This is a genomic window from Escherichia sp. WS3063 (assembly GCF_046486595.1).
Classification (GTDB): Bacteria; Pseudomonadota; Gammaproteobacteria; order Enterobacterales; family Enterobacteriaceae; genus Escherichia; species Escherichia coli.
Genome location: NZ_JBJQKY010000008.1, coordinates 57672 through 115342, shown reverse-complemented (window position 1 = coordinate 115342; position 57671 = coordinate 57672). Strand labels below are relative to the sequence as shown.

The window sequence follows — 57671 nt, the reverse complement described above, 5'->3', positions numbered from 1 at the left end:
TACCTTTGCCACTAGCGGACGCATCACTCTGGAAGTGGTGGAAGATGAGATAAACCGTCTGCGCTATAACTGGCAGGAGAGTCGTCCTTCCGCGCTGACGGCGTTGCTGGGCGCTGAGGCAGAAAACATCGACCTCTTTGACCGTATGCAACTGGAACATGTTATCGCTATCTGCCGGCAGGCAAAGTCGCTTTCCGCTGCCGGGCGTGAACTCTTTGATGTTTCGCGCCAGGGGAAAGCCAGCGTCAACGACGCGGATCGGCTACGCAAATACCTGGCGCGTTTTAATCTGACGTGGGAAGCCGTGCAGGATCAGCACAGCTCCAGTTGAATATGGTGGTCCGTCAGCACCTGCATCACGCTTACTGGCGGCGGGGCGTCGGTGTAGACGGCATCTACCATGCTGATACTGCCCATATTGACCATCGCGTTACGGCCAAATTTTGAGTGGTCGACAACCAGCATAACGTGGCGCGAGTTCTCAATGATGGCGCGTTTGGTGCGAACTTCGTGGTAATCGAACTCCAGTAGCGAGCCGTCGCTATCGATGCCGCTTATCCCCAGAATGCCGAAATCAAGGCGGAACTGGGAGATAAAATCGAGCGTTGCTTCGCCAATGATCCCGCCATCACGGCTGCGTAATTCGCCACCGGCAAGAATGATACGGAAATCCTCTTTTACCATCAGCGTGTTAGCGACGTTGAGATTGTTGGTCACAATGCGTAAATTGCTGTGATTAAGCAGCGCGTGCGCCACCGCTTCCGGCGTGGTGCCGATATCGATAAACAGCGTCGAGCCATTAGGAATTTGCTCCGCCACTTTGCGGGCGATGCGCTCTTTTTCTTCGGTCTGGGTGGCCTTGCGATCGTGCCACGGCGTATTAACCGAACTGGAAGGCAGCGCCGCACCGCCATGATGGCGCAGGATCAGGTTTTGCTCTGCCAGCTCGTTGAGATCGCGGCGAATAGTCTGCGGGCTAACTGAGAAATGCTCTACCAGCTCCTCGGTGCTGACATAACCCTGCTGTTTAACCAGTTCGATAATACCGTTGTGACGTTGTGTTTGTTTCATTTCTAAATCCCTGGAATTATTTTCGTTTTCGCGCATTGAGCGAATCAACAAAAGCCATCGCTAAACCCACGGCTAACCCGGCGATGTGTGCTCCGTTCGCCATCGACATCCCAAACAAATCAAACCATCCGGCGACAATCCAGATCAACGCAAAGATAATTAACCCACGTTGCAGGTAAATGCCACTTTGCGGATCGCGTTCGCCACGTAGCCAGACGTAGCCCATCAGCGCATACACCACGCCAGAAAGCCCGCCAAACCACGGCCCGCTGAATTTTTGCTGCACATAGCCGCTTAACAGGGCGCTAATGAGAGTAATGACAATTAGCTTACCGCTACCGAGGCGTTTTTCCACCGCACCGCCGAGATACCACCACCAGAGCAGGTTAAAGAGGATATGCATCAGCGAGAAGTGCATTAACGCGTGGGTGAAGTAACGCCAGAACTCAAATTTCAGCGTCGGATCGAATGGCCAGGCCAGCCATAACATCACTTCCTGATCGCCGAGAATTTGCATGGCGATAAACACCACCACGCAGGCAATCATCATCACCCAGGTTACCGGACCTGCGCGTTCACGCAAGGCAGCAAAGAAAGGATAACGGCGATAATGCAGGCCACTGCCGGTATGGCCCGCCTGCCAGCTGGCCGCCAGATAACGCGGATCTGCCGGGTTTTCGAGAAAACGCGCCAGCTCCGCCCGCACGCGTTCGGCCTGGGACTCATCCGCTAGCCAGACATCGCTTTGGTTATGTTGTTGAATCGTGAGGATAACACCCTGCGTCGCCATGTAATCAACAAACGCCTGCGCCACGCGGGGGTTAGCAAAAGAGGTAATCATCAACATCGTTGCTGTCGCTTATTCCACACAAAAGGGGACAGTATAAAGCGTTACGCGCCGTACGCCACCTCTGCGGGAAACTGGCGCTGCCAGGCTTCAAAGCCGCCATCAATGCTGTAGACCACATCGTAGCCCTGTTGCAGCAGATACTGCGCCGCGCCTTTGCTGCTATTACCGTGGTAACACATCACCATGACTGGCGTATCGAAGTCGTTATCACGCATAAACGCGCCCAATGTGTCGTTGGTTAAATGGAAAGCCTGCACCGCATGCCCCATTGCGAAACTCTGTGGATCGCGAATATCGACCAGCACCGCCTCTTTTTCCTGCAACTTCTGGTGCGCGTCGGCAACGTTAATACATTCGAACTGATCCATGCGTCTCTCTTTCTTTACAAACAAGTGGGCAAATTTACCGCACAGTTTACGTCGAAGCGGCAGATAAACGCCATAATGTTATACATATCACTCTAAAATGTTTTTTCAATGTTACCCAAAGCGCGATTCTTTGCTAATATGTTCGATAACGAACATTTATGAACTTTAACGAAAGTGAATGAGGGCAGCATGGAAACCAAAGATCTGATTGTGATAGGTGGCGGCATCAATGGTGCTGGTATCGCGGCAGACGCCGCTGGACGCGGTTTATCCGTGCTGATGCTGGAGGCGCAGGATCTCGCTTGCGCGACCTCTTCCGCCAGTTCAAAACTCATTCACGGTGGCCTGCGCTACCTTGAGCACTATGAATTCCGCCTGGTCAGCGAGGCGCTGGCTGAACGTGAAGTGTTGCTGAAAATGGCTCCGCATATCGCCTTCCCGATGCGTTTTCGCCTGCCACATCGTCCGCATCTGCGCCCGGCGTGGATGATTCGCATTGGTCTGTTTATGTACGATCATCTGGGTAAACGCACCAGCCTGCCGGGATCAACCGGTTTGCGTTTTGGCGCAAACTCAGTGTTAAAACCGGAAATTAAGCGCGGATTCGAATATTCTGACTGTTGGGTAGACGACGCCCGTCTGGTACTCGCCAACGCCCAGATGGTGGTACGTAAAGGCGGTGAAGTGCTTACTCGTACTCGTGCCACTTCTGCTCGCCGCGAAAACGGCCTGTGGATTGTGGAAGCAGAAGATATCGATACCGGCAAAAAATGCACCTGGCAGGCGCGCGGCCTGGTGAACGCCACCGGCCCGTGGGTGAAACAGTTCTTCGACGAGGGGATGCATCTGCCTTCGCCTTATGGCATTCGCCTGATCAAAGGCAGCCATATTGTGGTGCCACGCGTGCATACCCAGAAGCAAGCCTACATTCTGCAAAACGAAGATAAACGTATTGTGTTCGTGATCCCGTGGATGGACGAGTTTTCCATCATCGGCACCACCGATGTGGAATACAAAGGCGATCCGAAAGCGGTGAAGATTGAAGAGAGTGAAATCAATTACCTGCTGAAAGTGTATAACGCGCACTTTAAAAAACAGCTTAGCCGTGACGATATCGTCTGGACCTATTCCGGTGTGCGTCCGCTGTGTGATGATGAGTCCGACTCGCCGCAGGCTATTACCCGTGATTACACCCTTGATATCCATGATGAAAACGGCAAAGCACCGCTGCTGTCGGTATTCGGCGGTAAGCTGACCACCTACCGAAAACTGGCAGAACATGCGCTGGAAAAACTGACGCCATATTATCAGGGCATTGGTCCGACGTGGACGAAAGAGAGCGTGCTGCCGGGTGGTGCCATTGAAGGCGACCGTGACGATTACGCCGCCCGCCTGCGCCGCCGTTACCCGTTCCTGACCGAATCGCTGGCACGTCACTACGCGCGCACTTACGGCAGCAACAGCGAACTGCTGCTCGGCAACGCGGGAGCGATAAGCGACCTCGGGGAAGATTTCGGTCATGAGTTCTACGAAGCGGAACTGAAATACCTGGTGGATCACGAATGGGTCCGTCGCGCCGACGATGCCCTGTGGCGTCGCACAAAACAAGGCATGTGGCTGAATGCGGATCAACAATCTCGTGTGAGTCAGTGGCTGGTGGAGTATACGCAGCAGAGGTTATCGCTGGCGTCGTAAGGATGATGCCCGGTTGTGAAGTGCAACCGGGCTATTTGGATTCTTAGACTATTCATTGTAAATAATTGAATAACGGCCCCTGAGCTAAAATCGCCAAACTTAAGCACGTTACCCACTCGCCCCACTTCTTCCTCTGACTTCTATTTTTGCTACGCCACTGGCAATAATATCCCAATGCAAAACCAAGCTGGGCGCTTATCGGACCGATAAAGTCAGTCCACGGCTGAGACCCAAATTGAAAAAAATTCAGGGGTAACCAGACAATGGTCAGAAAGAAATTGCGCATATTTTCCAGCAAAGCAATTTGCGCTGGCGCGACATAGAAAATGATATTCCACAGGAGCAACCAGAAATAAACTGGTGCAAATACCAACCAACAATGGAGTCTGCTTTTCAGTTCAGATTGAGTTCTGCAAGAAAATTGCCAACCAACGCAACACATGGCACAGAAAAAAAGTGCATATTCAGCCAATAACCCAAGTTGGAATTCCAGAAGTGAAATACTCCTGAACATGAGCGGGATAGAGAACAGTATTTCTCCCATAAAACTCAGCGTGATAACACAAGCAGCCAGCGCAACCACCGTCGGCCACACCAACAACGGCACAATAACAAAACCAAGAATTAACGGAGGAATATAAAGTCTGATTTTATTCATCTTTATTGTCCTGATGATTCGGATGATGCGTCATAAATCGGCACATAGCCCACATCCTCTACCAATTGCTGTCCCTGCGGGCTTAAAAACCAGTCGACGAATTTCTGTGTTTCCAGCGTAGGGTTTTCGTGCGTCACCATATAAGCATGAATTATGTACGGATAAGTGCCGTTACGGATATTTTCCTCTGTAGGTGCAACGCCATTTATAGCCAGCAGTTTGATCTGTTTGCGCATTTTGAGCATATTGTCATTCATACGTGTGACGTAATAGTAGAAGGTGTATCCAATAGAAGATGGTGTATTTTGGTAGTCGGCGACTTCGGTAATTAAACCGCCCATAAGATCGATAACAGTGGATTTTTTGGCTGGCAGCATTGGAGTATCTTGCATAACCAGTCCCTTCATAACCGTTTGGCTTCCAGAATCTTCTGGCCGCTGCCAGACTTTTATACTTTCGTCACCGCCGCCCACTTTATTCCAGCGACTCACTTTACCGCTAAAAATGTCTTTGACCTGCTGTTCGCTAAGTGAATTAACCGGGTTTTTGATATCAACGATAAAGACAAAGGCTTCGCGGGCGAAAGCGGTATATTTGAGTTTAACACCTGCTTCTTCTGCACGTTTTTTCTGTCCTTCCGACGGTTGTGCAACAAAAATAACCGTCGCGGTACCCTTAATCAGACTATCGTAGGCTTCAGCTGTTCGGGTTTGTTGCAAACCATACGCCTGCCAGGCCAGCGAGGTTCGATCCTTATCTTTTGGCTCGGGTACTAATTCATAATACGCGGAGGCATACAGCGGGTATAAGGCTGTAGCGCCGTACACTCTCGGCCATCTTGACCAATCATCGTTGTAACGTAATTCAGGTTGCCCCCGCAGAGACGTCAGTCCATGGCTGTCTTCTTCCCTGACGCTGTTATAGTACCCTTCCCGGTCGACACATCCCGCCAGTAGCGCCGTACCTAATAGTAAAACACCGGTGAATTTATTCATTGCGCTGATTCCTTTCTCTCGAGCGTTATTTCATTGTTGGATACAGCGGCACATAGCCCACATCTTCCACCAGACTCTGTCCCTGCGGCGTTAAAAACCATTCGACCAGTTTTTGTGTTTCTGACGTAGTATTTTCCCGCGTTACCATAAAGGCATCGATGATATACGGATATTTGCCGTTACGAATATTTTCCGCAGTCGGTGCAATACCGTTAATCGCTAGCAGTTTTATATTTTTATCGGCATTCATTTGTGTTGCGTAATAGCGGAAGGTGTAGCCTATTGCGTTGTTTGTATTACGGTATTCGGCAACGACTTTAATCATTCCCTCCATCATGCTTGCCACTTCGGTTTCCTGCGGCGAGATCATGCGGACATTTTTCATGACCTGTGATTGCATCACTGTCTGGCTGCCAGAGTCTTCCGGGCGTTGCCAGGTCTGGATCTCCTGATCCTTACCGCCAACCGTGCGCCAGTTGGTAATTTCGCCACTAAAAATGTCACGCACTTGTTGTTCAGTCAGGGAATTAACCGGATTATCCGCATTGACGATGAAAACAAACGCTTCACGGGCAAATGGCGTGTACAGCAAAGTGACGCCCGATTTCTCAGCGCGTTTTTTTTGCCCATCGGAAGGTTGCGCCACGAAAATAATATCGGCATCACCGTTAACGATTTTGTTATATGCTTCTGGCGTACGAGAGTTATCCAGATAATCCCAAACGTGAAAATCCTCTGGTATTACACTTAATGCATAAAATGCAGAGGCATAAATGGGGTACGCCGCCGTAGCGCCATCGAGTCGCGGCCAGTTTTGCGTAAATTGAATTTGTGGTTTACCACGCAGTGGCGTCAGTTGATTATTAAGTTTATCGGGTCGCCAGGCCCAGGTATCAATATTTTCACGCACACCGACGCCGGGATTAAGCTGTTTATATAAATAAGCCTGATAACCAGCGACAATACCCAGTAAGAGAAGAATGAACAGAAGTAAATTACGGCAACGTAGACCGGAGGTGCCGGTTAAAGGGTGTCTGGTCGGCCAGCCGTATCCCAGTGAAAAACTGATATGCGCGCCAACGGGAATAATGACTATCCACCAGTACTCACCACCGACGAATGAGACTGTAAAAACGCCCAACCAGGGAAGCATAAGGTTTGCCAACCAACCGGCTCCCATCTGGCGAAGTTGATAATCTGCCAGATGTAGCGCGATTATCCAGCCAATCAGGGTTAATAGCGCGGGTAAGAGAAAAAAGCATTGTCGCCAGGCGGCTATTTCTCTTTTTTCTGGTGCGCTATCACCAGTCCACACGCGACCAGAGAAAAATATGATTATCGCCCCCAGCGTCAGCATAAAGACGTTGAGTAGAAGATAAATTGTTGGCGTAAAGAGTAAATTGCAAACCTCAAGAATAGCGGCAAGCCCGGCCCCCAGCATGGCAACAACCGCTGCCAAAAATTGCGCCAGTATGGGGATGCCAAAAAAAGTCATTACCAGCGAGGTCAAAATCCATTTTCCGTTTTGCATTATTCTTTCCATTCTTGCTGAATGGCGAAATTATACTCCCCGATAACCCTCGCCCCCTCTGGACACTTTTCCTAAATAAAGGCGAAAAAAAACGGGACCTTTTGGCCCCGTTCTGTTTTTTAGCGAACTTACAATCTCACCGGATCAATATGCCAGATATGATCGGCGTACTCTTTGATCGTACGGTCAGAAGAGAAGTAGCCCATATTGGCAATGTTCAGCATCGCTTTTGCGGTCCACTCTTCCTGACGCTCGTAGAGTTCGTCGACTTTATCCTGACAATCGACATAGCTGCGATAATCCGCCAGTACCTGGTAGTGATCGCCGAAGTTGATCAGCGAATCGACCAGATCGCGATAGCGACCCGGATCTTCCGGACTGAATACACCGCTGCCGATTTGCGTCAGCACCTGATGCAGCTCCTCATCTTTCTCGTAGTATTCACGCGGTTTGTAGCCCTGACGACGCAGTTCTTCCACTTCTTCCGCTGTGTTACCAAAAATAAAGATATTGTCAGCACCGACATGATCCAGCATCTCGACATTCGCACCGTCCAGCGTACCGATGGTCAGCGCGCCGTTAAGCGCAAACTTCATGTTACTGGTGCCGGAAGCTTCCGTCCCCGCCAGTGAAATCTGTTCAGACAGATCGGCCGCCGGAATGATCAACTGCGCCAGGCTAACGCTGTAGTTCGGGATGAACACGACTTTCAGCTTGTCGCCAATCTGCGGATCGTTGTTGATCACTTTCGCTACGTCATTGATCAAATGAATAATGTGCTTCGCCATGTAATAGGCCGAAGCCGCCTTACCGCCAAAAATATTCACGCGCGGTACCCACTTCGCATCCGGGTCGGCCTTGATGCGGTTATAGCGGGTGATCACGTGCAACACATTCATCAATTGACGTTTGTATTCGTGAATACGTTTGATTTGCACATCGAACAGCGCTTTCGGATTTACCACCACATTCAGCTGCTGGGCGATATACTCCGCCAGACGCTTTTTGTTCTCCAGCTTCGCCTGATGCACCGCGTGATTAACCATTGGGAAATCACAGTGTTGTTGCAGCTCATTAAGCAGGCTAAGGTCGGTGCGCCAGTTACGGCCCAGGTGTTCGTCCAACACGGCTGAAAGCGATGGGTTCGCTACCGCCAGCCAGCGACGCGGCGTCACACCGTTGGTGACGTTGGTGAAACGACCCGGGAAGATTTTCGCAAAGTCGGCAAATAGCGATTGCACCATCAGGTTAGAGTGCAGCTCCGATACACCGTTAACTTTGTGGCTCACCACAACCGCCAGCCAGGCCATACGCACACGACGACCGTTGGATTCATCGATGATCGACGCCCGTCCCAGCAGATCGGTATCGTTCGGATACTGTTCCTGCAAAGTTTTCAGGAAATAGTCGTTGATTTCAAAGATGATCTGCAGGTGACGCGGCAGAATTTTACCCAGCATATCGACTGGCCAGGTTTCCAGCGCCTCGCTCATTAGCGTGTGGTTGGTGTAGGAGAAGACCTGACAACACACTTCAAACGCGTCGTCCCAGCTAAATTGGTGCTCATCGATCAGCAGACGCATCATCTCAGGAATCGACAGCACCGGATGGGTATCGTTGAGGTGAATCGCAATTTTATCCGCCAGGTTATCGTAGGTTTTATGCAACTGATAATGGCGGCTTAAAATGTCCTGAATGGTCGAGGAAACCAGGAAGTATTCCTGACGCAGTCGCAGCTCACGCCCAGAGTAGGTGGAGTCGTCCGGATACAGTACGCGAGATACGTTCTCGGAGTGGTTCTTATCTTCCACTGCCGCGAAGTAGTCGCCCTGGTTGAATTTACCGAGGTTAATTTCGCTACTGGCTTGGGCACTCCACAAACGCAACGTGTTGGTCGCGTCGGTGTCGTAACCTGGGATTATCTGATCGTAAGCTACTCCCAGAATCTCTTCGGTTTCAATCCAGCGCGTTTTTTTACCTTCCTGCTGAATGCGACCGCCAAAACGGACTTTATAGCGCGTGTTGTGGCGTTTGAATTCCCACGGGTTACCGTATTCCAGCCAGTAGTCAGGTGACTCTTTCTGGCTACCGTTAACGATGTTCTGCTTGAACATACCGTAGTCATAGCGGATGCCGTAACCGCGCCCCGGCAACCCTAACGTCGCCAGAGAATCAAGGAAGCAAGCCGCCAGACGTCCCAGGCCACCGTTACCGAGGCCCGGGTCATTTTCTTCATCAATCAGCTCTTCGAGATTTAACCCCATCGCTTCCAGTGCGCCCTGTACATCTTCGTAAATTCCTAGCGACAACATGGCGTTGGAAAGCGTACGGCCAATCAAAAACTCCATCGACAGGTAGTAAACCTGACGAGTTTCTTGCGACAACTGGGCACGATTTGAACGTAACCAGCGCTCCACGAGACGATCGCGCACAGCAAATAACGTTGCGTTCAGCCATTCATGTTTATTGGCGACGACCGGGTCCTTTCCAATCGTAAACATCAGCTTGTAAGCGATAGAGTGCTTAAGAGCTTCTACGCTAAGCGTGGGCGATGAATATGTAAACGGAGCATTCATATAGGCGTTTCCTGAAAACTATTTCAAGCGATAGTAAAGCTCACGGTACGACTTCGCCGCGACCTGCCAGCTAAAATCCATTGCCATAGCCTGACGTTGCACAAACCGCCACAGTGAAGGACGGGACCACAGTACAAAAGCACGTCGAATAGCCCGTAATAGCGACCAGGCATTACTATCTTCAAAGACAAACCCACTGGCGACGCCATCTGCAAGGTTCTCAAGAGAACAGTCAGAAACCGTATCAGCAAGCCCACCGGTGCGCCGCACTAACGGCAGCGTACCGTACTTCAATCCATAAAGTTGCGTTAAGCCGCACGGTTCAAAACGGCTGGGCACCAGAATGACGTCCGCGCCGCCCATAATGCGATGCGAAAATGCTTCGTGATAGCCAATCTGAACGCCCACCTGGCCGGGGTATTCCGCTGCCGCCGCAAGGAAACCTTCCTGCAGCACCGGATCGCCCGCGCCGAGTAGCGCCAGCTGCCCGCCCTGCTCCAGAAGGCCCGGTAAGGCTTCCAGCACCAGGTCGAGACCTTTCTGGCTGGTCAGACGGCTCACCACTGCAAAAAGCGGCACTTTATCGTCAACCTTAAGCCCCATTGCGATTTGTAACTGGCGCTTATTTTCCGCTTTATCTTCCAACGTATCGCGGGTGTAACGCGAGGCCAACAGTAAGTCCGTCTCTGGACTCCAGATTTTCTCGTCCACGCCGTTCAGTACGCCGGAAAGACGCCCTTCACGGTGACGCTGTTGCAACAGACCTTCCATACCGTAGGCAAACTGCGGTTCGGTGATCTCGCGAGCGTAGGTTGGGCTGACTGCCGTAATGTGATCGGCATAGTACAGACCGGCCTTCAGAAAAGAGATTTGTCCGTTGAATTCCAGCCCATGAATATTAAAGAATGACCATGGCAATTGGATGTCATTCATGTGATGTGCATAAAACATGCCTTGATAGGCCAGGTTGTGCACAGTAAACACCGACTTCGCCGGACGCCCGCGCGCCGCCAGATACGCAGGCGCAAGGCCTGCATGCCAGTCGTGCGCATGCACCACATCAGGACGCCAGAATGGGTCAAGCCCGCTGGCCATTTCTGCCCCAACCCACCCCAGCAGCGCAAAACGCAACACGTTGTCGGTATAGGCAAATAAGTTGGTATCGTGATACGGGCTTCCCGGACGATCATAGAGATGCGGCGCGTCAATCAGGTAAATGCCAACCCCGTTGTAATGACCGAACAACAGCGTGATATGTCCGGCGAAGGTATCACGACGGGATACTACCTGCGCATCGGTCACGCCACGGCGAATATCGGGAAATGCAGGCAACAGTACGCGAGCGTCAACGCCGTCTGCGATTTGTGCTGCGGGTAATGCCCCAATAACATCAGCCAGACCGCCGGTTTTAAGCAGCGGGAACATCTCTGAACATACATGTAAAACCTGCATTATCGCTCCTGTTTATGCCCTAACTTCCGTAGCATTTCGCGCGTTACCAGCACGATGCCTTCTTCTGAACGATAGAAACGACGTGCATCTTCCTCTGCGTTTTCACCAATCACCATGCCTTCCGGAATAACACAAGCACGATCGATGACGCAGCGGCGCAGACGGCACGAGCGACCTACCCATACTTCCGGTAACAATACGGCGGAATCAATGTTGCAGAATGAATTCACGCGAACGCGCGAGAACAGAACGGACTGCACCACCACCGAACCGGAGATCACACAACCGCCGGATACCAGTGAGTTAAGGGTCATCCCGTGGCTACCGGAGCGATCCTGCACGAATTTCGCTGGCGGTAATGATTCATTGTAGGTGCGAATTGGCCAATTGCGATCGTACATATCCAGTTCCGGCACCACAGAGGCCAGATCGAGGTTCGCTTTCCAGTAAGCTTCCAGCGTACCCACATCGCGCCAGTACGGCTCGGCATCCGGGTCGGATTGTACGCAAGAGAGCGGGAACGGGTGCGCATAGGCCAGACCGGCTTCGGTGATCTTGGGAATCAAATCTTTGCCAAAGTCGTGGCTGGAGTTCTCATCGCGATCGTCTTCTTCCAGCAGTTCATACAGATAGTCGGCGTCAAAGACGTAAATACCCATACTCGCCAGAGATTTGCTCGGATCGTTCGGCATTGACGGCGGGTTAGCTGGTTTTTCAACGAATTCGATAATTTTATCGTTCTCATCAACCGCCATAACGCCAAATGCGGAGGCTTCTTCAATCGGTACTGGCATACAAGCAACGGTGCAACGTGCGCCTTTTTCGACGTGGTCGATAAGCATACGCGAGTAGTCTTGCTTGTAGATATGGTCGCCCGCCAGGATCACCACGTATTCCGCTTTATAACGGCGGATAATGTCGAGGTTTTGGGTAACTGCATCTGCGGTGCCGCGATACCAGTTTTCCCCTTTCATTCTCTGCTGTGCTGGCAGCAGATCGACAAACTCGTTCATTTCTTCATTGAAGAATGACCAGCCGCGCTGAATGTGCTGCACCAGAGTGTGGGACTGGTACTGGGTGATCACGCCCATACGACGGATCCCGGAGTTGATGCAGTTAGACAGCGCAAAGTCGATAATGCGGAACTTACCGCCGAAGTGTACGGCCGGTTTTGCTCGCTTATTGGTTAAATCCTTCAGGCGGGTACCACGTCCTCCCGCCAGTATCAGGGCAACAGATTTCAATGGCAGCTGGCGCGCCAACATTAAGTGATCGTTCTTCTCTAAACTAACCATGACTAACTCCTTTTTTATCATCTCTGGAACACACACAATCCGTGTGCAGGTCCCTGCCAGACAGCCGTAATCACTGGGTTATCCTCTCCAGCGAATGGGGGAATGGCGTGCCACTCCCCAGCAGGTAAAACAATCTCTGTTACCTCAAGCGTGGCGTTAATTGCGATCAAAAAGCGATCCGAAAGCAGAATTTGCAGCTGTTTCGGCCCGTTTTGCCACTCATCCGTGCTTAAAGGTTGAGCATATCGATTTAGCCAACGGACATTGCCGTCGCCTTCTTCCCACCAGCGATTCTCCATCAAAGCGGGAATGCGCTTGCGCAGATGGATTAACGCGGCGGTAAATGCGGTTAAACCACTGCTTGCCTGCGACCAGTCCAACCAGGTTAATTGGTTATCCTGACAGTAGGCATTGTTATTGCCATGCTGGCTGTGACCATGTTCGTCACCGGCCAGTAACATCGGCGTACCCTGGGAGAGCAACAACGTTGTTAACAGGGCGTGAATGCTGTCGCGCCGCCGTTCAACCAGATCAAGAGTACCGCCTAACCCTTCTTTACCATGATTGTTACTGTAATTGTTGTTGGTCCCGTCGCGATTTTCTTCTCCGTTTGCTTCATTGTGTTTATGGTTGAAGCAAACGCAGTCGCGAAGCGTAAAACCGTCATGCGCGGTGACGAGATTAATCGCGGCACTCGGCAGACGACCATTACGTTTAAAAACATCGCTGGAGGCAGCAAAACGCCCGGCAAACGCCCCCAGAGGCAAATCATAATGCAGCCAGAAACGACGGGCAGCATCGCGGAAATGATCGTTCCACTCAGCAAACAGTGGCGGGAAATTTCCCACCTGATAACCACCAGGCGCAATATCCCACGGTTCAGCAATTAACTTCACCTGTGAGAGCACGGGGCAGTTCTGGATAGCGGTAAACAACGGCGCATCCTGACGGAACTCTGGCGTACGGCCCATGACTGCCGCCAGATCAAAGCGGAAACCATCGACGTGGCAGGTTTCTACCCAATAACGCAGGCAAGCGCTGGCATAATCCACTACCGCCGGATGACTCAAATTGAGCGTGTTGCCACAACCGGTCCAGTTGTGATAATCGCCGTCTTCTCTTATCCAATAATAGCTACGGTTGTCGATCCCACGCAGAGAGAATAACGGGCCGTCGAGGTCCAGTTCCGCGCTATGGTTGAGCACGATATCAAGAATGACTTCGATACCCGCTTTATGCAGTGCTTTGATTGCATCGCGAAACTCATGCAGCGCCGTTTCTGGGGAGCAGGCATACGCCGGATGCAGCGCAAACATCGCCACCGGGTTGTAACCCCAGTAGTTACTTAGCCCCATGCGTTGCAGACGTGGTTCACTGGCAAACTGCGCCACCGGCAGCAGTTCCAGCGCGGTAATGCCCAACTGTTTCAAATAGTTGATCATCACCGGATGCCCCAGGGCTTTATAAGTGCCACGGATCTCGACCGGGATCTCCGGGTGCAGGTACGTTAATCCTTTGACATGGGCTTCATAAATGATGGTGCTGCCCCACGGCGTGCGCGGCGGGGCATCATCTTCCCAGTCATAGTGATCAACCACCACTACGCATTTCGGCGCAATGGCGGCGTTGTCGCGATAGTCAGGTTCATTATGACCGGCGTGCAGCAGCGGGTTATCTTTAAACTCCCCGTCAATTTGCCGCGCGCAAGGATCAATCAACAACTTCGCCGGGTTAAAGCGATGCCCCTCGGCGGGTTGCCAGGGGCCATGAACGCGATAACCATAACGCAAACCCGGACGCGCATCCGGCAGATAACCGTGCCAAATGTCGCCACTGTGCCCTGGCAAGTCATAGCGATGTTCCTGGCCATTGGCGTCAAAGATACACAGTTCTACCCGCTCGGCATGAGCGGAGAAAAGTGTGAAGTTGACGCCCTGACCGTCGTAATGCGCGCCGAGGGGTGCGGGTTTGCCAATGGCGAGTTGTGTCATTCTGCCTCCCGAACCAGCCAGATAGTGGCCAGCGGTGGTAGTGTCAGGCTTAGTGAATGCTGACGACCGTGGCTGGCAATCTCATCGCTGTGTACCGTGCCGCCATTGCCGGCATTACTGCCGTGATAGTGCATGGAATCGGTATTGAGGATTTCACGCCATTTGCCCGGCTGGTTAATGCCGAAGCGATAATCATGACGCGGCACCGGAGTAAAGTTACTGGCAACGATGATTTCGTTACCCTCTTTATCGCGACGCACAAAGATCAGCACCGAGCGTTCTTTGTCATCCACCACCAGCCATTCAAAGCCGTACGGGTCAAAATCCAGTTCATGCATTGCTTTATGGTGGCGGTAGGTGAGGTTCAGATCGCGCACCAGACGCTGGACACCGTGGTGCCAGTTATCGCCGCCTTCCAACAGATGCCAGTCGAGGCTGGCGTCATGGTTCCACTCGCGGCCCTGGGCAAATTCGTTCCCCATGAACAGCAATTTCTTGCCCGGGAATGCCCACATCCAGCCGTAGTAGGCGCGCAGGTTAGCGAATTTCTGCCATGCGTCGCCCGGCATCCGATCGAGAATCGATTTTTTACCGTGGACCACTTCATCATGCGACAACGGCAGGACGAAGTTTTCAGTGTAGTTGTAGAGCATCCCGAAGGTCAGTTTATCGTGATGATACTGACGATAAACCGGGTCGAGCTTCATGTAGTCCAGGGTGTCATGCATCCAGCCGAGGTTCCACTTGTACCAGAAGCCCAGACCGCCCATGTCCTGCGGACGAGAAACGCCAGGGAAATCGGTAGACTCCTCCGCCATTGTCACCGCACCGGAAACCTGCTCACCAAGAATACGGTTGGTATTACGCAAGAATTCAATCGCTTCAAGATTCTCGCGCCCGCCAAATTCGTTCGGGATCCACTCCCCCTCTTTACGGCTGTAGTCGCGATAAATCATTGACGCCACCGCATCGACGCGCAGCGCATCAATACCAAAACGTTCGATCCAGTAAAGCGCGTTACCGACAAGGAAGTTACTAACTTCACGGCGACCATAGTTGTAGATCAGCGTGTTCCAGTCCTGATGATAGCCTTCGCGCGGATCGCTGTGTTCATACAAGTTCGTGCCATCAAATTCGGCAAGCGCAAAGTCATCGGTCGGGAAGTGGCCTGGCACCCAGTCGAGAATCACGTTCAGACCAGCTGCGTGTGCGGCATCAATGAAATAACGGAAGTCGTCGCGGGTACCAAAACGGCGGGTCGGTGCATACAGGCCGGTTGGCTGATAACCCCAACTGCCATCGAAGGGATGCTCGTTAATGGGCAGTAGCTCGAGATGGGTAAAGCCCATCCATTTAGCATAAGGCACCAGTTGATCGGCCAGCTCGCGGTAGCTCAACCAGAAATTGTTGTCGGTGTGGCGACGCCAGGAGCCCAGGTGAACTTCATAAATAGAGATTGGCGCATCAAACTGATTCGCTTTTTTGCGCTCTTCAGTCTGCACAACCTTTTCCGGCAGCCCGCAAATAAGAGACGCGGTTTCCGGGCGCATTTGCGCTTCGAAGGCATAAGGGTCGGACTTCAGACGCAAGTTGCCATTGGCATCAATCATCTCATATTTATAGAGCTGACCGTTATGCGCCCCAGGGATAAACAGTTCCCAGATGCCGCTCTCTTTACGCAGGCGCATCGGATGACGGCGACCGTCCCAGTAGTTGAATTGCCCAACCACCGAGACCCGACGGGCGTTTGGAGCCCAGACAGAAAAACGCGTACCTGTGACGCCATCCATAGTATCTGCATGCGCGCCTAAGGTTTCATACGGGCGCAGGTGAGTACCTTCAGATAATAGCCAGGCATCCATTTCCTGGATTAGCGGACCAAAACGGTAAGGATCATCTATCAGGTTTTGCTGACCATGCCAGACAACAGCCAGTTGATAGCGGAAAAAATTCTTACGTCGCGGAATGACACCGCTAAAGAATCCACGGGAGTCGAGACACTCCAGTTTTGCGAGTTTGCGCCCGGTTTTCGGTTCAATCACCCACACATCGGTAGCGTCGGGTAAAAGGGCACGGACTTCCAGTCCCGCGGTGGTTTTATGCATCCCCAGTACGGAAAAAGGATCCGCAAAATGGCCTGCAATTAGCGCGTTAATCACGTCTCTATCGATACGATCGGACATGCTTGTCTTCCTGTTTTATTGTGTCACCCCATCCAACTGAATTTTTGACTTCTGGTTGTGACATTTTTTTGACCTGAACGGCGCAGCACTCTGTGCATCCTCTCTGCGTCGTCCTCACTTCAGGTAAGGCTGTGAATACTCGTGTATTCCGCCACCCTTAAAGAATAGCCAATGCTCTATTTAACTCCCGGTAAATCATGAAACATCTGCGCTTACTCCTGTATTACGCACTAGCAGGGGCGGCATCGCGCCCCAGATTTAATGAATAAAGATTACGCCAGTTGACGAAGCATCCGACGCAGCGGCTCCGCGGCCCCCCACAGCAGCTGGTCGCCTACGGTAAAGGCTGACAGGAACTCCGGTCCCATATTCAGCTTACGCAGACGGCCTACCGGCGTGGTCAGCGTGCCGGTAACGGCAGCTGGGGTTAGCTCACGCATAGTGATTTCCCGATCGTTTGGAACAACTTTCGCCCACGGATTGTGCGCAGCCAGCAGTTCTTCCACGGTCGGAATAGACACATCTTTTTTCAATTTAATAGTGAATGCCTGGCTGTGGCAGCGCAATGCCCCGACACGCACACATAAACCATCTACCGGAATTACGGAAGATGTGTTGAGGATCTTGTTGGTTTCCGCCTGCCCTTTCCACTCTTCGCGGCTCTGACCGTTATCAAGCTGTTTGTCGATCCACGGAATCAGGCTACCCGCCAGCGGCACGCCAAAGTTATCTACCGGCAGCTCACCGCTACGGGTTAAGGTTGTGACTTTGCGTTCGATATCGAGAATAGCAGAGGACGGGGTCGCGAGTTCATCTGCCACATGGCCATACAGATGGCCCATCTGGGTTAATAACTCACGCATATGTCGCGCACCACCGCCGGAAGCGGCCTGGTAGGTTGCAACGGACACCCAATCAACAAGATCATTGGCGAATAAACCACCCAACGACATCAACATCAGGCTTACGGTACAGTTACCGCCAACAAAAGTCCTGATGCCATTATTTAATCCGTCGGTAATGACGTCCTGATTGACGGGGTCAAGAATGATGATGGCGTCATCTTTCATGCGCAGAGATGATGCTGCGTCAATCCAGTAACCTTGCCATCCGCTTTCACGAAGCTTTGGATAGATTTCGTTGGTATAATCGCCGCCCTGACAGGTCACAATGATATCGAGGGCCTTTAGCGCCTCCAGATCAAAGGCATCCTGAAGTGTGTCAGTGGTTCCGCCAAAAGACGGCGCAGCCTGACCAAGCTGAGAAGTAGAAAAGAAGACAGGGCGAATGGCGTCGAAGTCGCGCTCTTCAACCATGCGTTGCATGAGAACGGAGCCGACCATACCGCGCCAGCCGATAAAACCAACATTTTTCATAAGCGTTTTTTCCTGCAAAGATGTGTGCTGTATAAATGTGCCGGTCTCCTCCTGGCACATCTTTCACCATACAAAAAGCAGCCAAAGTCGCAAGTGAAATTAATCAATGATAGCGAAGCCATCAGTAATGCGACTTATCCTGCTTTGTTAGCACGCAGAAAGTCCGCGGCAATTATCAGGGAATTTGAGTTATGAATGAAATCATTTCTGCAGCAGTTTTATTGATCCTGATTATGGATCCGCTCGGAAACCTACCTATTTTCATGTCCGTACTGAAACATACTGAACCGAAAAGACGGCGGGCAATCATGGTGCGGGAGTTGCTTATTGCTCTCCTGGTGATGCTGGTGTTCCTGTTTGCGGGTGAGAAAATTCTGGCATTTCTCAGCCTGCGAGCAGAAACCGTCTCCATTTCTGGCGGCATCATTCTGTTTCTGATCGCCATTAAGATGATTTTCCCCAGCGCTTCAGGAAATAGCAGCGGGCTTCCGGCAGGTGAAGAGCCGTTTATCGTGCCGTTGGCAATTCCGTTAGTCGCCGGGCCGACTATTCTCGCCACGCTGATGTTGTTGTCTCATCAGTACCCGAATCAGATGGGACATCTGGTAATTGCTCTGCTGCTGGCCTGGGGTGGCACCTTTGTTATCCTGCTACAGTCTTCGCTATTTTTACGTCTGCTGGGCGAGAAAGGGGTGAATGCACTTGAACGCCTGATGGGATTGATTCTGGTGATGATGGCAACCCAGATGTTCCTCGACGGCATTCGAATGTGGATGAAAGGGTAAGGTTCAAACAGGTGCTGCACACAACCAGAGGCGGCACCTGTTTTATTACCTGAACTGATAATGACCTTCGCCCAATCGGATAACCCTTCCCTCTTCTTCTGCGCGGTTCAGCCACACACTAATTTGTTCGATGGTTAAACCAGTACAAGACGCCAGCCTTTCAATACTTATCGATTCCTTTGCAAGGATCGCCAGTTCCGCCACAAAAAGTTGATAAAAATCGACAGGGGTATGCGAGGGCATCACTGCGTAATTTGCGTCATCTTCGTGCAGCGAAAACAATTCTGGTTGAGCGTTACGGAGTGCTCTGTCATACATCAGCCCAGGAACGTCTGGCAGTCTGATCGTCACATTCTCAGCCTGTTCAGCACTCCATGACGCCCCATTTTCTACTAATCGTGAATTGGCTGATTGCACATCCTGATTTGGTTTAACCTGCACAGGCAGCCACTGATGTTTTAACGCCTCCATCGCTCCGGTTATCGTTCCACCGGTCATTCCCGCACGTACAACCATTGCGCTTTCAGCAAGGCAATAAATATATTTATTTCGCGCCATCGCATTGCCGACGGTGAAACGTACCTCTGGGTAAAACGGCGAAATCAACACCAGGTTGCCTGCTATAAGCCCTTCACGCCATTTCACTAACGTACTCGTTTTTAACAAGCTATCAGCTAATACGCCAACGGCAGTTCCCCCGGCCTCCAGTGCCGACGCCATTGCACATTCATCAATACCTCGCGCACCACCAGAGATAACGCAAATCCCCTGTTGGGCCAGTTTCGCTGCCAGTTGTTGGGTATAGCGCAAATCGGCAGTCGGAGCATCTCGCGAGCCAACAATCGCCATACCTTCCGCTTGCAGTAATGCTTTATTCCCGCAGCCAAATAAAACGGGAGGTGCATCCGTTCGCAATCGGTTTTTCAAGCGAACGGGATAATCGGCATCTCCGCGGGTTAAGATCCATAAACCGGCGCGTTGCCACTTATCTACCGCCAACGCCAGACTATGGCCACGCGCCAGCAAGCCAAGAATACGCTCCTGAGAAATACGCGGATCGCTCCAGCCTGTAAGTTTCTCTTGCGGTTGCGGCACCAGAAGATCGGCGGGACTGATACGTTGGTGCTTCAGCCATAATGCAAACTTCCCCCATTCACTATTACTAAGAGGTTTATACTCACTCGCCGCCGCGCGAGAAAAATCGCTGGTTAGCAGGAGGGTCGCTTGTGCATTGGCTGAAAGATTCATCAATTTTTTACCGAGGTAGAAGCAAGGGCAAGAGGATAAACCGTCGGGCAACCTGCCTTGCGTAACAGTGCTGTCAGAACTGTCAGCGTCCATGCAGAATCCACGATATCGTCAACCAGCAACGCCGGACCTGGCATCAAAGGAGGGGTAATCACAAACGCCCCGTCGAGATTTTGACACTGGTGAAAACGGTTTTGCTGCATTTTCTGCGGTGGATTGTCCACGACTTTTTCAATGGCATCAATAAAAGGTAAGCCAAGTTTCGCCGCCAGTCGCCGGGCAAAATCAGGAACCAGGTCGAGGTGCCTTAATGAAGGAACGCAGCATACCCAGGTTGGTTCAGGATGCGGATTCCAGCGTTGGCAAACCATTTCCGCACATGCTTCTACCAGCTCATCACTTAAGCGCCCCGTTTTTTTCTCCTGTGCTACCTGCTTTCCCCACCCGGAATCTCCCCAACGAGAAAGGATTCGCCCCGTAGATCCTTGTAAACCCGCAGGCAAGTTCCCTTTAAATCCGTATTGCGTAAAAGCCCCAGCTGCCACCTGTTTATTGAGATTTAACGGCAGGTCAGCGTGTTTAATAAATAAATTTGCCGCATGGAGTAAGCCGCTATCAATGTCGGGCGACAATAACGGATGTTGAAGACAACTGCTACATTTACCACAACGTTCGGCACTTGGCTCATCGAGTGCACGGCGCAGAAATTGCATTTTGCACTCCTTGGTCGTGATATAGCTTTCAACGTCTGCCAGCTCACTTTTTCTCTGATTCATCAAATGGTTAATTCGTTCATGATCAGGAGAAAAACTGACGATAGTTCTGCGCCATAATTTCTCGGTATACACCACAGGCGATGGATTTTCCGCTACCAATAATTTCAGTGCTTTTTCTATTTGCCCATAACGAAGATTCGTCCGTTGTTCAATGCCTCGTAGGGTAAGACCGTCATTCTCGCTAAGTACGTTGAGTATTTCATGAATTTGCGCCTCCGCAGGAAAGGCGCTTTCACGGAAGAATTGATGAATAGCGCGGTCTTCACCACCACAAAGCAATATGCCAACTGCGGAATCTATAGCACGCCCGGCACGCCCCACCTGTTGGTAGTAACCGACAATAGACCCCGGCATCTGATAATGAATGACGAAACCTAAATCAGGTTTATCAAACCCCATACCTAATGCCGTCGTCGCGACCAGCACTTTGATTTTATTTGCCAGCAGTGCCTGCTCCAGATATTCCCTGGCAGTATTAGAATCTTCCGCGCCTTCACAAGTCACGCCGCTGTAGTAAGCAAATGCACTGATACCATTTTTCCTTAACCACTCGGCGACAAGTTCAGCATCGCGAGTCGTCAGGGTATAAACAATTCCCGATTTGGAAAACTGAGGGATAACCGTTGCTAACCATGCCAGACGGGATGACTGTTCTCCTAAGACTAAGGCATCAAGCGCCAAACTTTCGCGAGCCAGCGTTCCACGCTGAATCACAATGTCACCCAATTGCTGACGGATATCCTCAACAACACGGTTATTCGCTGTCGCGGTTGTACCCAGAACAGGGGTATTCGCAGGCAGTTGGCGCAAAATATCTAATATACGTCGGTAATCCGGGCGAAAATCGTGGCCCCAATCAGAGATGCAGTGCGCCTCGTCGACCACAAGCAAGCCAATACGATCGGCTATAGGATATAAAACCGTTTCGATAAAGTCCTGGTTTGCCAAACGTTCCGGGGAAACCAGCAAGCAATCGACCTCACCTTGCAGCAACTTATCGCTAATGCGCTGCCATTCTTCCCTGTTTGTAGAATTCAACGTTTCAGCCGTAATACCTAACCGTTCAGCGGCGGCAACCTGGTTACGCATCAGGGCAAGCAAAGGAGAGATGATAATTGTCGGGCCAGCGCCGCGATCGCGGAAGATTTTACTGGCGATGAAGTACACGGCACTTTTCCCCCAGCCGGTGCGCTGTACAACCAGCAGTTTTCGCCGCTGATTAACCACTGCATCTATGGCTTCCCATTGCCCTTCCCTGAAAGTAGCGGTGGTATTTCCTAACATCCGCTGTAAAAGCAATTCAGCTCCGTGCTTTTCCATCTTTATCTCCTGCGATCTTTAGGCAGTGATTAGAACGGATTATTAGCAGGTAAATTTGCGAGAGAGATCAAAAAGATGAAGAGAGGAGATAAGAGAAATGAATTACTGCGAGCAAGCTCGCAGTAATTTGTCGCAGTAATTAACTCAACAGCTGGAACGCAATCATCCCAACGATGGCACCAACAGTGCCGAGGATGGTTTCCATCATGGTCCAGGTTTTAAGCGTTTCGGCTTCGGTCGCGCCGGTAAATTTACCGAACAACCAGAAACCCGCGTCGTTAACGTGGCTGACAACAATCGAACCACCGGCGATACAAATCGACAGCGCCGCCATTTGCGCACCGGAGTAGTTCAGTTGTTCAATGACCGGCATTACCAGTCCCACCGCCGTTAAACAGGCAACAGTGGCAGAACCCTGAATGATGCGCACTGCAGCTGCCAGCACGAAGCAGGTGATGGCAATCGGCAGGCCCATGCCGGTTAACGCTTCGCCCAGTGCCGGACCGACACCAGAGTCAACCAGCACCTGTTTGAACACGCCGCCTGCACCAATCACCAGCAGAATGATCCCCGCCGGTTGCAGCGCGTGACCACAAATCTCCATCACTTTGTCTTTTGGCATACCCTGACGCATTGCCAGGCCATAAATTGCTACCAGACAAGCAACCAGAATCGCGGTAAACGGATGGCCGATAAACTCGAACCATTCGTAAGCGGTAGAGCCTTCTGGCACAAAACGCGCGGCAATGGTTTTCAGCCCCACCAGCACCAGTGGCAACAGGATCAGCGACAGGCTGAATCCGAAGGACGGCATTTTGCCTTCACCGAGATGTGGTTCGCTGATGTCGTCAGGAATATGCAGCTCCACGTAGCGGCTGATGAAATTACCCCACAGCGGCCCGGCAATAATCATTCCCGGAATTGCCGCACACAGGCCAATCAGGATCATCCAGCCAAAGTCGGCGTTCATCTGCGATGCCAGCAGCATTGGCGCTGGTCCAGGCACCAGGAACGCAGCCGCGGCCGCCACGCCTGCGAATAATGGGATTACCAGCTTCACCAGGTTCGTACCGGTGTGGCGCGCCATTGAGAAAGCAACGCTAATCAGCAGAACAATCGCCACTTCAAAGAACAGCGGTAGCGCACAGACCAGCCCCGCAAGGCCGATGGCATAATGCGCGCGGCTGTGACCGAAGGATTTGAGCATTTTGACGGCAATCTGATCGACTGCGCCGGTTTCATGTAAGATCTTGCCAAACATGGCTCCCAGGGCGACAACCACCGCCAGAAAGCCGAGGGTGCCTCCCATCCCTTTTTCCATCGTCGCTGCGATTTTATCGAGCGGCATACCGGAAAAAAGGCCAGCCCCCATGGACACCACCATCAAAGCCAGGAAAGCGTGCATACGCGCCTTCATGACTAAAAACAGCAGCAGTAAAACAGACCCTACTGCTGTTAAAACAAGCGTTAATGTAGTCACTACTTATTTGCCTTTTTTAATAACCTCAATGGTGCTTGCCACAACACCTTCCAGCGGTTGATCGATATCTACCACCAGTACATCGGTTTCGTCCGCACCCGGCTCCTGCAGCGTTTCAAACTGCGTCACCAACATTTGGGTTTTAAAGAAATGGCCTTTGCGCGCTTTCAGGCGGCTTTCAATCACATCAAAATCGCCTTTCAGGTAGATGAAAGAGAGATTCGGATTACCCGCGCGTAGCAGGTCACGATAGTGTTTTTTCAGTGCAGAACAGACAATCAGCGACACTTTATTAGTGCGCTGCATAGCAAACGCGGCGTCGTTCAGCGCCTGCAACCACGGTTTGCGATCGTCGTCATTCAGCGGTTCGCCAGACGCCATTTTTTCGATATTGCAGCGCGGATGGAGGAAATCGCCATCAAGAAACGCGGCATGAAGTTGATGCGCCACTTCACTGGCGACCGCAGATTTGCCGCTGCCCGATACGCCCATCAAGACGTAAATGTGGTGATCATGGTTAGTCGTGCTCAAAGTGGTGCCCCCACAATACAAGAATTAAAAATGTTACGGGTAACTGTTATCGGTAACATTGTCCGGCCGGACAATATCAGAAGCAATATCCATCCGTGCCTTAAATGTATAAGTGTGAGCTACTTCAAATTTGTGGGCTTAAATAGATCCGCCCGGTGACAAGGTGAAACCTAAATCTAACATTTTCGGTGTCACAGATTCGCCACGAATACGCGCCAGCAGGCGTTCAGCGCCAATACTGCCCATCCGCTCACGCGGCGTCAGTACGCTCGCCAACCGTGGTTCCATCACCTGACCAATGTCATGACCATGGAAACCGGCAATCGCCATATCGTCAGGAACTTTTAACCCCAGACGCTGACATTCAAACGCCGCGCCGACCGCCAGATCATCATTAGTACAGAACACGCCATCCAGCTGCGGATATTCCCGCCGCGCCTGGCGAATCAGTTCAATACCGGAAGAGTAAGAAGAAGATTGCTCGACCATCACGCTATACGGCACCAGGCCTGCATCCAGCATCGCCTGTTCGTATCCCTTCTGTTTGATGATAGTACGTTCGTCGAGGCGTGCGCCGAGATAGGCAATGTGACGATGCCCGCGAGCAATAATGGCGGTGGTCATCTGGCGTGCCGCTTCAAAGTTATCAAAACCGACGGCGATATCGAGGCATGGCGACTTGCTGTCCATCAGTTCCACCACTGGAATCCCCGCCACTTCAATCATCTTTAAGGTGCGCGGCGTGTGCGTACGTTCAGTGAGGATCAGGCCGTCGATATTCCAGGAGAGCATGGATTCGAGGCGTTCTTGCTCCATTTCCGGTTTATAACCGTAGTGGGCCAGCATGGTCTGATAACCGTGCGCGTCGGTGACGCTTTCGATTCCGCGTAATACTTCCGCAAAAACCTGGTTGGTGAGAGAAGGTAACAGGACGCCAATCGCCCGGCTGGTGGCGTTAGAGAGGATATCGGGCGCGCGATTGGGAATATAACCCAGTTCATCAAGAGCGGCGGCAATCTTGCCGCGTAGAGCGACGGAAACCTGCTCCGGGTTGCGTAAAAAACGGCTGACCGTCATTTTGGTCACGCCTACACGGTCAGCCACATCCTGAAGTACGGGTCTTTTCTTTTTCATCGTCCTGAAGGTACAAAAGAGATAGATTCTCTTAGTTTAACACGGACGCATCAGAACCTTCCCGGGGAAAACAGTGCTTGTTTACAATTATTAGATATACACTAAATCAATTGCATCGCATTGTGCTAACGACACGGCAAAACCCCGGAAGCGTATATCAGCACGCGACCGGAGCGAGCGAGGAAGCCTGCAAAAAGGCAGGCTTCAAAGATGCCGTTGAGTTTTAAACCGGCGGCAGATCGAACAGTAACACTTCGCTGTCGCTATCCGCATGAATGGAGATTGCCTGCTCATCCCAGATTGCCAGACCATCGCTGGTCGAGGCTTTCACGCCGTTAATGGTGACATTGCCTTTCACCACCTGGATCCAGACGCGGCGTTCAGCGGCAATCTGATGCACCGACTGCTCATCTTTCAGCAATGCCCAACGATACAGTTCCATATCCTGATGCACTTTCAGCGAACCATCTCGCGCATCCGGCGAGAGCACCAGCTGTTTGCCCTGTACGGCATCGAAACGGCGCTGCTCATAGCGAGGCGTGATGCCGTTTTCTTCCGGCATGATCCAGATTTGATACAGATGCAGACGCTCGGTGCTGCTTGGGTTGTACTCAGAGTGACGGATACCCGTACCCGCACTCATAATCTGGAACTCACCCGCCGGAACCTGCTCTTTATTGCCCATGCTGTCCTGGTGCTCAACAGTACCTTCCAGCACGTAGGTCAAAATTTCCATATCTTTATGCGGGTGAGTGCCAAAGCCCTGCCCTGCTTCAATCACGTCGTCGTTAATCACGCGCAGCGCGGAGAAACCCATAAAGTTCGGGTCGTAGTAGTTGGCAAAAGAGAAAGTATGCCAGGAGTCCAGCCAGCCATGATTTGCATGACCACGTTCATTTGCTTTGCGTAAGTAGATCATTTGTATTCGCCCCCTGAATGATTTCGATGGGCTTAGTGTGGACCCGATCAGCCTGGGATGATAGAGGGTGAAAATTGACCCCTCTGTTCAAAAAAATTGAACTATTCGAGGGGTCATCAAACTTACTTCGCGAGAGTCACTGTGGAGGGAGAAGCTTGCTCAAAACCGCGTTCAAGGATTTCCAGATTGGTAAGAACTTCAGATTCCTTGACGTAATTTGGCGCACCGTTGGTGATGGTTTGATGCAACGCATCATAAACGCGCCCGTAATCGCCCACCTCCGGCTTCATCTCTTCTCTGACCGTCACGCCCTCGTCATTGACATACTCCAGCACACCGACCGAATCATCCGCTGCGAATCCCGGTTCGCCCGGCATAATATTAGCCTTCAGGCTGGTTTCCTGCTGGTCGATACCGTATTTAATAAACGAACCTTTCTTACCGTGAACGATAAATTTCGGATAATCGATTTTCACCAGATGGCTGGTTTTGACGATGGCTTTTAGATCGCCATAAAACAGCTGCGCTTCGAAGGTGTCGTCAGGATTGGCTTTATTACGCAGGCTGCGGATGTCATAAGCGACGTGATCCGGGCGACCGAACAGCGAGATAATCTGGTCGAGGGTATGCACACCAAGGCCATAGAACGCGCCATCCTGCGGCAGCCCAGGTTTGGTTTCTGCCACCGGGCGGTAATAGTCAAAATGGCTTTCCACTTCAACAATCTCTCCCAGCTTACCGCTTTCAATCGCTTTTTTCGCCGTCAGGAAGCAGGAATCAAAGCGACGATTCTGATACGGCGTGACGGTCAGCCCTTTGCTTTTCGCCAACTCAAACAGCTCCTTCGCCTGGGCAAGCGTCGGGGTGAACGGTTTTTCGACCAGCACATTTTTCCCGGCTTCCAGCGCGCGCTTCGCGTATTCGAAATGGCTATCCGCGTGGGTGCAGACGACAACCAGCTTAACATCGGGATCGTTTAGCACTTCGTCGAGATCGCTGGTGAAATGGATATGAGAGTAAATGGGAGCCTGTTCTTCCGGCTTCGCATGGCGGCGAAAAATATGCGCGACATGCCAGCTATCCTTGCGGTTAAGTACATACGGCAGATGGTAACGGGTGGTGCTTTTGCCGAAGCCAATAAAGGCGCAGTTGATGACCATGATTTCGTCCTTTTTAAGGGGGTTATTTACACCTTAGCGCAAAGCGGACGTGGTTCCTACTGGAGTGCGCATAACGAACACAAGCACTTCCCGTGGATAATTTGAAAACGAAAGATCAAAAAAAAAGCCAGCACCCGGCTGGCTAAGTAATACTGGAAGCAATGTGAGCAATGTCGTGCTTTCAGGTTCTCCGCGAGGGTCTTCCTGATCGCAAGACAATAATAATCATTCTCATTCGCACTTGTCCAACACTTTTTGCAAAAAAAATGCATTTGACTCGCATTTGAAAGTCAATGATGTTGAAAGGGACATTTACCCCAAAGAGGACAAAGGAATGAGTGAGATAGTGATACGCCACGCAGAAACACGGGATTACGAGGCCATCAGGCAGATTCACGCCCAGCCGGAGGTGTATTACAACACGCTACAGGTGCCTCATCCTTCAGACTATATGTGGCAGGAGCGACTCGCCGAACGCCCCGGCATCAAGCAACTCGTCGCCTGTATTGATGGAACCGTAGTAGGTCATCTCACCATTGATGTACAGCAACGCCCGCGCCGCAGTCATGTTGCCGATTTTGGTATCTGTGTCGACTCTCGCTGGAAGAACCGCGGCGTCGCCAGCGCCCTGATGCGCGAAATGATTGATATGTGCGACAACTGGTTGCGGGTAGATCGTATCGAGCTAACGGTGTTCGTCGATAACGCGCCAGCAATTAAGGTCTATAAAAAATTCGGCTTTGAGATTGAAGGGACTGGCAAGAAGTACGCATTACGTAATGGTGAATATGTCGATGCGTATTATATGGCGCGGGTGAAATAAGATAGTGCCCTTTTTCTGAGATGGAAAAAGGGCGTCATTCAAAATCGGCATATCTTCCTTTAATGTATTTATTTGCCCAATAAATATATTGAGATTTACCTCATAATTACGTCCTAAAGTGTAATATTTTATTATTAATATATACGCCTACAATTTCCTGGAGTAAATAAATAACAATTAACAAGCATAATAGTGCCATTAATAAAATAGCATGCCATAAAAGGACTTTTCAGGGATGAGTAATATTGTTTACCTGACAGTAACGGGAGAACAACAAGGAAGCATCTCCGCAGGTTGTGGGACTTCTGAGTCTACAGGTAATCGCTGGCAGAGCGGGCATGAGGATGAAATATTTACATTCTCACTCTTAAATAGTATTACTAATACGGGGCTTGGTTCACAGTTCCATGGTATAACATTTTGTAAATTAATTGATAAAAGCACTCCATTATTTATTAATTCCATTAACAATAATGAACAATTATTTATGGGATTTGACTTCTATCGAATAAATAGATTTGGTAGATGGGAAAAGTATTATTATATACAACTAAGAGGCGCTTTTTTATCGGCTATTCATCATCAGATCATTGAAAATCAACTGGATACAGAAACAATAACTGTTAGTTATGAATTTATCCTCTGTCAACAGATTATCGCAAATACCGAGTTCAGCTATTTGGCACTCCCTGAAAATTATAACTGTTTGTTTTTACCAAATTCAAAAAACCAAACAAATAATCGTTTCAAAACGTTAAACAGCAAAGCTATTGGCAGGCTACTTGCTGCTGGTGGCGTATACAATGGGAACATTGAAGGATTCAGAGATACTGCGGAAAAACTGGGTGGAGATGCAATAAAAGGCTATGATCAAATACTAAATGAAAAAACAGCGGGCATAGCGATAGCAACAGCATCTATTCTTTTAACAAAGCGTTCTAATGTTGATACATATACAGAAATAAATAGTTACTTAGGCAAACTTAGAGGTCAACAAAAACTTCTTGATGGTATAGACATAATAGAAATAATATACATTAAGAGACCTTCAAAAGACTTAGCTAACTTACGAAAGGAGTTTAATAAAACTGTAAGAAAAAATTTTCTTATCAAACTTGCAAAAACCTCCGAAGCATCTGGAAGATTCAACGCCGAAGACCTTTTAAGAATGAGAAAGGGCAATGTTCCTCTAAATTATAATGTTCACCATAAACTATCTCTAGATGATGGTGGTACTAATGATTTCGAAAATTTAGTATTAATCGAAAACGAACCATATCATAAAGTTTTTACTAACATGCAATCACGAATAGCTAAGGGAATATTAGTAGGTGAAAGCAAAATCACTCCCTGGGCCATTCCATCTGGCTCAATTTATCCTCCCATGAAAAATATTATGGAACCCACAAAATGATGACTAAAACCCAAATAAATAAATTAAAAAAAATGATGAATGATTTAGACTATCCATTTGAAGCACCGCTCAAGGAATCATTTATTGAAAGTATAATCCAAATAAAATTTAATTCTAATCCAACTAATTGCCTGGAGAAGTTATGTAATGAAGTTAGTATTCTCTTTAATAATCAACCTGATTATCTTACTTTTTTAAGAGCAATGGATGGATTCGAAGTTAATGGATTACGATTATTCAGCCTCTCGATTCCAGAACCTTCAGTTAAAAACCTTTTTGCCGTAAATGAATTTTATAGAAATAATGATGATTTCATAAACCCTGATCTACAAGAACGGTTAGTGATCGGGGATGATAGCATTTCAATATTTACTTATGACATTAAAAATAACTTTTTTGAAATTAGAGATAATATTGGCACAGAAAATATATTCAGTTCGTTTAGTGATTTCTCTTCATTCTTAAACGAAATCATGGACAGTTGTTCATAATAATCAAAAGGTAACAAAAATCATTATAAACCATGCCATCTTTTTAGAGATTACCAGCAGAAAATTCCTTGTTCGAAACTTAGCAATGCAAGCTATGGAAAAACTTACAACGGAACTACACTCCTTAAGTGAGATGGACCGAAGACATGTAATCTCTATTTTAGCCGAAATAGCTAATGGCTATGATGATTTTAGTGACATGTTGATTTAGTTAGAATTTCACCCGAATCATAAGATTCTGATATCTTAAATAAGAAAATCCCGTTCGACGTTCTGAAAAAGAAATCACAAAACATTAGCAGATACTTATTTCGTGACTGTATATTACCCGATGAACTTTTTTCAAAACCAGCATTTAATAATATCTTTGACGAAGATGAACGCGTCTTTTCTCAAAGTATAACGCAAGAATAATAATATAACGATCAACAATAATATTTATTATAATTATGATTACTTATCACGACGCATTCGCGAAAGCGAACCATTACCTTGATGATGCAGATCTCCCTGTCGTCATCACTCTGCATGGACGTTTTAGCCAGGGCTGGTATTTCTGTTTCGAATCACAATAATTTCTTGAATCTGGAGATGAGGCCGCGCGCTTAGCTGGTAACGCACCTTTTATTATTGATAAAGGCAGTGGTGAAATTCATTCTCTGGGAACGGCAAAGCCACTGGAAGAATATCTACAGGATTATGAAATAAAAAAGGCTACCTTCGGCTTGCCCTGACAATACGGCCCTCTTCCCACTAAGAGGGCCGCTAACCTTAATACCCCGCCGTTAAATCATCCACCGAGCGCGGGTCAGATGCGCCGTACAACTCACCGTCCGGCCCAACCATAATGCTTTGTGTACTGCCCATCGCCTCTTTCAGCGCCACTTTCTGACCTTTTGCTTCCAGCAGCTTGAGCGTATCCGGGCTAAACCCTTTTTCGACACGCAGCTCGTCCGGCAACCACTGATGGTGGAAACGCGGTGCATTGGTCGCTTCGGCGACATTCATGCCATAATCGATGCTATTCACCACCATTTGCAGCACGGTGGTAATAATCCGACTCCCGCCAGGGCTACCGGTAACCAGCCAGGTTTTACCGTCTTTCACCACAATGGTTGGTGACATCGACGACAGCGGGCGTTTGTTCGGCCCGACCGCGTTGGCATCACCGCCCACCAGCCCGTAAACGTTCGGTACGCCCGGTTTGGCGGAGAAATCATCCATCTGGTTATTAAGCAGAATACCGCTCTCGCCCGCGACAATGCCCGTCCCGAAGGTGGTGTTCAGCGTATAGGTCACCGCCACCGCGTTGCCGTCTTTATCCACCACTGAGTAATGGGTAGTTTGATTACTCTCATAAGGCGCAAGCTTGCCGGGGCGAATTTCGCTGGATGGCTTCGCTTTATTGATATCAATTTGATCGGCAATAGATTTGGCATAGGCTTTATTGGTCAGCGCCTGCCACGGTACTTTGACAAAATCCGGGTCGCCAAGATATTCCGAGCGGTCGGCGTAGGCGTATTTCTCCGCTTCTGCCATGATTTGCATCGCATCGGCGCTGCCAAAGCCGTATTTCTTCATATCGAAGTTTTCCAGAATATTGAGGATTTGTACGATATGGATCCCGCCGGAGGATGGCGGTGGCATGGAGTAAACCTGATACCCGCGATAATCGCCGCTTATCGGAGTACGTTCGACCGCTTTATAGGCTGCTAAATCTTCTTTAGTGATCAAGCCACCGTTTTTCTGCATCTCCTGGGCGATCTGTTCCGCAATCGTGCCTTTATAGAATTCGTCCGGGCCGTTTTCAGCAATCATCTCCAGGCTCTTTGCCAGGTTCGCCTGCACCAGCGTGTCGCCCTTTTTCAGCGGCTCGCCCTCTTTCCAGAAGATAGCTTTACTGTTTTCGTGATTCGGCAACACTTCGCTACCGTAGGTTTTGAGATCGTCAGCCAGCGCGTCGTTAACGATAAAACCATCGCGTGCCAGTTTAAACGCGGGCTGCACGACTTTGTTCAGCGGCATGGTGCCGTATTTATCCAGCGCCAGCGAGAAACCTGCTACCGTACCCGGTGTGCCGGAAGCCAGATGCGAAGTGAGTGATTTTTTGCTGTCCGGGTTGCCCTGATCATCGAGGAACATATCGCGGGTCGCTTTGGCGGGTGCCATTTCGCGGAAATCGATAGCCGTGGTATTGCCATTTTTCGAGCGGATTAACATAAAACCACCACCGCCCAGATTCCCTGCCTGCGGATGCGTTACCGCCAGCGCGTAGCCCACCGCCACGGCGGCATCAACGGCATTCCCGCCCTCCTTGAGAATATCCACCCCCACCTGAGTGGCAGTGGCGTCCACAGACGCTACCATTCCCTGTTTCGCGCGTACCGGGTGGAAGACATCTTCCTCCACACCATACGAGACGGGCGGCGCAGGAGGCGCGGCGGCGGCGCTAAAACAACTTCCTGAGAGCAGAGCAGCAATGGCCACCCGGCGTAAAAACGTCGGTTTTATCATCGTTATTCTCCAGAGATTAAGGGGCAACCCCAGCTAAGCCTGGTATATAACTCTGAATTAATCATCGTTTTGTCGGGAAGCGAGTAAACTTAAAGGATATCTTCAGAGGAGGATACGCGATGAAACGACTTCTGATTCTTACGGCACTCCTGCCGTTTGTCGGCTTTGCACAGCCCATTAATACTCTGAACAACCCTAACCAGCCGGGGTATCAGATACCCAGCCAGCAGCGGATGCAAACCCAGATGCAGACTCAGCAAATCCAGCAAAAAGGGATGCTGAATCAGCAACTGAAAACGCAAACTCAGTTGCAACAGCAGCATTTAGAAAACCAGATAAACAATAATTCTCAGCGGGTGTTGCAGTCACAGCCGGGGGAGCGAAATCCCGCCCGGCAGCAAATGCTGCCCAACACCAACGGCGGGATGTTAAACAGCAACCGTAATCCGGATAGTTCGTTGAATCAGCAGCATATGCTGCCGGAGAGGAGAAACGGCGACATGCTGAATCAGCCCAGCACGCCGCAGCCTGACATTCCGTTGAAAACTATTGGGCCGTAAAGTTCGGACCAATCACGTCAATCGCATCGGTACAGATGCAATCCACGCCCCAGCGCAGCAACTCTGCCGCGCGCTGGGGTTTATTGACGGTATAAACCAGAATCCGCAGTCCGGCGTCTTTCAACTGCATCACTCGCACTTTATCGAGTAACTTATGATTGAGATGAATAGAGACGCAGCCCAGCCGCGCGGTCAGTTCGCGCCAGTCGTCGCGCCACTCATCAAGCAATAAACCACGCGGCAGTTCCGGTGCCGCCAGCTGTGCAGCTTCTAAAGCATCAATCTCAAACGATGACAGCAGCGGCGGCGTCATACCGGCCCACAGTTGGCGTGCCGCCAGCGCCACCATTTTGCCCGTTAATGGTCCAGTGCCAGTGGTGGGTTTGATTTCGATATTCGCCATCATCCCGTGTTCGCGACAGCGTTCCGCCACCTGCGAAAGCAACGGCAGCGGCTCACCTTTAAACGCTTTGCTGTACCAACTGCCCGCATCCACGCGCAGTAAATCCTGCCAGTTCAGTTCACCCGCGACGCCCCAGCCGTTGCTGGTGCGTTCGAGATTGTCGTCATGGAGCAGGAAGATCTCGCCATCTTTCGATAACTTCGCGTCAAATTCGATCATTTTATGACCGTATTTTGCCCCGACGTCGATTGCCGCCAGGGTGTTTTCCGGGGCCAGCTTACCGCCGCCACGATGAGCGACGATGCGGGGATAAGGCCAGTTACTCATACTCGTTGTCCTGTTTCACCATCAAAAAGATGCAGCTGATTTTCCGCCAGATGCAGCCACAGCGTGCTGCCTGCCGTCGGGCGCTCCTGATGCGCCAGTCGCACCACCAGCTTCTGCTCGCCCCAGCGTCCGTGCGCCAGGTTATCTGCGCCGAGGATCTCCAGCGTGTCCATCACCAGCGGTACGCCGCCTTCTGCCTGCGAGCTTAGCGCAATATGTTCCGGGCGAATGCCGAGAGTCATTTTACGCCCGGCATACTGACGGTAGCCACCGTTTAGCGGCAGCTCAATACCGCCGTCCAGTTCGAAATGCGTGCCTTCGTTATTCACGCGGCCTGTCAGCAGGTTCATCGCCGGACTGCCGATAAAACTCGCTACAAACAGGCTGGCGGGCTTTTCGTAGACTTCAACTGGTGTGCCAATCTGTTCGGCAACGCCGCCGTTCATCACCATTACTCGCTGGGCGAGCGTCATCGCTTCAACCTGATCGTGAGTAACGTAGAGTGAAGTCGTTTTCAGGCGACGGTGCAGCTGTTGCAGCTCAAGGCGCATCTGCACGCGCAGCTTGGCATCGAGGTTAGAGAGCGGCTCATCAAACAGGAACACCGCCGGATCGCGCACAATCGCGCGACCCATCGCCACACGCTGACGCTGACCGCCGGATAGCTCGCGCGGGCGGCGCTTAAGCAGGCCATCCAGCTCCAGAATGCGCGCCGCTTCTTTAACGCGCTCGGCTATTTGCTGCTTGCCCATGCCGCGAATTTTCAGCCCCCACGCCATGTTTTCTTCGACGCTCATATGCGGATAAAGCGCGTAGTTCTGGAACACCATCGCAATCCCGCGATCTTTCGGCTCCATTTCGGTCACGCGCTGGTCGTTGATCCAGATATCGCCTTCCGTCACCCGCTCCAGCCCGGCAACCATGCGCAGCAGCGTCGATTTTCCGCAGCCAGACGGCCCGACCATCACGATAAATTCGCCATCCGCCACATCAAGGGTCAGTGGTTTAATCACCTGGGTTTTGCCATCCCAGCTTTTGGTTACTGCCTGTAATTTCAGTCCTGCCATCTTATTTCTCACTATCGACCAGGCCGCGCACGAAGGCACGCTGCATCACTAAAACAATCACCACCGGAGGGATAAGCGTTAACAACATCGCCGCCATTACCGAGTTCCATTCCGTGGTGCCTTCGCCAGTGGCGATCATCCCTTTGATCCCTGCCACGGTGGTGCCGAGATCAACGTCGGTAATAATCAACAACGGCCACAAATACTGATTCCAGCCGTAGATAAAGGTGATCACAAACAGCGCCGCCAGATTAGTTTTGGAGAGCGGAAAAACGATGTCGCAAAAGAAGCGCATTGGCGATGCGCCGTCGATCCGCGCGGCTTCCACCAGCTCATCCGGCAGCGTCATAAAGAACTGGCGGAACAGGAAAGTAGCGGTCGCCGAGGCCATCAGCGGCAGCGTTAAACCGGCGTAGCTGTCGAGCATCTGCAGGTTGGCGATGACTTCCACCGTCGGGAAGATACGTACTTCAACCGGCAGCATCAGGGTGATAAAAATCATCCAGAAGAAGAGGTTACGTAGCGGAAAACGAAACCAGACAATGGCAAATGCCGAGAGCATCGAGACGGTAATTTTGCCGAGCGTAATGCTGAACGCCATCACAAAGCTGTTAAGCAACATCCGCCAGAACGGCGCGCTATTCGTGCCTACCCCGTTCACCCAGATGTTGTGGATGTTTTCCAGCAGATGTGTGCCGGGGATGAGCGTCATCGGCGCGGCATAGACGGCCTGTTTATCCAGCGTCGCCGCGACAAACGCCACGTACAGCGGGAAGAGGATCACCGCGATCCCGAGGATCAGCATGGTATGGCTGAATATCGTCAGCCACGGACGGTTCTCAATCATTGGTAACGCACCTTGCTTTCAACATAGCGGAACTGCACCACCGTCAGCACGATGACGAGGAACATCAACACCACCGACTGTGCGGCAGACGAAGCCAGATCCAGTCCGGTAAAACCTTCGCGGTAGATCTTATAAATCAGCGTCGTGGTGGCCTGAACCGGCCCGCCGGACGTGGCGGCGTCGATCACCGGGAAGGTGTCGAAGAAGGCATACACCAGGTTCACTACCAGCAGGAAGAAACTCACCGGGGCGATAAGCGGCAGCGCAATCTTAAAGAAGCGGCGAATCGGCCCTGCACCGTCGATGGCTGCGGCTTCGATCAACGAACGGGGAATGGATTGCAGCGCGGCATAGAAGAACAGGAAGTTGTAGCTGATTTGCTTCCATACTGAGGCAAACACCACCAGAAACATTGCCTGACCGCTGTTTTGCGCGTGGTTCCAGTCGTAGCCGAACTCAGCGAGAAAATGGGTGATCAGCCCGCGACCAGGGTTAAACAGGAAGATCCATAATACGGCGGCAACGGCGGGAGCCACAGCGTAAGGCAGCAGCATTAAGGTTTGATAGAAACGGCTGCCGCGCACGATGTACTCCACCAACGCCGCGAAGAACAGTGACACCAGCAAACCGCTGACGGTGACAAAGGTGCTGAATTTTATCGTCGTCCAGAAGGAGTCGAGATAATAGCTGTCATGAAACAGCGTGACGAAGTTATCCAGGCCGACAAACTGGCTGGAAAAACCAAACGGATCGACACTTTGCAGCGAGTACCACAACGCTTCACCCGCAGGCCAGATAAAAAAGATAACGGTGATGATGAGCTGCGGCGCGACCAGCAGATAAGGCAGCCAGCGCGAGCGGAACACCGGACGGGATGATGACATTACAGTTAATTCCTGAACTGTGCCGGATGCGCTTCGCTTATCCGGCCTACACGCGATGCCAGGTCAGATAAGCGAAACGCATCCGACATTACACTGATTAAGACTTCGTCGATTTCTCAAAGCGGCGCAGTAACTGATTCCCACGCTCAACGGCGGTATCCAGCGCCTGCTGTGGCGTCTTCTTACCGGTCCACACGCTCTCCAGCTCTTCATCCACAATCACGCGGATCTGCGGCATGTTGCCCAGACGCAGCCCTTTGGTGAACGGCAACGGCGGCTTGTTCAGCATCTGACGCGTCGCGGTATCCGCCCCTGGGTTTTTCTCGTAAAAGCCCTGCTCACGGGTCAGGTCATACGCCGCTTTAGTGATTGGCAGATAGCCGGTTTTCTGATGCCACTCGGCAGCGTTTTCTGGCTTTGCGAGGAAGTCGAGGAACTTCGCCACGCCGGTGTAGGTTTCTTTATCTTTACCCTGCATTACCCATAGACTGGCTCCGCCGATAATGGCGTTTTGCGGCGCGTCTTTCGCATCGGCATCGTAAGGCATCATGCCTACGCCATAGTTAAATTTGGCGTACTCGCGAATGTTGGCAAGAGAACCGGAAGAGGCGGTCGTCATCGCGCAATCACCGTTATAGAACTTCTCAGTGGATTCATCCTTACGCCCAACGTAGCTGAAATCGCCCTTCTTGTTCATCTCTTCGAGCATGGCGATGTGTTTCACCTGCTCCGGCTTGTTGAACTCAAGCACCGCGTCTGTGCCGTCAAAGCCGTTGTTTTTGCTGGCAAACGGCAAACCGTTCCAGGCGCTAAAGTTTTCCAGTTGGATCCATCCCTGCCAGCCGCTGGCGTAGCCGCACTTCATACCGGAGGCTTTCAGTTTTGCGGCATAGTCCGCCAGATCCTGCCAGGTTTTCGGCGGTTGTTCCGGGTCTAATCCTGCTTTCTTGAAGGCGTCTTTGTTGTAATAGAGAACGGGGGTCGAACTGTTGAACGGCTGGGAAAGTAAGTGCCCAGTTTTGCTGTCGGAGTAGTAACCGGAAACCGTCGGCACAAACTGCGACTCATCGAATTGAATCCCCGCCTCTTTAAATACGTCATACACCGGTTTAATGGCTTTCGACGCCATCATGGTGGCGGTGCCAACTTCATAAACCTGCAAAATAGCCGGAGCGTTGCCGGTACGAAATGCGGCAATCCCCGCGCTTAAATTCTGTTCGTAGTTGCCTTTATAGGTCGGTACAATTTTGTAATCCGGGTTTTCGGCGTTAAAACGTTGGGCCAGAGAATCCACCTCTTTACCCAGTTCCCCTTCCATAGAATGCCAGAACGGAATGGTCGTCACTGCCTGTGCATTCCCCATTAACGCCAGTCCGAGCGCCAGTGCTGAAGCTGTATAATGTAACGGTTTCATCGTTTATCTCTCTTGTTGTACCGAATGCGCGAATTCACGCGTTTTATGCTCGCGGGGTAACATGACATGCTCGAATTACAGAAAAATAACTTTTTTGTTACATTTTTAAGATAGTAAGGTGTCAGAAAGATGACAAGGCGGTGACGGCGCGGGCGAGGGAAAATGGGAGATGGGGCACGGATAAGCGGGAAAAATAGAAGGTCTGAATCAAACTCTACAGATTGCTCATCGTTTCATGCCGGATGCGGCGTAAACGCCTTATCCGGCCTACAAGATCGTGCAAATTCAATATATTGCAACTCACCCAGTAGGCCTGATAAGCGCAGCGCATCAGGCAATTTTACATTTGTAACCTGTCTCAAAGGAGTCTTTTGACTCCTTATCAATCAACGTGTTATTACCCGCCTAAATACGCATTTCTCACCGCTTCGTTCGCCAGCAGCGCATCACCAGTATCGGAGAGCACAACATGACCGTTTTCCAGCACGTAGCCGCGATCCGCCAGCTTTAGCGCCTGGTTGGCGTTCTGCTCGACGAGGAAGATAGTCATCCCCTGCTCGCGCAGCTGCTCGATGGTGTCGAAAATTTGCTGGATGATAATCGGCGCAAGACCGAGCGATGGCTCATCAAGTAACAACAAACGCGGATTGCTCATCAGCGCGCGACCAATCGCCAGCATCTGCTGTTCACCGCCGGACATGGTGCCCGCCCGCTGAATACGGCGCTCATGCAGACGTGGAAACAGTTCATAGACCCACTTTATGCGCTCCTGGAACTGGTCGCGTTCGGCAAAAAAGCCGCCCATCGCCAGGTTCTCTTCCACCGTCATCCGCGAGAAAACACGACGCCCTTCCGGAACAATCGCCACCGCTTCGCGCATGATTTTCGCTGTCTGCCAGTCGGTAATGTCTTTATCATCAAACACAATTCGCCCACTGGTGGCGCGCGGATCGCCGCATAACGTGCTGAGCAAGGTGGTTTTCCCCGCCCCGTTCGCGCCAATGAGGGTGACAATCTCGCCCTGATTGATATGCAGGCTCACCTCATGCAGCGCCTGGATTTTGCCGTAGTGGGCGCTGACTTTGTCAAAGGACAATATGACTTTTTCCATCTTATGCCTCACCTAAATAGGCACGGATCACGTCCGGGTTATTACGGATCTGCTCCGGTGTACCGTTTGCCAGCGGCGTCCCCTGATTGACCACGTAAATTCTGTCTGAAATCCCCATCACCAGCTTCATATCATGTTCAATCAACAAGATAGTGGTGTTGTGATGGTTACGCAGTTCGGCAATCAGCTCATCCAGCTCTTTCGTCTCTTTCGGGTTAAGACCTGCTGCCGGTTCGTCGAGCATTAAAATCTCCGGCTGCGTCACCATACAGCGGGCAATCTCCAGACGGCGCTGGTCACCATAGGCCAGGTTACTCGCCTGACGGTTGGCATGTTCCAGCAAACCAATGCGCTCAAGCCAGGTGGCGGCGCGGTCGAGCGCTTCGCTCTGGGCGCGACGGAAAGAGGGTGTTTTCAACAGGCCGGAGAACAGCCCGGTTTTCAGTTGCTGATGCTGTGCCACCAGCAGGTTTTCAATCACCGTCATTTCACGGAACAGACGTACATGCTGGAAGGTGCGCACCACGCCCATGCGGGCAATTTGCTGCCCCGGTAAACCTTCCAGATGCTGATCGCGCAGTAAAATGGTGCCGCCGGTGGGTTTATAGAATCCGGTCAGGCAGTTGAAGACCGTGGTTTTTCCGGCACCGTTAGGGCCGATTAACGAGACGATCTCCTGCGGGTACAGTTCGAGATTGACGTTGTTCACCGCCAGCAGGCCGCCGAAGCGCATCATCAGGCCGTTAACAGATAATAATGGCTGACTCATGCCTGCTCTCCTTTTGCTGCGCCGTTTTTCAGCTTGAGTTGCGGGCGCGTCATGGGCAGCAAACCCTGCGGACGCCAGATCATCATCAGCACCATCAAACCACCGAGCATTAACATGCTGTATTCGTTGAAATCACGCATCAACTCGCGCGATACCACCAGCAGAACTGCCGCCAGAATCACTGCAAATTGCGAGCCCATACCGCCGAGCACCACTATCGCCAGCACAAACGCCGATTCGGCAAAGGTGAAGGATTCCGGACTGACAAAGCCCTGACGCGCCGCGAACAGCGTTCCGGCAAAACCGGCAAACGCGGCACTGATGGTAAAAGCAGTCAGCTTGATACGACGCGGGCTTAAGCCCAGCGAACGACAAGCGATTTCATCTTCACGCAACGCTTCCCACGCGCGGCCCAGCGGCATCCGCAGCAGGCGGTTAATGACAAACAGGCTTAACACCACCAGCAGCAACGCCACCAGGTAGAGGAAAATGACGCGATCGGAGGGATCGTATTTCAGGCCAAAGAAATTACTGAACGTGTCCCAGCCGCCTTCGCGGGCAGTACGACTGAACTCGAGTCCGAAGAGTGTCGGTTTGGGGATCTGACTGATTCCGTTCGGACCGCCGGTGATTTCAGTGTTATTGAGCAGCAATATGCGCACAATTTCGCCGAAACCGAGGGTAACGATCGCCAGATAGTCACCGCGCAGACGCAACACCGGGAAGCCGAGCAGGAAGCCCGCCGCCGCCGCCATCAACCCGGCAATCGGCAGACAGGTCCAGAAGCCCAGACCGTAATAGTGATTGAGCAGCGCAAAAGTGTAAGCGCCGATGGCGTAAAAGCCGCCGTATCCCAGCACCAGCAGACCAGAAAGCCCTACCACCACGTTCAGCCCGAGACCAAGAATAATGTAGATCATGGTCAGGGTGGCGATATCCACCGTCCCGCGTGACACCATAAACGGCCACGCCACCGCAAGCACCAGCAGCGCCACGAGGAACAGTTTCTGCTTCACCGTGGAGCCATCAATCGCGGGCAGAATAAACTTCGGCCCGGAAACGCTTTTTAGCCCTTTCTGGAAAGCCGGTCGCAAAAGCTGGAAGAAAAAGACCACCGCCGTGCCGATAAACACCCACTGCCAACGGATCTCTGAAGCCGTGTCGACCACCAGTTTGGTGCCATCCAGCTCCAGTTGCACGCCCATAAAGACGCCCGCCAGCACAAAGAACATAGCGGCAGAGAGCAGCGCCATTGCAATATGCATCGGTTTCATACTTTCTCTACCTCCGGGCGACCCAGAATACCGGTCGGCATCACCAGCAACACCAGAATCAGCAGGGCGAATGAGACCACATCTTTATATTCCGTACTCAGATAGGCAGAAGAGAGCGCCTCCGCAATCCCCAGAATCAGGCCGCCAATCATCGCTCCCGGAATGCTGCCAATCCCACCGAGCACCGCAGCGGTAAAGGCTTTCATCCCGGCCATAAAGCCGATGTAGGGGTTAATTACGCCGTAGAACTGACCGAGCAGCACACCCGCCACCGCCGCCATCGCCGCGCCAATCACAAAGGTCAGCGCAATCACCCGATCGGTGTTGATGCCAAGCAGGCTCGCCATTTTCAGATCTTCCGCGCAGGCACGACAGGCGCGCCCCATGCGGGAATAGCGAATGAAAATCGTCAGCGCCAGCATGGCGAGGAAAGTAACAATCCAGATCACCGCCTGCATGGTGGTAATAGAGGCAGAGAAGTTTTCACTATGGCCCACAACCCACTGACCGTTAAACAGGCTGGGTAGCGCCACGTCGCGCGAACCTTCGGTCAGGCTGACGTAGTTTTGCAGGAAGATGGACATGCCGATTGCCGAGATGAGCGCAATCAGGCGCTTAGAGTTACGCACCGGGCGATAGGCCACCCGTTCGATACTCCAGCCGTAGGCGCTGGCAATGACGATTGCGCCAACGAATCCCGCCGCCACCAGCAGCCAGCCGGTATCAATTCCCAGCATCATCAGTGCAGCGATGATCATAAAGGAGACGTAGCTGCCGATCATATAAACCTCACCGTGGGCGAAGTTGATCATGCCGATAATGCCGTAAACCATGGTGTAGCCGATGGCTATCAGCGCGTAGGTACTGCCCAGCGTGACGCCGTTAAACATCTGCTGCAAGAAATACAAAAACTGCTCAGACATAAGGTAACCTTTCTAAACCCGCCCGTTTTTCACGGGCGGTGGGATGATCACTTGGCTGCCGTGGATGAACCGTCGGCGTGCCACTGGAAGACACCAAAATCAAATCCCTTAAGATCGCCTTTTTCATCCCAGTTCAGCGGCCCAATCACGGTATTTGCACCGTTAGCTTTTAAATCTTTCACCAGCGCCAGCGGCTCATCGCTGCCGATACGCTCAAGGGCTGTTGCCAGAGATTGCACCGCCGCGTAGGTGATCCAGACATATGGCCCGGATGGATCTTTCTTGTCTGCTTTCAGCGCATCAACGATGCCCTGGTTTGCCGGATCCTGGTCATAGCGTTTTGGCATAGTGACCAACATGCCTTCGGCAGCATCGCCAGCAATATTCGACAACGACGCATTACCCACACCTTCCGGCCCCATAAACTGGGTTTTCAGGCCAACGGAACGGGCCTGGCGCAGCATCTGCCCCATTTCCGGGTAGTAACCGCCGTAGTAAACGAAGTCGATGTTTTCTTTTTTCAGGCGGGCGATCAGCGCGGAGAAATCTTTCTCTCCAGCGGTAATGCCGTCGAAGAAGACGACGTTGGCGTTAGCCGCTTTCAGCCCGTCCTGCACCGAACGTGCCAGTCCTTCGCCATACTGTTGTTTGTCGTGAATGATGGCGATGCGCTGGGGCTTCACCGTCTCAAGAATGTATTTTGCCGCCGTTGGCCCCTGGGAAGAGTCCAGCCCGGCAGTACGCATGATGTATTGATAACCGCGTTGGGTCAGCTCCGGATTGGTCGCTCCCGGCGAGATCATCAGAATACCTTCGTCTTCATAGATATCTGATGCAGGTTGGGTAGAGGAGGAACACAGATGACCAATAACATATTTAATGCCGTCGTTAACGATTTTGTTGGCGACCGCAACGGCTTGTTTCGGGTCGCAGGCGTCGTCATATTCCACGCCAACCAGTTTATCGCCCTTAATTCCCCCTTTGGCATTAATGTCTTTAATTGCCTGACGCGCGCCGTTAAATTCCATATCGCCCCACTGGGCAATCGGGCCGGACATCGCGCCGACAACGGCGACTTTAATATCGTCAGCCATAGCGGTGTGTGAAATTGTCAGTGCAATCATCCCTGCGATGATAGTTTTCGCATTCCGTTTCATAGTCAAAAATCCCCATTCGTGATGTTGTGTTGCTTTGTTTTTATGTGTTAACAAATCAAACTGTTCTTTTTTTATACTGCACTGTTTTTACCTGTCTGATTAAGGGTTTAGCGCAGCATTTTGTGATGATAGCGATTAAAATCCCTATTTTTCAGTCAATTAAGAACAGATAATATTCTGAATTTATTGATAGATAAACAGAAAAAAGCGCCGTTGTCAGCATAAAATAACGGTACAAAGGGCAGAATAATTCACTACCATTTAGGGGATTATGCTGGATATTTTTCATTCTCTAATGTTTTAACTTTGTAATTATTGCTGAAAAAAAATTAATCACCTGCCAAAAGAAATAAAAAAGAGAAAGCCTCCGATTAAATTATTTCGCTACACTGGTTCCACTTTTGTGATTTACACGGGTTCCCCATGAAGCTGACCATCATTCGATTAGAAAACTTTAGCGACCAGGACCGGATTGACCTGCAAAAGATCTGGCCGGAGTATTCCCCTTCCTCTTTACAGGTTGACGATAACCACCGTATCTACGCCGCGCGTTTTAACGAGCGCCTGCTCGCTGCCGTGCGGGTAACCTTAAGCGGCACCGAGGGGGCACTGGATTCTCTACGCGTGCGGGAAGTCACCCGACGTCGCGGTGTGGGGCAATATCTGCTGGAAGAGGTTTTGCGTAACAATCCTGGCGTTTCATGTTGGTGGATGGCGGATGCTGGCGTGGAAGATCGCGGCGTGATGACGGCGTTTATGCGAGCACTGGGATTTACGGCACAACAGGGTGGCTGGGAGAAGCGTTAATCGTCAAGTTTGATTTCAAAAGTGATGACCAACGAGAAATTGCCTGATGCGCTACGCTTATCAGGCCTACAATGTGTGCTGCAATTTACTGATTTCTTTGGATCTTGTAGGCCGGATAAGGCGTTTACGCCGCATCCGGCATGAAGCAACGTACTCGATATTAGCAATTTGGCGGCAACCCAAAGTTGCCGATTAATGATTACTTCGCATCAGTCGCCGTGCCGTTGGCGTGCCAGTCAAACACACCGAACTCAAAGCCTTTCAGATCGCCTTTCTCATCCCAGCTAAGCGGCCCCATCACCGTATCAACCGAGTTCGCTTTCAGGTATTTAGCGATCTCCGCCGGATCGTCAGACTGATTCAGCCCCGCTTGCAAAGATTGCAGCGCGGCGTAGGTGGTCCAGACGAACGCGCCGCTTGGGTCCTGTTTTTTCGCTTTGATCGCATCAACAATGGGTTTGTTCGCCGGAACCTGATCGTAGTTCTTCGGCTTGGTCACCAGCAGCCCTTCCGCTGATTCGCCCGCAATGTTAGACAGCGAAACGTTAGCCACACCTTCCGGCCCCATAAACTGAGTTTTCAACCCTGCCGCGCGTGCCTGACGCAGGATTTGCCCCATTTCCGGGTGATAACCACCGTAGTAAACGAAGTCGATATTCTCTTTCTTCAGACGCGCCACCAGGGTTGAGAAATCTTTTTCCCCAGCGGTGATACCATCAAAGAACACCACGTTAGCATTGCCTTTCTTCAGGCCGTCCTGCACTGCACGCGCCAGACCTTCGCCGTACTGCTGTTTGTCGTGAACGATAGCAATGCGTTGCGGTTTCACTTTCTCAAGAATATATTTCGCCGCCGTCGGCCCCTGGTCGGAGTCCAGGCCGGTGGTGCGCAGGATCAGCTGATAGCCACGGGCGGTCAGCTCTGGTGCGGTTGCCGCTGGGGTGATCATTAAAATGCCTTCGTCTTCGTAGATGTCAGACGCTGGCTGCGTTGATGAAGAGCAGAGGTGACCAATCACGTATTTAATGCCGTCGTTAACGACTTTGTTCGCCACCGCAACCGCCTGTTTCGGGTCACAGGCATCGTCATATTTCACGATTTGCAGTTTGTTGCCTTTAATGCCGCCTTTAGCATTGATATCCGCAACCGCCTGCTCAGCACCAGTAAACTCCTGGTCACCGTACTGGGCTACCGGACCGGACATTGCGCCCACGACCGCGACTTTAATATCTTCTGCCAGAGCCATATTGCTGAATGCCAGCGCGATACATCCTGCCAGTAACGCTTTACCCTTTATGTTCATCCTGAGAATCCCCACTCTTCTGGTTATTACGTGTGTTGTGATGTTGTTGTGCAGCACTTTATTTCGTTTTATACGTAGCTACCCGTGCTTTAGCAGCATACTCTGCTAAAACATACCCCATTTTTATGATATTGGAATAGCTATTTTGACAGTTTATTAACAATCTGCGTGGGGATTGGCGTTTTGCCGGAGGGGGAAACTGATTATTGTAGAGGCCCAAAAAACAAAAACCCCGGACTCTCATCCAGGGTTCTCTGCTTAATAGCGGAAATTACGCTTCAATGGCAGCGCGCAATTTTTTCATCGCGTTCTTTTCCAGCTGGCGCACACGCTCAGCGGAAACGCCGTAACGGTCAGCCAGTTCCTGCAACGTGGACTTGTTGTCTTCGTCCAGCCAGCGCGCGCGGATGATATCCTGGCTACGCTCGTCCAGACCTTGCATCGCGTCGGTCAGACGGTTTGCCGCCTGCTCTTCCCAGTTATCATCTTCGATGCCGTCGGCAAAGTTAGATGATTTATCCTGCAGATAGAGCACCGGAGCCATCGGCTGGCTGTCGGAATCGTCGTCGGAAGACAGGTCAAAGGTCATGTCCTGTGCCGCCATACGTGATTCCATCTCACGTACGTCTTTGCTGGTTACACCCAGTTCACGGGCCACCATTTCGACTTCATCCTGGTTAAACCAGCCCAGACGCTGCTTGGTTTTACGCAGGTTGAAGAACAGTTTGCGCTGCGCTTTGGTGGTCGCAACTTTGACGATACGCCAGTTGCGCAGAACGTATTCGTGGATCTCTGCTTTGATCCAGTGAACGGCGAAGGAGACCAGGCGCACACCCACTTCCGGGTTAAAACGGCGCACTGCTTTCATCAGGCCGATGTTACCTTCCTGAATCAAATCCGCCTGTGGCAGGCCATAGCCCGCATAATTACGAGCAATATGAACAACAAACCGCAGGTGAGACAGGATCAGCGTTTTAGCTGCTTCCAGATCGCCATGGTAATGCAGCTTTTCAGCCAGCGCCCGCTCCTCGTCAGCCGACAACATCGGCCACGCGTTAGCTGCCCGGATGTAGGAATCCAGGTTGCCAACTGGGGCTAAAGCTAAACTTTGCATTTTGTCAGTCATTCAAATCCTCTCAATCGATATCTTCTGGCGCTTCAGTGGTAGCAACAACTGTGCCAGAGCTTAAGAGCAACGAGGTTATCATTCACTGTTTTATCAGACAGTGATTTTATCCACAAGTTCAATGCAACGCTGTGAATAAATTACGCACAAAATGTGACATAGAGATGAAATACCGGGAAGAGACAACGGGGTCTCTTTCCCTGCTACGGAACCCATTGCAGGGAAAGAGTATAACACGCTTTTATTATTCAGGCGTAAAGTGGCGTAAATGTTGTACCGTGGCAAGCCACGCTGCCACCCAGCCAATCATCGAGCATACCAGCAGCAATAGCAGGCATTCATCGAACGATAAACCATTGATATCAAACTTCGTTCCGAAAACCTGCGCCACTTCCGCAACCGCCGATGACAATCGCAGCACCAGAATTTCTGACAAAATTAATGACAACAATGCGCCAGAAAATCCCAGCAATGCGCCTCCGTATAGGAACGGGCGCAGGATGAAACCATCCGTCGCACCAATCAGTTTCTGCACGTTAATGGAGTCACGGCGAGCAAAGATACTCAGGCGCACACTGTTACCGATGACGAGGAACACTGCTGCCACCATCAACACGCCGATCATCGCGGAAACGCGCCCGACCAGCCCGGTTAACGCCGCCAGACGGGCAAACCAGCTGTCATCCATCCGCACTTCGTCAATGCCGTTGATCTGGGTGATACGATCACGCAGCGTATTCAGTGATTCCGTCCCCTGAAAATCGAGTTTCGGGATCACCACCGCCACTGCCGGAAGCGGGTTTTCTTCCAGCATATCCAGCGCACCACCAAAACCAGACCAGTTACGGAACTCGCCCAGTGCGTCTTCACGAGAAAGATAATTCACTTTCTCCACGCCTTGCTCGGCCTGCAACTGTGCCACCACGCCCGCAGCGGCGTCATCGTCCAGCGTTTTTTGCAGATAAACAGTGATTTGCGGTGACGGATAATATTGCGTCGCCGCCTGGTTAACGTTTTTGTACACCATATAACAGACGCTGGGCAGCGTCAGGGAGATGGCGATAACCATCACCGTTAAAAACGTGGCGAACGGTTTGCTTTTCAGATCCTGCAATGCGCCGTGGAAGGCATAGCGCACCTGTTCGTTGAAAACGTTGGTTTTGCGATTTACCGGTTTTGGCGAGGATTTCGCCCGTTTTGGCGCGTTACGACCGCCGTCGCCAGAGCCGCCGACCGATTTACGGAAGCGATCCAGACGCCCGCCAAACTGCCGAATATGATTGATTGCATCGCGCTTATTCATGGCCCACGCCTCCATGCAAGTGACCATCGCTCAGGGTGAGCATGCGATAGGAACGCCGCGAGATCAGGTTGATGTCGTGCGTTGCCATCAATACGGTTACCCCAACGCGGTTAAACTCTTCAAACAGACGTAAAATGCCTTCCGACAACGCGTCGTCCAGGTTACCGGTCGGTTCATCCGCCAGCAGTACCGCAGGCTTGTTCACCACCGCGCGGGCAATGCCAACACGTTGTTGTTCACCGCCGGAAAGCTGAATAGGAAAGTTCTTCGCTTTGTCCAGTAGCCCGACTTTATCCAGTGCCGCCGACACCCGGCGACGAATATCGTCACCGCTGGCACCGGCGATAATCAGCGGGATCGCCACATTATCGTAGACAGTACGGTCCATCAGTAGATGGTGATCCTGGAAAATCATGCCAATCTGGCGGCGCAGAAACGGAACTTCACGGTTTTTCAGACGCGTGATGTCATGGCCGCTAAACCAGATTTTCCCGGCGCTGGGCCGCTCAATCCCACAGATCAGCTTCAGGAGGGTACTTTTCCCTGCGCCGGAATGACCGGTCAGAAACGCCATCTCACCCGGCTGCATATGGAACGTAACGCCCTGCAGCGCCTGTCTCCCACCGAGATAAGCCTTGCTGACATGTTCAAAGCGAATCATTGTTAATCCTCTCGGGCAAAAAGTGCCTCTATAAAGTCGTCCGCCTTAAACGGACGCAAATCCTCAATACGTTCGCCGACACCAATGTAGCGGATAGGGATACCAAACTGGTCAGCCACCGAGAAAATTACCCCGCCTTTCGCCGTGCCGTCCAGTTTCGTTAGCGTGATGCCGGTTAAGCCAACGGCTTCGTGGAACAGTTTGGCCTGGCTTACCGCATTCTGCCCGGTGCTGGCATCAATAGTCAGCATAACTTCATGCGGAGCTTCAACGTCGAGTTTCTTCATCACGCGGACGATTTTCTTCAACTCTTCCATCAGGTGCGATTTGTTTTGCAGGCGTCCGGCGGTATCGGCAATCAGGACGTCGATGTTACGCGCTTTAGCGGCCTGAATGGCGTCGAAGATAACAGAAGCGGAATCCGCACCGGTATGCTGGGCAATCACCGGAATATTGTTGCGCTGACCCCAGACCTGAAGCTGTTCAACCGCTGCCGCACGGAAAGTATCGCCTGCCGCCAGCATCACCGATTTACCCTGCTGCTCAAACTGACGCGCCAGCTTACCAATCGTCGTGGTTTTACCCACACCGTTGACGCCCACCATCAGGATCACGAACGGCGTTTTACCTTCAACATTCAGCGGCTCATCGACTTTCGCCAGAATCTCGCCCATCTCTTCTTTCAGCAGGCCATAGAGCGCCTCGGCATCACGAAGCTGCTTGCGGGATGCGCCTTCCGTCAGATTGGTGATAATTTTACGTGTGGTTTCCACGCCCACATCGGCGATCAACAGCTGTTCTTCCAGCTCTTCAAACAGATCATCGTCGATTTTTTTACCGCGGAACAGGCTGATAAATCCGGAACCGAGATTTTCTTTGGTTTTTAACAGGCTGCGTTTCAGGCGCGCGAAGAAACCTTCTTTGGTCGGTTTTTCCTGCTCCTGAGCGATTTCTTCCACCGGCTGCTCTTCTTCTGCCGGAGAAACCACTATCACCGCCTCTTCGGCAGCCAGCGCCTGTGCTTCCAGCTCTTCGTCGGTGATTTCTTCTTTAGCCGCTTCTTCTTCCGCCGCTTCGACAATCTCTACGGTTTCCGCTTCGGCCTGCCACTCTTCTGGCGAAACATCTTCGGCGTTGACGTCTTCCGGCAACGGCAGTTCTTCACGCTCGATAGCCACTGGCTCCGGCGTTTCTTCTGCGACCAGTTCCGGCTGTGCAACGACTTCCGCTTCAGGCTGCGCTTTTTCACTTTCAGCAACCTGTTCAGTGACTTCCACAACGTCGGCAGCAAAAGTTTCCGCCTCGGCCTCAGTATGCGCCTGCGGCTGCTCTTCAACGGCTTGTTCAGAAGCCTTCACAGGCTCTTGCGCCTGAACGATTTCTTCTACAACCGGTTGTTCATTCTGAACTTCTGTCTCTTTTTCCGGGGTCTGCTCTTTTTGACCAAAGCCCAGCCAGGAAAAAAAGCCACGTTTTTTTTCTTTCGCCATTTGCGACTACACTCCTCGCTGTTGCTTCATGGCACAGCGTTAACGCTATGTACATAGCAGCTAAAAAAATGATGAAATAGTCTATCACTTAACTTAATTCACATCACCGCCTGCAAGTATGTGTTATCTGGCGGATTGAGCAATTTATCATGAAAAAACCGAATCATTCCGGCAGCGGCCAAATCCGCATTATTGGCGGGCAGTGGCGAGGCCGTAAACTCCCGGTTCCTGATAGTCCAGGTCTGCGCCCCACCACCGACCGCGTACGCGAAACGTTGTTTAACTGGCTGGCTCCGGTCATTGTTGACGCCCAATGTCTGGATTGCTTCGCCGGGAGCGGCGCGCTGGGGCTGGAAGCGTTATCGCGCTACGCTGCGGGGGCCACGTTGATTGAGATGGATCGCGTGGTTTCTCAGCAGTTAATTAAGAATCTGGCGACACTAAAAGCAGGCAATGCACGCGTGGTGAACAGCAACGCGATGTCATTCCTGGCGCAAAAAGGCACACCGCATAATATCGTGTTTGTCGATCCACCGTTCCGCCGTGGATTGTTAGAAGAGACGATAAATTTACTGGAAGATAACGGCTGGCTGGCTGACGAAGCCCTGATTTATGTCGAAAGCGAAGTCGAAAACGGTCTGCCCACTGTTCCGGCGAACTGGTCATTACATCGGGAAAAAGTGGCGGGTCAGGTGGCTTATCGGCTGTATCGACGCGAAGCACAAGGAGAAAGTGATGTTGATTAATATTGGACGTTTGTTAATGCTCTGCGTTTGGGGATTTTTAATCCTCAACCTGGTGCATCCCTTCCCACGTCCGCTGAATATTTTTGTTAACGTGGCGCTGATTTTTACCGTGCTGATGCATGGTATGCAGCTGGCGCTATTGAAATCCACTTTGCCGAAAGATGGCCCGCAGATGACCACCGCCGAAAAGGTGCGCATTTTCCTTTTCGGCGTGTTTGAACTGCTGGTCTGGCAGAAGAAATTTAAAGTTAAAAAATAACCTTATTGTTCGCCAACAAAGCTGACAAAGCGCGTTCCTTTATAGCTCAGCGTACCTTTATCGCCCACTGTCAGGGCGTGGTACTGCTGGGCGTCGAGGCGAAACGTCTGCTCCATTCCTCCGCTTTGCGGTTTGAAGCTTGCCTCATAGCGCATACTGGTGCCTGCCGGAGTCACTTCCTGCTGGCGCGAACGGCGATCGTTAATCGGTTTTTCCCGCTTGTTGCTCACCACCACCAGCTTTTGCTGGAGCGGTGCCATATCATTATCAGCTTTTTCCCGTCGTTGTTGCATAAAACGAAACGATGCGGCGACGATGATTAAGCCAATGATAACAATAAAGAAAAGAGGTGGTTTACTCATCTTTATCCCTCATCGGAAAATGCGGAAATAAGCATACCCTGCCAGTTATGGTGTTGTCATCCGTCCACCCTCGCCACTAAACTGGAAGCAAGACCGTAGGCATTCCGCTTACGAAAAAATAACGAATTCAAGGAACTAAGATGCTTTGGTCGTTTATCGCTGTCTGTCTTTCCGCATGGCTATCTGTGGATGCATCGTATCGTGGGCCAACCTGGCAACGCTGGGTATTTAAACCATTAACCCTTCTTCTCCTGCTGTTGCTGGCCTGGCAAGCGCCGATGTTCGACGCCATTAGCTATCTGGTGCTGGCGGGACTGTGCGCCTCACTGCTGGGCGATGCGCTAACCCTGTTGCCACGTCAACGTCTGATGTACGCCATCGGCGCGTTTTTCCTCTCGCACCTGCTGTACACCATCTATTTCGCCAGTCAGATGACGCTCTCTTTCTTCTGGCCTCTGCCACTGGTGTTGCTGGTTCTGGGTGCGCTGTTACTGGCGATTATCTGGACGCGGCTGGAAGAGTATCGTTGGCCTATCTGCACGTTTATCGGCATGACGCTGGTGATGGTGTGGCTGGCAGGTGAACTGTGGTTCTTCCGTCCGACCGCTCCGGCGCTCTCTGCGTTTGTCGGCGCTTCGTTGCTATTTATCAGTAACTTTGTCTGGCTGGGTAGTCACTATCGCCGCCGCTTCCGGGCAGATAACGCGATTGCTGCGGCCTGCTACTTTGCCGGTCATTTCCTCATCGTCCGCTCGCTGTATCTCTGATAAAACTTGACTCTGGAGTCGACTCCAGAGTGTATCCTTCGGTTAATGAGAAAAAACTTAACCGGAGGATGCCATGTCGACTCCTGACAATCACGGCAAGAAAGCCCCTCACTTTGCTGCGTTCAAACCGCTAACTACGGTACAGAACACCAACGACTGTTGCTGCGACGGCGCATGTTCCAGCACGCCAACGCTCTCTGAAAACGTCTCCGGCACCCGCTATAGCTGGAAAGTCAGCGGCATGGACTGCGCCGCCTGTGCGCGCAAGGTAGAAAATGCCGTGCGCCAGCTTGCAGGCGTGAATCAGGTACAGGTGTTGTTCGCCACCGAAAAACTGGTGGTGGATGCCGACAATGACATCCGTGCACAAGTTGAATCTGCGGTGCAAAAAGCGGGCTATTCCCTGCGCGATGAACAGGCTACCGACGAACCACAAGCATCACGCCTGAAAGAGAATCTGCCGCTGATTACGCTAATCGTGATGATGGCAATCAGCTGGGGTCTGGAGCAGTTCAATCATCCGTTCGGGCAACTGGCGTTTATCGCGACCACGCTGGTTGGGCTGTACCCGATTGCTCGTCAGGCATTACGGCTGATCAAATCCGGCAGCTACTTCGCCATTGAAACGTTAATGAGCGTAGCCGCTATTGGTGCGCTGTTTATTGGCGCAACGGCTGAAGCTGCGATGGTGTTGCTGCTGTTTTTGATTGGTGAACGACTGGAAGGCTGGGCCGCCAGCCGCGCGCGTCAGGGCGTTAGCGCGTTAATGGCGCTGAAACCGGAAACCGCCACGCGTCTGCGTAACGGTGAGCGTGAAGAGGTGGCGATTAACAGCCTGCGCCCTGGCGATGTGATTGAAGTCGCCGCAGGTGGGCGTTTGCCTGCCGACGGTAAACTGCTCTCACCGTTTGCCAGTTTTGATGAAAGCGCCCTGACCGGCGAATCCATTCCTGTGGAGCGCGCAACGGGCGATAAAGTTCCTGCAGGAGCCACCAGCGTAGACCGTCTGGTAACGCTGGAAGTGCTGTCAGAACCGGGTGCCAGCGCCATTGACCGGATTCTGAAACTGATCGAAGAAGCCGAAGAGCGCCGCGCGCCCATTGAGCGGTTTATCGACCGCTTCAGCCGTATTTATACGCCAGCGATTATGGCCGTCGCCCTGCTGGTAACGCTGGTGCCGCCGCTGCTGTTTGCCGCCAGCTGGCAAGAGTGGATTTATAAAGGGCTGACGCTGCTGCTGATTGGTTGCCCGTGTGCGTTAGTTATCTCCACGCCCGCGGCGATTACCTCCGGGCTGGCGGCAGCAGCGCGTCGTGGGGCGTTGATTAAAGGCGGCGCGGCGCTGGAGCAGCTGGGTCGTGTTACCCAGGTGGCGTTTGATAAAACCGGTACGCTGACCGTCGGTAAACCGCGCGTTACCGCGATTCATCCGGCAACGGGTATTAGTGAATCTGAACTGCTGACACTGGCGGCGGCGGTCGAGCAAGGCGCGACGCATCCACTGGCACAAGCCATTGTGCGCGAAGCACAGGTTGCTGAACTCGCCATTCCCACCGCCCAATCACAGCGGGCGCTGGTCGGGTCTGGCATTGAAGCGCAGGTTAACGGTGAGCGCGTGTTGATATGCGCTGCCGGAAAACATCCTGCTGATGCATTTGCTGGTTTGATTAATGAACTGGAAAGCGCCGGGCAAACGGTAGTGCTGGTAGTACGTAATGATGACGTGCTGGGTGTCATTGCGTTGCAGGATACCCTGCGCGCCGATGCTGCAACTGCTATCAGTGAACTGAACGCGCTGGGGGTTAAAGGAGTGATCCTCACCGGCGATAATCCACGCGCCGCGGCGGCAATTGCCGGGGAGTTGGGGCTGGAATTTAAAGCGGGCCTGTTGCCGGAAGATAAAGTCAAAGCGGTGACCGAGCTGAATCAACATGCGCCGCTGGCGATGGTCGGTGATGGTATTAACGACGCGCCAGCGATGAAAGCTGCCGCCATCGGGATTGCAATGGGCAGTGGCACAGACGTGGCGCTGGAAACCGCCGATGCAGCATTAACCCATAACCACCTGCGCGGTCTGGTGCAAATGATTGAACTGGCACGCGCCACTCACGCCAATATCCGCCAGAACATCACCATTGCGCTGGGGCTGAAAGGCGTTTTCCTCGTCACCACACTGTTAGGAATGACCGGGCTATGGCTGGCGGTGCTGGCAGATACGGGTGCGACGGTGCTGGTGACGGCGAATGCGTTAAGATTGTTGCGCAGGAAGTAAAAGTGTTGCCTGATAGCCTCTGGCTATCAGGCTTAGTGCTGAGGCGGGAACGGCGGCATAGTCAGGAAAGCATAATAAAGCGCTAACATCAGAATGACGGAGATAACACAGCATGCAGCAACCAGGCGGGATGCTATGGATGGCCTTTTGAACATCAACCACAGGGCATAAGCAAGCCCGACACCGTTAAGTAAAGGTAAAAAAATCATTAGCCAGAGCCAACCCCAGGCAAGTACCCCCAGCCATCCCCCCACGACGATAAAAACAGGGATCAGCCAATTGGGGGTGAAGATCGCGAGCAATCCCAGCAATGCCAGACAAACTGGAATTAAATAATCCATTTGTGCATTCCATTACGTTTGCGTGCCGGATGCGGCGTAAACGCCTTATCTGGCCTACACAGGGCATCGAACTCGTAGGCATGATAAGACGCGACAGCGTCGCATCAGGCATTGCGCACCGTATCGCCAGATGCAGCTTGAACTTTTTATCCGTCCTACAAACCGGTTGCAAGCCGCAAAATTGAGCGCGATCGGTCCGCTAGCCTGATCCACCTTACCCCGATTTGCGAATCAAATAACGATAAGGCAGTCCATCCGTCTCTTTCGCAACCAGTTCGTGTTCCATAAAGGTACAAAACCCAGGAATATCGCGTGTCGTCGCCGGATCGTCAGCAATAATCAGCAACGTTTCACCTGGCTGCATATTGCGCACTGTTTTGCGCACCATCATTACTGGTTCCGGGCAGCGCAGGCCAAGTGCGTCGAGTGTGTGGTCAGGGCTGGAAAAGAGATCGGTCATTTTCTTCTCATCACATAAAAAAACGGCGCTAGTTTACGCCCTGTGAGTCCGTAAGCAAACCAGGTTAACGATTGCGTGAAAATTAACCATTGCATTGTTAACGTAAAGCAGTATCATGCGGCGGCTCGAAAAAAGGGTCAGCACGTTATTATGTTAAGGTAACAGACGTGTCGTACGTATTGGGTTCCCTCACCCCAATGGTTAATCAAAAAGGTACAATATGAACGTTTTCTCGCAAACTCAACGCTATAAGGCGTTGTTCTGGTTATCGTTATTTCATCTTCTGGTGATCACCTCCAGTAACTATCTGGTTCAGCTTCCCGTATCCATTTTTGGTTTCCATACCACCTGGGGCGCGTTTAGCTTTCCGTTTATTTTCCTTGCTACCGACCTGACTGTGCGTATTTTTGGCGCACCGCTGGCTCGTCGCATCATCTTTGCGGTAATGATCCCCGCATTGCTGATCTCCTACATCATCTCATCGCTGTTTTATATGGGGTCATGGCAAGGATTCGGCGCGCTCGCCCACTTCAACCTGTTTGTCGCCCGTATCGCCACCGCCAGTTTCATGGCCTACGCGCTGGGGCAGATCCTCGACGTGCACGTTTTTAACCGCCTGCGTCAGAGTCGTCACTGGTGGCTGGCACCGACGGCTTCCACCCTGTTTGGTAACGTCAGCGACACGCTGGCCTTCTTCTTCATTGCCTTCTGGCGTAGCCCGGATGCCTTTATGGCTGAACACTGGATGGAAATCGCGCTGGTCGATTACTGTTTCAAAGTGTTAATCAGTATCGTTTTCTTCCTGCCAATGTATGGCGTATTACTCAATATGCTGTTGAAAAGACTGGCAGATAAATCCGAAATCAACGCTTTGCAGGCGAGTTAAAGGTTCGTTATCAGAGTTGTGATAAGATGGATGAATGAGCCGTTATGGCCGTTTATCGAAAGGAAGAATTCAATGCGCAATCTGGTTAAATATGTCGGAATTGGCCTGCTGGTTATGGGGCTTGCGGCCTGTGATGATAAAGACACTAACGCTACGGCGCAGGGTTCGGTCGCGGAAAGTAACGCTACCGGGAATCCCGTCAACCTGCTTGATGGCAAGTTAAGTTTCTCGCTGCCAGCGGATATGACCGACCAGAGCGGTAAGCTGGGAACGCAGGCTAATAACATGCATGTCTGGTCCGACGCCACCGGGCAGAAAGCAGTCATCGTCATCATGGGCGATGATCCGAAAGAAGATCTGGCGGTGCTGGCGAAGCGCCTGGAAGATCAGCAACGTAGCCGCGATCCGCAGCTGCAAGTGGTAACCAATAAAGCCATTGAGCTGAAAGGTCACAAAATGCAGCAGTTAGACAGCATTATCTCCGCGAAAGGCCAGACGGCGTACTCTTCCGTTATTCTGGGTAACGTGGGTAATCAACTGCTAACCATGCAAATTACGCTGCCCGCTGACGATCAGCAAAAAGCACAGACCACCGCAGAAAACATCATTAATACGCTGGTTATTCAGTAAGTTTTAAGATGATGAGATGGCCTCAGGTATTTCCACCGGAGGCCGTTTTTTTAATCGCCACGTCAGTAATAACGCGATTGCGACCAGTCCCGCCGCCGCCAGATAAATCACCGGGACGCCCGCCCAACTCATCACCAGCCCAGCCAGTGGTCCGGTCACGCCAAGCGATAAATCCATAAATACGGTGTAAGTTGCCAGCGCCGCCCCCTGATTTTGCTGCGGAACCGCTTTTACCGCCACTACGCCCAATGCCGGGAACACCAGCGAAAACCCCGCCCCCGCGAGTAAGACGCCGATTTTCGCCATCCACGGCATAGTCGCCACGCCAACCAGTAGCAGGCCGATTATCTCAACGCTAAAGCAAATCATCGCCACGTTTAAGCCGCCGATACGGTTAATGCCGTTAGGAAATAACAAACGCGTACCGACAAACGCACAGCTAAACAGCGTCAGCGCGAAAGCCGCACCGTCCCAACCTTTAGCGTCATAAAACAGCGTGATAAAGGTGGCGATAACGCCAAATCCGGCGGAAGCCAGTGCCAGCGCCATACCGTACAGCCAGACGCGCCCAAGCACCGCACGAAACGGCAGCGGTTTGCCTTTACTGGCTTTTACCGTCGGACGCGGGATCGCCAACAAAATGGCCACCAGCGCCACGCCCATAATGATTAACGCTAACGCCTGCAAGCCGCCCCAGTGATAAAACACGACACCTAACGGCGCACCCATCGCCATCGCCCCGTAAGTGACAATGCCGTTCCACGAAATCACCCGCCCGATATGCAGCGAACCAACCACGCCAACGCCCCATAGGGTCGATCCCGTTCCGGCAAAACTTTGCCCAATCCCAAGGATCACGCGCCCCAGGCACAGTAATAACAGGCTG

Annotated in this window: 53 protein-coding genes and 2 pseudogenes (2 of these 55 cut by a window edge); 16 read left to right on the top strand and 39 right to left on the bottom strand. The window is 51.7% G+C overall.

Translation table 11 applies throughout. The features are described 5' to 3' along the window. Positions 1-331: the end of a DNA-binding transcriptional regulator RtcR gene (gene rtcR / locus ACJHYW_RS10645; protein ID WP_061092827.1), read on the top strand. The gene continues 1268 nt to the left of window position 1, outside the view; the window shows 331 of its 1599 coding nt (coding positions 1269-1599); the start codon falls outside the window, past its left edge; its stop codon occupies positions 329-331. On the opposite strand, the gene ACJHYW_RS10640 is transcribed toward rtcR, so the two are convergent. From ACJHYW_RS10640 to glpE, 3 genes are read right to left on the bottom strand one after another with little or no spacing between them, the layout of a single operon-like run. Continuing rightward, complete coding sequence (locus tag ACJHYW_RS10640) at positions 313-1071, bottom strand: DeoR/GlpR family transcriptional regulator (RefSeq protein ID WP_000815099.1); 759 nt, start codon at positions 1069-1071, stop codon at positions 313-315. The two genes, rtcR and ACJHYW_RS10640, sit on opposite strands and share 19 nt — an antisense overlap. A 16-nt stretch (positions 1072-1087) precedes the next feature. Beyond that, on the bottom strand, positions 1088-1918 hold the full coding sequence (gene glpG / locus ACJHYW_RS10635) for a rhomboid family intramembrane serine protease GlpG (protein ID WP_000928723.1): 831 nt from the start codon (positions 1916-1918) through the stop codon (positions 1088-1090). A 44-nt stretch (positions 1919-1962) separates the two neighbouring features. Then, positions 1963-2289, bottom strand: a complete 327-nt coding sequence (gene glpE, locus ACJHYW_RS10630) for a thiosulfate sulfurtransferase GlpE (RefSeq protein ID WP_000371928.1) — start codon at positions 2287-2289, stop codon at positions 1963-1965. Between the two features lie 189 nt (positions 2290-2478). Here glpE and glpD point away from each other — a divergent pair, with 189 nt between their 5' ends. Next, positions 2479-3984, top strand: a complete 1506-nt coding sequence (gene glpD, locus ACJHYW_RS10625; RefSeq protein WP_000448114.1) for a glycerol-3-phosphate dehydrogenase — start codon at positions 2479-2481, stop codon at positions 3982-3984. 52 nt (positions 3985-4036) lie between these two features. Here glpD and ACJHYW_RS10620 read toward each other — a convergent pair whose 3' ends face one another. The 9 genes from ACJHYW_RS10620 to asd all read right to left on the bottom strand — a co-directional run bounded on the left by ACJHYW_RS10620 (position 4037) and on the right by asd (position 18041). After that, positions 4037-4642: a hypothetical protein gene (locus tag ACJHYW_RS10620; protein ID WP_061092826.1), complete on the bottom strand. Its 606-nt coding sequence runs from the start codon at positions 4640-4642 to the stop codon at positions 4037-4039. A gap of 2 nt (positions 4643-4644) precedes the next feature. Then, the gene (locus tag ACJHYW_RS10615) at positions 4645-5637 is read right to left on the bottom strand and encodes a PstS family phosphate ABC transporter substrate-binding protein (protein ID WP_001032211.1); all 993 of its coding nucleotides are present in this window, start codon (positions 5635-5637) and stop codon (positions 4645-4647) included. Between the two features lie 25 nt (positions 5638-5662). After that, the gene (locus tag ACJHYW_RS10610; RefSeq protein WP_122992053.1) at positions 5663-7171 is read right to left on the bottom strand and encodes a PstS family phosphate ABC transporter substrate-binding protein; all 1509 of its coding nucleotides are present in this window, start codon (positions 7169-7171) and stop codon (positions 5663-5665) included. 125 nt (positions 7172-7296) lie between these two features. Next, complete coding sequence (glgP, locus tag ACJHYW_RS10605; protein WP_000993450.1) at positions 7297-9744, bottom strand: glycogen phosphorylase; 2448 nt, start codon at positions 9742-9744, stop codon at positions 7297-7299. Positions 9745-9762: 18 nt separating this feature from the next. Further along, positions 9763-11196 carry a glycogen synthase GlgA gene (glgA, locus tag ACJHYW_RS10600; protein ID WP_001197646.1) on the bottom strand — a complete coding sequence of 478 codons (1434 nt, stop codon included), beginning with the start codon at positions 11194-11196 and terminating at the stop codon, positions 9763-9765. Then, on the bottom strand, positions 11196-12491 hold the full coding sequence (gene glgC, locus ACJHYW_RS10595; RefSeq protein ID WP_000253975.1) for a glucose-1-phosphate adenylyltransferase: 1296 nt from the start codon (positions 12489-12491) through the stop codon (positions 11196-11198). The genes glgA and glgC overlap by 1 nt, the downstream gene beginning before the upstream one ends. Positions 12492-12508: 17 nt before the next feature. Then, positions 12509-14482, bottom strand: a complete 1974-nt coding sequence (glgX, locus tag ACJHYW_RS10590) for a glycogen debranching protein GlgX (RefSeq protein WP_000192510.1) — start codon at positions 14480-14482, stop codon at positions 12509-12511. After that, positions 14479-16665 (bottom strand): 1,4-alpha-glucan branching enzyme, encoded by a 2187-nt coding sequence (glgB, locus tag ACJHYW_RS10585; RefSeq protein WP_001283726.1) that lies wholly within the window; start codon positions 16663-16665, stop codon positions 14479-14481. The genes glgX and glgB overlap by 4 nt, the downstream gene beginning before the upstream one ends. Positions 16666-16937: 272 nt before the next feature. Next, positions 16938-18041, bottom strand: coding sequence for an aspartate-semialdehyde dehydrogenase (asd, locus tag ACJHYW_RS10580; protein ID WP_000799946.1), 1104 nt, complete (start codon positions 18039-18041; stop codon positions 16938-16940). Positions 18042-18232: 191 nt separating this feature from the next. Between asd and yhgN the strand changes: the two genes are divergently transcribed. After that, entirely contained in the window at positions 18233-18826 is a 594-nt protein-coding gene (gene yhgN / locus ACJHYW_RS10575; RefSeq protein ID WP_001002544.1) for an NAAT family transporter YhgN, read from the top strand. Between the two features lie 45 nt (positions 18827-18871). Here the strand turns inward: yhgN and ACJHYW_RS10570 are convergent, their stop codons facing one another. The 7 genes from ACJHYW_RS10570 to ACJHYW_RS10540 all read right to left on the bottom strand — a co-directional run bounded on the left by ACJHYW_RS10570 (position 18872) and on the right by ACJHYW_RS10540 (position 27394). Further along, complete coding sequence (locus tag ACJHYW_RS10570) at positions 18872-20167, bottom strand: DNA-processing protein DprA (RefSeq protein WP_072652752.1); 1296 nt, start codon at positions 20165-20167, stop codon at positions 18872-18874. Beyond that, the gene (locus ACJHYW_RS10565) at positions 20074-22170 is read right to left on the bottom strand and encodes a RecQ family ATP-dependent DNA helicase (RefSeq protein WP_000410855.1); all 2097 of its coding nucleotides are present in this window, start codon (positions 22168-22170) and stop codon (positions 20074-20076) included. The genes ACJHYW_RS10570 and ACJHYW_RS10565 overlap by 94 nt, the downstream gene beginning before the upstream one ends. A gap of 139 nt (positions 22171-22309) precedes the next feature. Next, positions 22310-23650 carry a gluconate transporter gene (gene gntU / locus ACJHYW_RS10560; RefSeq protein ID WP_000210111.1) on the bottom strand — a complete coding sequence of 447 codons (1341 nt, stop codon included), beginning with the start codon at positions 23648-23650 and terminating at the stop codon, positions 22310-22312. 3 nt (positions 23651-23653) lie between these two features. After that, a complete protein-coding gene (gene gntK, locus ACJHYW_RS10555; protein ID WP_000108319.1) occupies positions 23654-24181 on the bottom strand; it encodes a gluconokinase in 528 nt (175 codons plus the stop codon). A gap of 138 nt (positions 24182-24319) precedes the next feature. Beyond that, entirely contained in the window at positions 24320-25315 is a 996-nt protein-coding gene (gene gntR / locus ACJHYW_RS10550; protein WP_000730252.1) for a gluconate operon transcriptional repressor GntR, read from the bottom strand. A gap of 223 nt (positions 25316-25538) precedes the next feature. Continuing rightward, positions 25539-26234 carry a quercetin 2,3-dioxygenase gene (gene yhhW, locus ACJHYW_RS10545; RefSeq protein WP_000639811.1) on the bottom strand — a complete coding sequence of 232 codons (696 nt, stop codon included), beginning with the start codon at positions 26232-26234 and terminating at the stop codon, positions 25539-25541. A gap of 122 nt (positions 26235-26356) precedes the next feature. Further along, entirely contained in the window at positions 26357-27394 is a 1038-nt protein-coding gene (locus ACJHYW_RS10540; protein WP_000236309.1) for an oxidoreductase, read from the bottom strand. A gap of 334 nt (positions 27395-27728) precedes the next feature. Between ACJHYW_RS10540 and yhhY the strand changes: the two genes are divergently transcribed. From yhhY to ACJHYW_RS10515, 5 genes and pseudogenes are all read left to right on the top strand, one after another. Continuing rightward, positions 27729-28217, top strand: coding sequence for an N-acetyltransferase (gene yhhY, locus ACJHYW_RS10535; RefSeq protein WP_001361519.1), 489 nt, complete (start codon positions 27729-27731; stop codon positions 28215-28217). A gap of 235 nt (positions 28218-28452) precedes the next feature. After that, complete coding sequence (tssD, locus tag ACJHYW_RS10530; protein WP_061092824.1) at positions 28453-29631, top strand: Hcp1 family type VI secretion system effector; 1179 nt, start codon at positions 28453-28455, stop codon at positions 29629-29631. Continuing rightward, a complete protein-coding gene (gene yrhA / locus ACJHYW_RS10525; RefSeq protein ID WP_000988505.1) occupies positions 29628-30122 on the top strand; it encodes a protein YrhA in 495 nt (164 codons plus the stop codon). Before tssD ends, yrhA begins: the two co-directional genes overlap by 4 nt. 94 nt (positions 30123-30216) lie before the next feature. Next, positions 30217-30330: pseudogene (locus tag ACJHYW_RS10520) on the top strand (hypothetical protein); the annotation flags it as partial. A gap of 241 nt (positions 30331-30571) precedes the next feature. Further along, a pseudogene (locus ACJHYW_RS10515) lies at positions 30572-30856 on the top strand (YrhB family protein). Positions 30857-30893: 37 nt separating this feature from the next. Here ACJHYW_RS10515 and ggt read toward each other — a convergent pair. Further along, positions 30894-32636, bottom strand: coding sequence for a gamma-glutamyltransferase (gene ggt / locus ACJHYW_RS10510; protein WP_000595084.1), 1743 nt, complete (start codon positions 32634-32636; stop codon positions 30894-30896). A 119-nt stretch (positions 32637-32755) separates the two neighbouring features. Between ggt and ACJHYW_RS10505 the strand changes: the two genes are divergently transcribed. Further along, positions 32756-33196 carry a DUF2756 family protein gene (locus tag ACJHYW_RS10505; RefSeq protein WP_000825996.1) on the top strand — a complete coding sequence of 147 codons (441 nt, stop codon included), beginning with the start codon at positions 32756-32758 and terminating at the stop codon, positions 33194-33196. Here the strand turns inward: ACJHYW_RS10505 and ugpQ are convergent. From ugpQ to livK, 10 genes are all read right to left on the bottom strand, one after another. Continuing rightward, positions 33183-33926: a glycerophosphodiester phosphodiesterase gene (gene ugpQ / locus ACJHYW_RS10500; RefSeq protein ID WP_000073590.1), complete on the bottom strand. Its 744-nt coding sequence runs from the start codon at positions 33924-33926 to the stop codon at positions 33183-33185. The genes ACJHYW_RS10505 and ugpQ overlap by 14 nt on opposite strands. Further along, positions 33923-34993 (bottom strand): sn-glycerol 3-phosphate ABC transporter ATP binding protein UgpC, encoded by a 1071-nt coding sequence (gene ugpC / locus ACJHYW_RS10495; RefSeq protein ID WP_000907790.1) that lies wholly within the window; start codon positions 34991-34993, stop codon positions 33923-33925. Before ugpC ends, ugpQ begins: the two co-directional genes overlap by 4 nt. A gap of 1 nt (position 34994) precedes the next feature. Further along, complete coding sequence (gene ugpE / locus ACJHYW_RS10490; protein WP_000572176.1) at positions 34995-35840, bottom strand: sn-glycerol-3-phosphate ABC transporter permease UgpE; 846 nt, start codon at positions 35838-35840, stop codon at positions 34995-34997. After that, complete coding sequence (ugpA, locus tag ACJHYW_RS10485; RefSeq protein WP_000099289.1) at positions 35837-36724, bottom strand: sn-glycerol-3-phosphate ABC transporter permease UgpA; 888 nt, start codon at positions 36722-36724, stop codon at positions 35837-35839. Before ugpA ends, ugpE begins: the two co-directional genes overlap by 4 nt. A 97-nt stretch (positions 36725-36821) precedes the next feature. After that, positions 36822-38138, bottom strand: a complete 1317-nt coding sequence (gene ugpB / locus ACJHYW_RS10480) for a sn-glycerol-3-phosphate ABC transporter substrate-binding protein UgpB (RefSeq protein WP_000803190.1) — start codon at positions 38136-38138, stop codon at positions 36822-36824. Between the two features lie 397 nt (positions 38139-38535). Beyond that, positions 38536-39249 carry a high-affinity branched-chain amino acid ABC transporter ATP-binding protein LivF gene (gene livF, locus ACJHYW_RS10475; protein ID WP_000416625.1) on the bottom strand — a complete coding sequence of 238 codons (714 nt, stop codon included), beginning with the start codon at positions 39247-39249 and terminating at the stop codon, positions 38536-38538. A gap of 1 nt (position 39250) precedes the next feature. After that, the gene (gene livG / locus ACJHYW_RS10470) at positions 39251-40018 is read right to left on the bottom strand and encodes a high-affinity branched-chain amino acid ABC transporter ATP-binding protein LivG (RefSeq protein ID WP_000082101.1); all 768 of its coding nucleotides are present in this window, start codon (positions 40016-40018) and stop codon (positions 39251-39253) included. Then, complete coding sequence (livM, locus tag ACJHYW_RS10465) at positions 40015-41292, bottom strand: branched chain amino acid ABC transporter permease LivM (RefSeq protein WP_000803817.1); 1278 nt, start codon at positions 41290-41292, stop codon at positions 40015-40017. Before livM ends, livG begins: the two co-directional genes overlap by 4 nt. After that, on the bottom strand, positions 41289-42215 hold the full coding sequence (livH, locus tag ACJHYW_RS10460) for a high-affinity branched-chain amino acid ABC transporter permease LivH (protein WP_001295097.1): 927 nt from the start codon (positions 42213-42215) through the stop codon (positions 41289-41291). Before livH ends, livM begins: the two co-directional genes overlap by 4 nt. A 47-nt stretch (positions 42216-42262) precedes the next feature. After that, positions 42263-43372: a high-affinity branched-chain amino acid ABC transporter substrate-binding protein LivK gene (gene livK, locus ACJHYW_RS10455; protein ID WP_001361520.1), complete on the bottom strand. Its 1110-nt coding sequence runs from the start codon at positions 43370-43372 to the stop codon at positions 42263-42265. A 423-nt stretch (positions 43373-43795) separates the two neighbouring features. Between livK and panM the strand changes: the two genes are divergently transcribed. Beyond that, complete coding sequence (gene panM, locus ACJHYW_RS10450) at positions 43796-44179, top strand: aspartate 1-decarboxylase autocleavage activator PanM (RefSeq protein WP_000778796.1); 384 nt, start codon at positions 43796-43798, stop codon at positions 44177-44179. Between the two features lie 199 nt (positions 44180-44378). Here panM and livJ read toward each other — a convergent pair whose 3' ends face one another. The 5 genes from livJ to ftsY all read right to left on the bottom strand — a co-directional run bounded on the left by livJ (position 44379) and on the right by ftsY (position 50062). Further along, the gene (gene livJ, locus ACJHYW_RS10445; RefSeq protein WP_001021994.1) at positions 44379-45482 is read right to left on the bottom strand and encodes a branched chain amino acid ABC transporter substrate-binding protein LivJ; all 1104 of its coding nucleotides are present in this window, start codon (positions 45480-45482) and stop codon (positions 44379-44381) included. A 271-nt stretch (positions 45483-45753) separates the two neighbouring features. After that, entirely contained in the window at positions 45754-46608 is an 855-nt protein-coding gene (gene rpoH, locus ACJHYW_RS10440; protein WP_000130217.1) for an RNA polymerase sigma factor RpoH, read from the bottom strand. A 244-nt stretch (positions 46609-46852) separates the two neighbouring features. Continuing rightward, a complete protein-coding gene (gene ftsX / locus ACJHYW_RS10435; RefSeq protein WP_001042003.1) occupies positions 46853-47911 on the bottom strand; it encodes a permease-like cell division protein FtsX in 1059 nt (352 codons plus the stop codon). Beyond that, the gene (gene ftsE / locus ACJHYW_RS10430) at positions 47904-48572 is read right to left on the bottom strand and encodes a cell division ATP-binding protein FtsE (protein ID WP_000617723.1); all 669 of its coding nucleotides are present in this window, start codon (positions 48570-48572) and stop codon (positions 47904-47906) included. The genes ftsX and ftsE overlap by 8 nt, the downstream gene beginning before the upstream one ends. Before the next feature lie 2 nt (positions 48573-48574). Further along, entirely contained in the window at positions 48575-50062 is a 1488-nt protein-coding gene (gene ftsY / locus ACJHYW_RS10425; protein ID WP_001040650.1) for a signal recognition particle-docking protein FtsY, read from the bottom strand. 149 nt (positions 50063-50211) lie between these two features. Between ftsY and rsmD the strand changes: the two genes are divergently transcribed. Together rsmD and ACJHYW_RS10415 are read left to right on the top strand one after the other, a co-directional pair. Further along, a complete protein-coding gene (rsmD, locus tag ACJHYW_RS10420; protein WP_000743203.1) occupies positions 50212-50808 on the top strand; it encodes a 16S rRNA (guanine(966)-N(2))-methyltransferase in 597 nt (198 codons plus the stop codon). Then, positions 50798-51067 (top strand): DUF1145 family protein, encoded by a 270-nt coding sequence (locus ACJHYW_RS10415; protein WP_001295207.1) that lies wholly within the window; start codon positions 50798-50800, stop codon positions 51065-51067. The genes rsmD and ACJHYW_RS10415 overlap by 11 nt, the downstream gene beginning before the upstream one ends. Before the next feature lie 2 nt (positions 51068-51069). On the opposite strand, the gene ACJHYW_RS10410 is transcribed toward ACJHYW_RS10415, so the two are convergent. Continuing rightward, positions 51070-51429 carry a DUF2500 domain-containing protein gene (locus ACJHYW_RS10410; protein ID WP_000042886.1) on the bottom strand — a complete coding sequence of 120 codons (360 nt, stop codon included), beginning with the start codon at positions 51427-51429 and terminating at the stop codon, positions 51070-51072. 140 nt (positions 51430-51569) lie between these two features. Between ACJHYW_RS10410 and ACJHYW_RS10405 the strand changes: the two genes are divergently transcribed. Continuing rightward, positions 51570-52196, top strand: a complete 627-nt coding sequence (locus tag ACJHYW_RS10405; RefSeq protein WP_000964718.1) for a lysoplasmalogenase — start codon at positions 51570-51572, stop codon at positions 52194-52196. A 73-nt stretch (positions 52197-52269) separates the two neighbouring features. Beyond that, a complete protein-coding gene (gene zntA / locus ACJHYW_RS10400) occupies positions 52270-54468 on the top strand; it encodes a Zn(II)/Cd(II)/Pb(II) translocating P-type ATPase ZntA (RefSeq protein WP_000106503.1) in 2199 nt (732 codons plus the stop codon). Between the two features lie 32 nt (positions 54469-54500). Here zntA and ACJHYW_RS10395 read toward each other — a convergent pair whose 3' ends face one another. Together ACJHYW_RS10395 and tusA are read right to left on the bottom strand one after the other, a co-directional pair. Beyond that, positions 54501-54809 (bottom strand): hypothetical protein, encoded by a 309-nt coding sequence (locus ACJHYW_RS10395; RefSeq protein WP_000385055.1) that lies wholly within the window; start codon positions 54807-54809, stop codon positions 54501-54503. Between the two features lie 214 nt (positions 54810-55023). Continuing rightward, positions 55024-55269, bottom strand: coding sequence for a sulfurtransferase TusA (tusA, locus tag ACJHYW_RS10390; protein ID WP_000130623.1), 246 nt, complete (start codon positions 55267-55269; stop codon positions 55024-55026). A gap of 220 nt (positions 55270-55489) precedes the next feature. Here tusA and ACJHYW_RS10385 point away from each other — a divergent pair, with 220 nt between their 5' ends. Beyond that, positions 55490-56155: a 7-cyano-7-deazaguanine/7-aminomethyl-7-deazaguanine transporter gene (locus ACJHYW_RS10385; protein ID WP_001100462.1), complete on the top strand. Its 666-nt coding sequence runs from the start codon at positions 55490-55492 to the stop codon at positions 56153-56155. 72 nt (positions 56156-56227) lie between these two features. Next, entirely contained in the window at positions 56228-56785 is a 558-nt protein-coding gene (gene dcrB / locus ACJHYW_RS10380) for a phage sensitivity protein DcrB (protein ID WP_001245295.1), read from the top strand. Positions 56786-56788: 3 nt separating this feature from the next. Here the strand turns inward: dcrB and ACJHYW_RS10375 are convergent, their stop codons facing one another. Then, positions 56789-57671 carry the 3' portion of an MFS transporter gene (locus ACJHYW_RS10375; RefSeq protein WP_001361521.1) on the bottom strand. It continues 368 nt past the right edge of the window, so the window shows 883 of its 1251 coding nt (coding positions 369-1251); its start codon lies off the right edge, out of view; the stop codon is at positions 56789-56791.

Excerpts from the sequence above, each read along its gene's own strand:
- glgP (WP_000993450.1), bottom strand. The coding sequence starts at position 9,744 with ATGAATGCTCCGTTTACATATTCATCGCCCACGCTTAGCGTAGAAGCT.
- livG (WP_000082101.1), bottom strand. The coding sequence starts at position 40,018 with ATGAGTCAGCCATTATTATCTGTTAACGGCCTGATGATGCGCTTCGGC.
- livH (WP_001295097.1), bottom strand. The coding sequence starts at position 42,215 with ATGTCTGAGCAGTTTTTGTATTTCTTGCAGCAGATGTTTAACGGCGTC.
- ACJHYW_RS10385 (WP_001100462.1), top strand. The coding sequence starts at position 55,490 with ATGAACGTTTTCTCGCAAACTCAACGCTATAAGGCGTTGTTCTGGTTA.
- ugpQ (WP_000073590.1), bottom strand. The coding sequence starts at position 33,926 with ATGAGTAACTGGCCTTATCCCCGCATCGTCGCTCATCGTGGCGGCGGT.
- rsmD (WP_000743203.1), top strand. The coding sequence starts at position 50,212 with ATGAAAAAACCGAATCATTCCGGCAGCGGCCAAATCCGCATTATTGGC.
- ugpB (WP_000803190.1), bottom strand. The coding sequence starts at position 38,138 with ATGAAACCGTTACATTATACAGCTTCAGCACTGGCGCTCGGACTGGCG.
- ACJHYW_RS10620 (WP_061092826.1), bottom strand. The coding sequence starts at position 4,642 with ATGAATAAAATCAGACTTTATATTCCTCCGTTAATTCTTGGTTTTGTT.
- ACJHYW_RS10570 (WP_072652752.1), bottom strand. The coding sequence starts at position 20,167 with ATGGACGCTGACAGTTCTGACAGCACTGTTACGCAAGGCAGGTTGCCC.
- tusA (WP_000130623.1), bottom strand. The coding sequence starts at position 55,269 with ATGACCGATCTCTTTTCCAGCCCTGACCACACACTCGACGCACTTGGC.
- tssD (WP_061092824.1), top strand. The coding sequence starts at position 28,453 with ATGAGTAATATTGTTTACCTGACAGTAACGGGAGAACAACAAGGAAGC.
- yhhW (WP_000639811.1), bottom strand. The coding sequence starts at position 26,234 with ATGATCTACTTACGCAAAGCAAATGAACGTGGTCATGCAAATCATGGC.
- glpE (WP_000371928.1), bottom strand. The coding sequence starts at position 2,289 with ATGGATCAGTTCGAATGTATTAACGTTGCCGACGCGCACCAGAAGTTG.
- yrhA (WP_000988505.1), top strand. The coding sequence starts at position 29,628 with ATGATGACTAAAACCCAAATAAATAAATTAAAAAAAATGATGAATGAT.
- ACJHYW_RS10540 (WP_000236309.1), bottom strand. The coding sequence starts at position 27,394 with ATGGTCATCAACTGCGCCTTTATTGGCTTCGGCAAAAGCACCACCCGT.
- glpD (WP_000448114.1), top strand. The coding sequence starts at position 2,479 with ATGGAAACCAAAGATCTGATTGTGATAGGTGGCGGCATCAATGGTGCT.
- ACJHYW_RS10565 (WP_000410855.1), bottom strand. The coding sequence starts at position 22,170 with ATGGAAAAGCACGGAGCTGAATTGCTTTTACAGCGGATGTTAGGAAAT.
- ftsY (WP_001040650.1), bottom strand. The coding sequence starts at position 50,062 with ATGGCGAAAGAAAAAAAACGTGGCTTTTTTTCCTGGCTGGGCTTTGGT.
- livF (WP_000416625.1), bottom strand. The coding sequence starts at position 39,249 with ATGGAAAAAGTCATATTGTCCTTTGACAAAGTCAGCGCCCACTACGGC.
- asd (WP_000799946.1), bottom strand. The coding sequence starts at position 18,041 with ATGAAAAATGTTGGTTTTATCGGCTGGCGCGGTATGGTCGGCTCCGTT.
- ACJHYW_RS10405 (WP_000964718.1), top strand. The coding sequence starts at position 51,570 with ATGCTTTGGTCGTTTATCGCTGTCTGTCTTTCCGCATGGCTATCTGTG.
- ftsX (WP_001042003.1), bottom strand. The coding sequence starts at position 47,911 with ATGAATAAGCGCGATGCAATCAATCATATTCGGCAGTTTGGCGGGCGT.
- panM (WP_000778796.1), top strand. The coding sequence starts at position 43,796 with ATGAAGCTGACCATCATTCGATTAGAAAACTTTAGCGACCAGGACCGG.
- ugpA (WP_000099289.1), bottom strand. The coding sequence starts at position 36,724 with ATGTCATCATCCCGTCCGGTGTTCCGCTCGCGCTGGCTGCCTTATCTG.
- ftsE (WP_000617723.1), bottom strand. The coding sequence starts at position 48,572 with ATGATTCGCTTTGAACATGTCAGCAAGGCTTATCTCGGTGGGAGACAG.
- yhgN (WP_001002544.1), top strand. The coding sequence starts at position 18,233 with ATGAATGAAATCATTTCTGCAGCAGTTTTATTGATCCTGATTATGGAT.
- glgC (WP_000253975.1), bottom strand. The coding sequence starts at position 12,491 with ATGGTTAGTTTAGAGAAGAACGATCACTTAATGTTGGCGCGCCAGCTG.
- ggt (WP_000595084.1), bottom strand. The coding sequence starts at position 32,636 with ATGATAAAACCGACGTTTTTACGCCGGGTGGCCATTGCTGCTCTGCTC.
- livJ (WP_001021994.1), bottom strand. The coding sequence starts at position 45,482 with ATGAACATAAAGGGTAAAGCGTTACTGGCAGGATGTATCGCGCTGGCA.
- glgX (WP_000192510.1), bottom strand. The coding sequence starts at position 14,482 with ATGACACAACTCGCCATTGGCAAACCCGCACCCCTCGGCGCGCATTAC.
- rpoH (WP_000130217.1), bottom strand. The coding sequence starts at position 46,608 with ATGACTGACAAAATGCAAAGTTTAGCTTTAGCCCCAGTTGGCAACCTG.
- ACJHYW_RS10615 (WP_001032211.1), bottom strand. The coding sequence starts at position 5,637 with ATGAATAAATTCACCGGTGTTTTACTATTAGGTACGGCGCTACTGGCG.
- ACJHYW_RS10505 (WP_000825996.1), top strand. The coding sequence starts at position 32,756 with ATGAAACGACTTCTGATTCTTACGGCACTCCTGCCGTTTGTCGGCTTT.
- zntA (WP_000106503.1), top strand. The coding sequence starts at position 52,270 with ATGTCGACTCCTGACAATCACGGCAAGAAAGCCCCTCACTTTGCTGCG.
- glgB (WP_001283726.1), bottom strand. The coding sequence starts at position 16,665 with ATGTCCGATCGTATCGATAGAGACGTGATTAACGCGCTAATTGCAGGC.
- gntR (WP_000730252.1), bottom strand. The coding sequence starts at position 25,315 with ATGAAAAAGAAAAGACCCGTACTTCAGGATGTGGCTGACCGTGTAGGC.
- ACJHYW_RS10410 (WP_000042886.1), bottom strand. The coding sequence starts at position 51,429 with ATGAGTAAACCACCTCTTTTCTTTATTGTTATCATTGGCTTAATCATC.
- dcrB (WP_001245295.1), top strand. The coding sequence starts at position 56,228 with ATGCGCAATCTGGTTAAATATGTCGGAATTGGCCTGCTGGTTATGGGG.
- glgA (WP_001197646.1), bottom strand. The coding sequence starts at position 11,196 with ATGCAGGTTTTACATGTATGTTCAGAGATGTTCCCGCTGCTTAAAACC.
- glpG (WP_000928723.1), bottom strand. The coding sequence starts at position 1,918 with ATGTTGATGATTACCTCTTTTGCTAACCCCCGCGTGGCGCAGGCGTTT.
- ACJHYW_RS10415 (WP_001295207.1), top strand. The coding sequence starts at position 50,798 with ATGTTGATTAATATTGGACGTTTGTTAATGCTCTGCGTTTGGGGATTT.
- livK (WP_001361520.1), bottom strand. The coding sequence starts at position 43,372 with ATGAAACGGAATGCGAAAACTATCATCGCAGGGATGATTGCACTGACA.
- yhhY (WP_001361519.1), top strand. The coding sequence starts at position 27,729 with ATGAGTGAGATAGTGATACGCCACGCAGAAACACGGGATTACGAGGCC.
- livM (WP_000803817.1), bottom strand. The coding sequence starts at position 41,292 with ATGAAACCGATGCATATTGCAATGGCGCTGCTCTCTGCCGCTATGTTC.
- ACJHYW_RS10395 (WP_000385055.1), bottom strand. The coding sequence starts at position 54,809 with ATGGATTATTTAATTCCAGTTTGTCTGGCATTGCTGGGATTGCTCGCG.
- ACJHYW_RS10640 (WP_000815099.1), bottom strand. The coding sequence starts at position 1,071 with ATGAAACAAACACAACGTCACAACGGTATTATCGAACTGGTTAAACAG.
- ugpE (WP_000572176.1), bottom strand. The coding sequence starts at position 35,840 with ATGATTGAGAACCGTCCGTGGCTGACGATATTCAGCCATACCATGCTG.
- ugpC (WP_000907790.1), bottom strand. The coding sequence starts at position 34,993 with ATGGCAGGACTGAAATTACAGGCAGTAACCAAAAGCTGGGATGGCAAA.